Source organism: Type-D symbiont of Plautia stali (assembly GCF_001485335.1).
Taxonomy (GTDB): domain Bacteria; phylum Pseudomonadota; class Gammaproteobacteria; order Enterobacterales; family Enterobacteriaceae; genus Pantoea; species Pantoea vagans_C.
In genome coordinates, this window is sequence record NZ_BBOC01000050.1 from 1 (window position 1) to 41178 (window position 41178).

Below are 41178 nucleotides of genomic sequence, written 5' to 3' on the forward strand. Positions count from 1 at the left end.
TCCTCACCATCGCTTGATCGGTACCCTCTCCCATTTTGGGAGAGGGTTAGGGTGAGGGAAAACATCAGCACGATTACCACCCCAGCACTAACTGCCGTTCCAGCTGGGGATCCACCAGCGTCACATGCAATCCCACCAGCCGTACACCACGCCCTGCGCGCCGCTCATCCCACGCCTGGCGAGCGACGGCGATCATGTCATCCTTGTTTAACACCTGCCAGACGTGCTCTTGCGTGGTCTGCTGGAAATCATTGAACTTAAGCTTCACACCCTGTCGCGCGATCTGCTTATCGGGACGAATGTTGGTTAGCCGACGATCCAACTCCTCATAGAGGAAATCGATAATCGCCAGACACTGCTCCCAGCTGTGAATGTCTTCCATCAACGTCCGTTCGACCCCCAGTGATTTGCGCTCACGCTCCACCACCACATCGCGGTCATCAATGCCGTTGCTGCGTTCCCACAACACACGCCCGAACTTGCCAAAGCGTTTCAGCAGCAGCGCCAGATCGCTGCGCTGTACATCCGCGCAGGTGTGCAATCCCATCTCTTCCAGCTTTTTGGTGGCCACTTTGCCAACGCCGGGAATTTTGCTCAGCGGCAGCGTCAGTAAAAAGTCAGGCATGACCTGCGGCGTAATCACATATTGCCCATTGGGCTTATTCAGATCCGAGGCGATCTTGGCGAGGAATTTAATCGGTGCGATACCCGCCGAGGCGGTTAAGCCGGTTTCACGCAGGATATCAGCACGGATCGCCTGCGCCATGAGCGTAGCTGAACCCTGGCAATGCCCGCTGTCGGTGACATCCAGATAGGCTTCATCCAGTGAGAGCGGTTCAACCAGTGCGGTATAGCGCGAGAAGATATCGCGAATCTGGCGTGACGCCTCTTTATAAGCATCAAAACGCCCAGGCAAGAGCCTGAGATGCGGACACAGCTTCAGCGCCGTTGCGGTTGGCATTGCGCTGCGCACGCCGTATTTACGCGCTGGATAGTTGGCGGTGCTGATCACCCCGCGCTGCACGCGGCTGCCGCCGATGGCGATGGGAATATCACGTAATGAGGGATCGTCGCGCATTTCCACCGCTGCGAAAAAGCAGTCCATATCAACATGAATGATTTTACGCATACGCCCTCCGAATACTGGATAAGTATACAGCAGCGAAAAATATCGGCAATAAATGTTGTGCGACGAATTAAAGTTTACAAAATTCTGGTCGTAATCCCTTTAGGAATGCACCATTTTCACCGACACTGACTTGATTAAACGTCAGACAATGTTAATGTTGCGCTGCGGTAGCGGATATTTCCGATAATGCAATACCAAGACGCTCAGCGTCATCGTCTCTCTTCACTTCAAGGTATACACAGAATGGGCAGAATCGCATTGTTGCTTGCGATGATTCTTATGCCAGTCCTTAGCTGGGCAATTTCGCCAGAGCCAACCCAACCGTCGGCTCCGGTGAGCAAAGAGTTAAAGAAACAGTTACTTGGCACCCCCGTTTTTATTCAGATTTTCAAGGAAGAGCGTACGCTGGAACTGTACGGCAAAATCGGTAATGAATATCGTCTGCTGGACAGCTATCGCATTTGTAATTTCTCTGGCGGTTTAGGGCCTAAACGTCGTCAGGGCGATTTTAAGAGTCCGGAAGGGTTTTATAACGTTAAGCTCAACCAGCTAAAACCGGACAGCCGTTTTTACCGCGCAATTAACACCGGATTCCCGAATCAATACGATCGCGATAAAGGTTATGACGGTAACTATTTGATGATCCATGGTGATTGCGTATCGATTGGCTGCTACGCCATGACCAATGCATCGATGGATGAGATCTTCACTTACGTTAACGCCGCGCTGCGTAACGGTCAGCAGGACGTGCAGATTAATATCTTCCCGTTCCATATGACCGACAGCAACATGCAGCGTCATCGTTACTCGACGTACATCAACTTCTGGCGTGAACTGCAGCCGGGCTATGCGTACTTTGAAAAGTACCATGTGCCGCCGACGGTGAATGTGACCACCACCGGGCAATATGCGGTCAACAGCACGCCGGTGATTTCAACACCGGATGCTGCCTCGAAGTCATTCCTGGCGCTCACCCAGGCAAAATAATGCCCACTCGCCTGGCACTATCCGGTGCCAGGTTTCATTCCCCGTCAGCGGCTGTGTCGCAATTACTGTCACCACATCTTTTGGCGTGGTTTGCTGCAAAAAATCAATCTCTACATCCTGATCGAGCAAGGTGGCTTTGCCAAACGGCGCACGGCGCGTAATCCAATACAGGTTGGTTGAGCAGAACGCCATCAGGTAACGCCCGTCAGACAGCAGCATGTTAAACACGCCCTTCTGCCGCAGTTCGCCTGCCAGCTCAGCAATATAGCGAAACACCGCTGGCCAGTTGCCCGGCGTACGCGGATAGCGCTCAGCCAGTTTATGCAGGATCCAGCAAAATGCCTTCTCGCTGTCCGTTTCACCCACGGGTCGAAAATGGCCGGTTTCCAGTTGGCGATAGCCTTTTAGCTGCCCATTGTGCGCGTAAGTCCAGTTGCGGCCCCACAGCTCACGGGTAAAGGGATGCGTATTTTCCAGCGACACTTCACCACGGTTCGCCTGGCGGATATGTGCCACAACCGAATGCGATTTGATCGGGTATTCCTGCACTAAGCGGGCAATCGGTGAGTTAAAGCTGGGTTGTGGATCTTTGAAGGTGCGGCAGCCTTTCCCTTCATAAAAGGTAATGCCCCAGCCATCTTTGTGCGGCCCGGTTCCACCGCCACGCTGCACCAGACCGGTAAAACTGAAACAGATGTCCGTAGGGACATTGGCGCTCATCCCGAGCAATTCGCACATAGCAACCGCCTTAAGTCAGAACCTCCCACGCGGGTGGGAGGGACACGTCATTACTTAACCATCTCTTTTTCGACCAGCAGCATCAAGATATGAATCACTTTAATGTGAATCTCCTGAATGCGGTCGGCATAGCCAAAGTGCGGTACACGAATTTCGATATCCGCCGTGCCAGCCATTTTGCCGCCATCTTTACCGGTCAGGGTAATCACTTTCATGCCTTTAGCACGTGCCGCTTCCACCGCTTTGATGATGTTTGCGGAGTTACCGGAGGTCGACAGACCGAGCAGTACATCGCCTTCACGGCCCACAGCTTCGATATAGCGTGAAAAGACGTAGTCATAGCCGAAATCATTACTCACGCAGGAGAGATGGCTGACATCAGAGATGGCAATTGCCGGGTAGCCAGGACGATTTTCACGGTAGCGCCCGGTCAGCTCTTCAGCGAAGTGCATCGCATCACAGTGTGAGCCACCGTTGCCGCAGGAGAGCACTTTGCCACCGGCCTTGAAGCTATCAGCCAGCAGCACCGCGGCGCGCTGAATTGCGTGAATGTTCGCTTCATCACTCAGAAACTTGTTGAGCGTATCGGCTGCTTCATTAAGTTCCGAGCGAATAATGTCCTGATACATAGGGATGTCCTTTAGAGGAAAGATTGACCCTGCAAGTTTAACGGAATGGGGCAAAGCCGCAAAGCGCCCGCATCGAGTAAAAACACCTTGTGAGCTAACCGTTTCGCGTGTTCTTGACGGCAAGCGGTGATTTTGTGAGTTCCGTTGTAATTGCGATGTAAACAGATTGCTAAATCTCGTCCGCTGCTCTAAACCTTAATGCATAACAGGTCAGACCTCTTACAACTTACGGAGCAGTTCATTATGTTGCTTGCCTCGATTGTCGCAACGCTGATTTTGATTAGCGCCCTCTTCTACCATCAAGTGTCGCTGCGCATCAGCAGCGTGGTTCTTCTGCTGTGGACGGCAGGACTCGCCGCTGCAGGCCTCTGGACGCCTTGGCTGCTTCTGCCTTTGGCGATTATCCTGCTGCCTTTCAATTTGCCAGCCATGCGCCGCAGCATGTTCTCTAAACCGGCGCTGCACAGCTTCCAGAAAGTGATGCCGCCGATGTCTCGTACGGAAAAAGAGGCCATCGATGCCGGTACCACATGGTGGGAAGGCGACCTGTTCCGCGGCAAACCAGACTGGCAGAAACTGCATAACTATCCTCAACCGCGTTTAACGGAAGAGGAACAAGCCTTTATTGATGGGCCGGTTGAAGAAGCCTGTCGCATGGCCAACGATTACCAGATCACCCACGAGTTGGCTGATTTGCCACCCGAGCTGTGGGCCTATCTGAAACAGCATCGTTTCTTCGCCATGATCATCAAGAAAGAGTATGGCGGCCTCGAATTTTCGGCGTATGCACAAGCGCGCGTCCTGCAAAAGCTGGCGGGCGTATCGGGCATTCTGGCGATTACCGTTGGTGTACCAAATTCACTCGGCCCAGGCGAATTGCTGCAACATTACGGCACTGATGAGCAGAAAGATCACTATCTGCCGCGTTTGGCGCGTGGTGATGAAATTCCTTGCTTCGCGTTAACCAGCCCGGAAGCGGGTTCGGATGCTGGTGCCATTCCCGATACCGGTGTGGTGTGCATGGGTGACTGGCAGGGTCAGCAGGTGCTGGGTATGCGCCTGACCTGGAACAAGCGTTATATCACTCTGGCACCGATTGCGACCGTGCTGGGCTTAGCCTTTAAACTGTCCGATCCCGATCACTTACTGGGCGATGTCGAAGAGTTAGGCATTACCTGTGCATTAATTCCGACTCAAACTCCCGGCGTGGAAATTGGTCAACGCCACTTCCCGCTCAACGTGCCGTTCCAGAATGGTCCAACGCGCGGCAAAGATATTTTCGTACCGATCGATTTCATCATCGGTGGTCCAGCCATGGCCGGTCAGGGCTGGCGCATGCTGGTTGAGTGCTTATCAGTAGGCCGTGGCATCACTTTACCATCCAACTCGACCGGCAGCCTGAAGAGTATCGCGTTGGCGACCGGGGCTTATGCGCACATTCGCCGCCAGTTCAAAGTTTCCATCGGCAAGATGGAAGGGATCGAAGAGCCACTGGCGCGCATTGCGGGCAACGCCTACGTGATGGATGCCGCTGCAACCTTGATCACCAGCGGCATTATGCTCGGTGAAAAACCGGCGGTGCTGTCCGCCATCGTGAAGTATCACTGCACCCATCGTGGTCAGCGCGCGATTATTGATGCGATGGATATCGCAGGCGGTAAAGGCATCATGCTCGGTGAGAACAACTTCCTGGCTCGTGCTTACCAGGGCGCGCCGATTGCTATCACAGTGGAAGGCGCCAATATCCTGACCCGTAGCATGATCATCTTTGGTCAGGGGGCGATTCGCTGCCATCCTTGGGTGTTGGAAGAGATGAACGCGGCCGCCAAAAATGATCTGGTTGCTTTTGACCGCGCACTCTTCAGCCATATCGGCCATGTCGGCAGTAACAAAGTACGCAGCCTGTGGCTTGGCTTAACCGGCGGTCGCACCAGCGCTGCGCCAACCCGTGATGTGACGCGTCGCTACTACCAGCAACTCAACCGCCTCAGCGCCAACCTCGCGCTGCTGTCAGATGTTTCAATGGCGGTGTTAGGCGGCAGCCTGAAACGCCGTGAGCGTATCTCTGCGCGCTTAGGCGATGTGCTGAGTCAGATGTATCTGGCGTCCGCCACGCTGAAACGCTATGACGACGAAGGCCGCAACGAAGCGGATCTGCCGCTGGTGCATTGGGGCGTCCAGGATGCGCTGCATCAGGCGGAAGTGGCGATGGACGATCTGCTGCGTAACTTCCCGAATCGTTGGGTCGCGGGCGCACTGCGCATGGTGATCTTCGCCGGAGGTAAACACTGCCCAGCACCATCAGACAAACTGGACCATAAACTGGCGAAACTGCTGCAACTGCCATCCGCGACACGCACCCGTCTGGGACGCGGTATGTATTTGACGCCAAGCGAGCATAACCCAGCAGGCCAACTGGAGCAGGCGCTGCAGGATGTCATGGCAGCAGAAGTGATTCATGAACGTCTCTGCCAGCAGCAGAAAAAACATCTGTCCTTTACCCGACTGGATGCACTGGCGCAGCGTGCGTTGAAAGAGGGTTGGATTGATGAGAGCGAGGCGAAAGTGTTAACCCGAGCCGAAGCCAGTCGTCTGAAAGCGATTAACGTGGATGATTTTGCACCCGAAGCGCTGGCGGCCCCGAAGCCACAAACGCCCGCCAAAACACGCGAGAATGAAGCCGCGTAAGCCTAACCGGCGGCCCTCGGGCCGCCCTAAATTTATCCTGCCTGACGAATCCGCGCGATCAGCGCATCAACATCCGCAATATGGTCTGCTGCCAGAATCAAAGTCCGACCCAGCGTAATGCAGCTACGAATACATTCCGTACGCATCGTGTCATCAGTAATCTGTTTGAAATCGGCCACGTGCGACATCCCGACCGTGCGGCGAATCAGCTCCGTGCCGCAATAGCCAATGGTGTCACTCCACACTTTGCGCAGGAAGGCTTCAGCATAGCCCGGATAGGCCAGCGCAACGTCAGTGGTGTTCGCCTGTGCCAGTTCCAGGAAGCGGCGAGAGAATTGGCTCCACACTTCATGCACATCACTTAAGCGACGCTCACGCCCTTCCGCGGCTTCACGCGGTGCCAGTAAGCCCGGCAGGCAGCAGTAGTTAATCAGCAGATTGCCGATGGCGCTGCCAACATCAAAACCGATCGGGCCGAAATAGCCAAACTCAGCGTCAATCACCTTCAGGCTGCCGTCTGCCACAAAGATCGATCCGCTGTGCACATCGCCGTGTAATAAGGCTTCGGCATCCGCGAAGAAACGATGCTTCAGACCGGCAACGGCAATTTTCAGCGCATCGTCAGTGCGTAGGCTGACCACCAGCGACTCCAGCGCAGCGGGGTATTTATTGCGTTCGTGATCGATGAAGGGATCGTTGAAGAACAGGTCTTCGGTGATTTCGCACATTTCCGGGTTAATGAAACGCGCCACCTCGGCTTTTTTCTTGTGCGGATGCAGGAAGAAATCAGACGTATGGAACAGCGTCTGCGCCAGATACTCTCCCAGCTGATGACCGGCTTGAGGATAGTAAGCCCCTTTAACCAGTTCGCCGCGCCAGATGCGATGGCTGGAGAGGTCTTCCATCACCATAACTGCCAGTTCGGCATCGTAATGGGTGACGTTGACGGTGTGCGCTGGGCAGTGTTTATAGTGCTCAACCAGCGTCTGCGCCTCCAGACGCGCGCGATCCAGCGTTAGCGGCCAGGACTCACCAACGCAGCGTACGTAGGGCAATGCCTGCTTAACCACCACACGGCTCTGACCTTGATTATCAAAAATTTTAAAGACCAGGTTGAGATTACCATCGCCGATCTCTTCTGCGCTGACCAGCGCTGACGGATCGTCCACACCGCCAAATTTTTTAGCATATTCCACAGCATCAGCAGCGGTGAAGGTACGGTATTGCGACATTGCCTGTTCCTCGACATTCGATAGTAATAAGCCGTTTGGACGTCTATACATCCGTCACGCATGTTGGCACAATAGCCGCTATTAACGCAACAGGGATTTCACACCATGCAAACACTTCGTACCACCAGCCTTGAGGTCCGCGATAACCAACTGTGGATCCTCGATCAACAGGCGCTGCCACAACAACAGAACTGGCTGCCTGCGCACACCGTTGCCCAGTTGGTCGACCATATCCATGCGCTGCGTGTACGCGGTGCACCGTTAATCGGCCTGTCTGCCAGCCTGCTGCTGGCGCTGCTGGGTGAACAAGGCGTGGCGCGCGCTGAGTTAGCTGAAGCGCTGGAAGTGCTCAGGGCAGCACGTCCAACGGCGGTGAACCTGATGAACAATCTGGATCGCATGAAAAATGCGCTGACGGAGAGCGATCACGTTACGGCGCTGAGTACCGAGGCGCTGCGTCTGGTGGCGGAAGATAAGCAACTGTGTGACAACATTGCTCGTGCCGGATCGGCTTTGGTTAAGCCTGGCAGCCAACTGCTGACGCACTGCAACACGGGCGGCCTTGCCACGGCTGGCGTCGGTACCGCGTTGGGGGTGATCGCCCATGCGCATCAGCAAGGTTTGGTGAGCAATGTCTGGGTGGATGAAACCCGCCCTCTGTTGCAAGGAGGCCGCTTAACCGCATGGGAACTGGGCGAACTGAATATCCCTTACCAACTGATCACCGATTCAATGGCGGCCAGTCTGATGGCGCGCGGCGTGGTTGATGCGATTTGGGTCGGTGCCGATCGCATCGCGGCTAACGGCGATGTGGCCAACAAGATCGGCACCTACAGCCTGGCCGTGCTGGCGCACTATCACGGTATTCCCTTCTATGTTGCAGCACCGCACACCACGCTGGATCGCCTTTGCCCGAACGGCGAAGCGATTCCAATTGAACAGCGCGCCGCCAGTGAAGTCACCGGCGTGTCCGGCAGTTTTGGTCGTGTACAGTGGGCACCAGAGAATGCCGCCGTGTATAACCCGGCATTTGATGTCACGCCTGCGGCGTTGATCAGCGGTTGGGTGTTGGATACTGGCGTGGTGACGCCTGCGCAGGTGAAGGAAGGGATTTTTCAGCCGTAATCTTTGCCGTTGAGGACAAGGTCGCCATAAATGGCGACCTTACAATGGCCTGTAGGGTGCGCATTCATGCGCACCGATAATTACGCCAGGCGCGGATAGGAGTCAGCAATCTTGTCGCCGGTGAAGTTGGCGATCCAACCTTCCTGGTTATCAAAAATACGGATTGCCGTGAAGTGCGGCTCTGAACCCATATCAAACCAGTGCGCGGTTCCCTCTGGCACCGAGATCAGGTCATTCTTCTCACACAGAATCTGATACACCTCATTGCCAATGTGCAGGCAGAACAGGCCAGATCCTTCAACGAAGAAACGCACTTCATCTTCGCTGTGGGTGTGTTCATTGAGGAACTTCTCGCGGAGTACCTGTTTGTTGGGATTGTCCGCACGCATGCTCAGCACATCCCAGCTCTGATAGCCCTTCTCAGCCACCAGACGATCAATCGCATGTTGATACGCTTTGATCACCGTTTCCGCGTCAGGATCGTTACCCAGATCGCGATCCGCTTCCCAGCGTTCAAATCTAACGTTTTTGGCATTCAGTCGCTCGCGAATGGCTTCAGCATCGGTGCTGTGCCACACCGGCTGGCTGGCTTCGGTATCGCTAAAAATGGTCAGTGCACTCATGTTAAATCGACTCCGGTTTAATCTGGGAAAAATCATTCACCTGATGATGACGGCTGGCGTTATCCGCCTCGCCACGAATTAACTGCAATGTGTGCCAACCCGCCTCTGCTGCCGCATCGAGTTCCTGATGAATATCCGACAGGAACAACAAGGAAGAGGGGGCAAGGCCAATCTGTTCGGCAATATTGCGATACGATTGCACTTCACGTTTGGCACCGACAGCCGTATCAAAATAGCCGCTAAACAACGAGGTTAAATCACCTTCGTCGCTGTAGCCAAATAACAGTTTCTGCGCGGGGACCGATCCCGAGGAATAAACGTACAAAGCAATCCCCTGCTGCTGCCAGCGCTCAAATGCGGGCAGCACATCCGGATAGAGATGACCGGTGAACTGACCTTCAACATAGCCTGCGCGCCAGATCATGCCCTGTAGCGCTTTCAGGCCGGGGGATTTGCGGTCCTGATCGATGTAACCCAGAAGCGTAGTGATCACCTCTTCCAGCGTCGCCTGTGGCGCGTCGGACTCGGTGCGTACCGCATTCAGTGCCGCAATCACCTGTTCATCCGCCTGATTCTCGCGGACAAATGTTGCCAGATGCTGGCGCGCATAGGGGAACAGAACGTTGTGCACAAACTGAATATCGCTGGTGGTGCCTTCAATATCCGTAACAATCGCGCGAATCATTTGGCCTCCAGCAGGCGACGTTGTAGTTCACATTCAAACAGAAATTCCAGACCTTCCAGATGACGACGCGCTTCATTGACGTCTTTACCCCAGCAGGTCAAACCATGGCCACGCAGTAGAAATCCGTATTGCAGCGGCGTATCCGCGGCAAAGGCTTCAATACGCTGTGCCAACGCATCAATATCCTGGTCGTTATCAAACAGGGGAATCGAGACGGTGTTGAGGTGTGTGTCTTGACCGGCGAGGGTTTTCTGCATCTCGTAGCCACTCAGCAACAGCGCACTGCCCTTCTCAACGCGTGACAGCACGGTGGAATTAACGGTGTGCGTATGCAGCACGGCCCCCGCTTGCGGGAACAGACGATAGATTAAGGTGTGCAGCCCGGTCTCTGCTGAAGGTTTACGTCCCGAAGGCACAAGATTGCTGGCAATTTCTACCTGAATAAAGTCTTCACGCGTCAGGTTACCTTTGTCTTTGCCTGATGCGCTCAATAAGCAGTATTTCGCATCCTGGCGTACCGACATATTACCGCCGGTGGCAGGCGCCCAGCCTTTGGCACCAATCCAGTGGCAGGCGGCCACTAAATGTTCCAGTGGGAGAAAATCCGTCATAGCGATGTACAGGCTCCGCAGGTTAGATTTAGACGTCTAAGCGTCTCGATTGCCAAATATTACCATCCTGTTTATAGTGGCAGCAACACAGGGTTTCTCCGCATCGACATTCGCGCTTAAGGCCACTAAATAATGACGCAGCTCAACCTGATCCCCGAGAGCAAATTACCGGCGCTCGGCACCACGATTTTTACTCAAATGAGCGCCCTTGCCGCGCAGCACAATGCCATCAATCTGTCACAAGGTTTCCCGGATTTTGATGGCCCACACTATTTGCAGGAGCGTCTGGCCTATCATGTCAGCCAGGGCGCAAACCAATATGCACCGATGACCGGTGCGTTACCACTGCGCGAAGCGATTGCCGATAAAACCGTTGAGCTTTACGGCCATAAACCCGATGTGAACAGTGATATCACCGTGACCGCCGGTGCAACGGAAGCGCTGTATGCCGCGATCACGGCGTTGGTGCGTCCGGGCGATGAAGTGATCTGTTTTGATCCCAGCTATGACAGCTACGCGCCTGCGGTGCAATTGGCTGGCGGCGTATTAAAACGTATTGCATTGCAGCCGCCAGGGTTTCGCGTTGACTGGCCTGCCTTCCGCAGCCTGTTAAGCGCTAAAACCCGCTTGGTGATCCTGAACACGCCACACAATCCTTCTGCCACGGTGTGGCGTAAGAGTGATTATGCCGAGCTGTGGCAGGCCATCGCCGAGCAGGAAATCTATGTGCTGAGCGATGAAGTTTACGAACATATCTGCTTCGATGAAGAGGGCCATGCCAGCGTATTAGCCCATGCTGAACTGCGTCAGCGCGCCATTGCCGTCTCCTCTTTCGGCAAAACCTTCCACATGACCGGCTGGAAAGTGGGCTACTGTATCGCGCCTGCGGCTATCAGCGCGGAAATCCGTAAAGTGCATCAGTATCTGACGTTTTCGGTCAACACCCCGGCACAGTTAGCAATTGCCGACATGCTGCGTCAGGAGCCGGAACACTATCGCGATTTACCGACGTTTTATCGTGCACGCCGCGATTGTCTGGTGGATGCCTTGTCCTCCAGCCGCTTCAAAGTGCTGCCGTGCGAAGGCACCTACTTTGTATTGCTGGACTACAGCGCGATTTCCGATCTGGATGACGTCAGTTTCTGCCAGTGGCTGACCAAAGAAGTCGGCGTGGCCGCCATTCCGCTGTCGGTATTCTGCGCCGATGCTTTCCCGCACAAGCTGATCCGCCTGTGCTTTGCCAAACAAGAAGCGACGCTTATCGCCGCTGCGGAGCGTTTATGTCAGATTTAAAAATTACCGTTCTGCAGGAAACCCTGAGCTGGATGGATGGCGCGGCTAATTTGCGCCATTTTGACGGCGTGCTGAAAGGCATTGAAGGCCGCGATCTGATTCTGCTGCCGGAAATGTTTACCACCGGCTTTGCTATGGAAGCCGCGGAAAGTTCGCTGCCGCAAGAGCAAGTAGTCGAGTGGTTGCACCATCATGCCAAAGCCAGCAATGCGCTTGTCGGCGGCAGTGCAGCCATTCAAACGGAAAAAGGGGCGGTTAACCGTTTCCTGTTGGTGGAACCGAATGGCACGCTACATCAGTACGATAAGCGCCATCTGTTCCGCATGGCGAATGAGCATCAGCACTATGTACCGGGTGAGACGCGTGAAGTGTTTACCTGGCGCGGCTGGCGTATTCTGCCGCAGATTTGCTACGACCTGCGTTTCCCGGTGTTCTCCCGTAATCACAACGATTACGATCTGGCGCTTTACGTTGCCAACTGGCCTGCACCGCGTGCCCTGCACTGGCAGTCTCTGCTGTTAGCCCGTGCCATTGAAAATCAGGCTTACGTGGCTGGTTGTAACCGCGTTGGTAGCGACGGCAACAGCCATCAATACAGTGGCGATAGCCGGATTATTTCGCCATTGGGTGAGATTCTGGCCGCAGGCGAGCCTTTCGCCCGCACCCGCCTGGATGCAGAGCTGTCGCTGGACGATCTTCGAGCGTACCGCGAACGCTTCCCCGCGTGGCGCGATGCTGATGCGTATACGTTGAAGTAATAAAAAACCCCGGCAAGCCGGGGTTTTTATTTATCTGAACAGCATTACAAATCGAAGCGGTCCAGGTTCATCACCTTGGTCCAGGCGGCGACGAAGTCATTCACAAACTTCTGTTTGGCATCGCTGCTGGCGTACACTTCGGCCAGCGCACGCAGGATGGCGTTGGAACCGAATACCAGGTCTGCACGTGTAGCGCTGTACTTCACTTCACCACTGGCACGATCGCGGCCTTCAAACAGCTCGCTGCTTTCATCCGTGGCGCGCCACGCGGTGCGCATATCCAGCAAATTAACGAAGAAGTCATTGCTCAATACGCCAACACGATCGGTGAACACGCCATGCTGGCTGCCATCAAAGTTGCTGCCCAGCACGCGTAAGCCACCGATCAATACCGTTAATTCCGGTGCGCTCAGCGTCAGTTGTTGGGCTTTATCCAGCAGCAGGGTTTCGGTAGAAGAACCACCAGCAATACGACGATAGTTGCGGAAACCATCGGCCATTGGCTGCAACACATCAAACGACTCGACATCGGTTTGATCCTGACGCGCATCCACACGCCCCGCCGTGAACGGTACCTGCACCGCCACGCCAGCGGCGGCAGCCGCCATTTCAATGCCGACGCTTCCCGCCAGCACAATCACATCTGCCAGGGAGGCTTTGCCAGACGCTTGCTGAATTTTTTGCAGCGTTGGCAGCACATCGTTGATCACGCTGGCATTGACCGCCCAGCTGTTTTGTGGTGCCAGTGCCAGACGTGCACCGTTAGCACCACCGCGCTTATCACCGCCACGGAAGGTTGAGGCTGAAGCCCAGGCCACAGACACTAACTGGCTGGCGCTTAAGCCGGATGCGGCAATTTTTGCTTTCAGATCGGTGATATCGTCCGCTGTCGGCTGATGCGTGGCCGCCGGTAACGGGTCCTGCCACAGCAGATCTTCCTTCGGCACTTCTGGACCGATGTAACGCGCTTTTGGCCCCATATCACGGTGGGTCAGTTTGAACCAGGCGCGGGCAAAGGCTTCATTGAACGATTGCGGATCGTTGAGGAAGCGACGTGAGATTTTCTCAAATTCAGGATCAAAGCGCAGCGTCAGGTCAGTCACCAACATGGTCGGTTTACGCTTTTTCTCCGGGTCGAATGGATCGGGGATAATCGCTTCGGCATTCACCGCTTCAAACTGGATCGCACCCGCTGGGCTGTGGGTCTGTACCCATTCGTATTTGAACAGGTTCTCGAAGAAGTAGTTGCTCCACTGGGTTGGCGTCTGGGTCCAGACCACTTCAAGACCAGAAGTGATGGCATCCGCACCGGCACCGCTGCCGTAACTGCTGTTCCAGCCTAAGCCCTGTGCTTCCAGCGGTGATGCTTCAGGATCGGCACCGACGTGGCTGGCAGCCGCCGCACCGTGCGTTTTACCCAGAGTATGACCACCGGCAATCAGCGCGACGATCTCTTCATCGTTCATGCCCATATTGCCGAAGGTGGCGCGAATCGCCGGTGCCGCTGACTTTGGATCGCCGCTGGCTTCTGGTCCTTCCGGGTTAACGTAGATCAGGCCCATTTCAGTAGCACCGACCGGTGCGTTCGCCAGGCTCTCTGGATGGCGATGCGCCAGCCACTCTTTCTCGTTACCCCAATCCACATCCAGATCCGGTTCCCACACATCTTCACGGCCTGCGCCGAAACCAAAGGTACGGAAGCCCGCGTTTTCCAGCGAGACGTTACCCGCCAGGATGTAGAGGTCGGCCCAGGAGATTTTCTGGCCATATTTTTGCTTCACCGGCCACAGCAGGCGACGCGCTTTATCAAGGCTCACGTTATCCGGCCAAGAGTTGAGCGGTGCAAAGCGCTGCTGACCACGGCCCGAACCGCCGCGACCATCTACGGTACGGTAGGTACCGGCACTGTGCCACGCCATGCGAATGAACAGCCCAATATAGCTGCCCCAGTCGGCTGGCCACCAGGATTGGGAGTCGGTGAGGATGGCACGAATATCGGCTTTCAGCGCTGAATAGTCCAGCTTGCTGAATTCGTCACGGTAGTTGAACGTGTCACTGAGGGGGTTGGAACGGTTGGAATGCTGGCTTAGCAGATCGACACGCAGTTGATTGGGCCACCAGTCACGGTTAGTCGTGCCATCGCCGGCACCACGTGCAGGTGGATTAGGATTTTCCGCGCCCCCATGATGGAAGGGACATTTACCTGAGGCTGCTACATTATCGTTATCATTTGACATGCTCATTTTCGGCTCCGTTAGCTTCTCGTTGTGCAATTAAGATAACCGCACATAATGATAGCTTAAACTTGGAATAACCGAAGATTTTGATAGTTTTAGTCTTTCAAAAGAAGAGTGTGAAGTGCCACACATAACATCGGCTTGTTGATGGCGAGGTGCGCATAAATGCGCACCGTACAGTCCCGCACCTGTAGGGGCGCCATTTATGGCGACCGCTGGTGAAACAGAGACCGATCAACTGCCGCGATACGTTGACCACGACCACGGCGAAATCAGGAACGGCAGATGATAATGGCTACCCGCTGCACCTATCACGAAATCAATTTGCGCGCTGACATACAGGGCATCACGGCCATCCGCGGCAAAGTAGTCACCGATTTCGGCAGTGAGTCGGTAATGGCCGGGCGCAAGGGGTTCTGGCGTAAGGTCTTTCAGGCGGCCATCACTGTCGGTTTCCCCTTCCGCCAATGGCAGCCAGCCTTCCGGACTGTTCTGCTCCAGTGAAATGGCCACGCCAATCGCGGGTTTACCCAACGCGGTGTCCAGAATGTGCGTAGTAATGGTGCTCATACGATGCTCTCCTTTAAGCGTAACAGAGTGATTTCCCGCAACTGCGTCAGCGCTTCTTGCTGCTCGGTTTCATCATCATTGTTGAGCCTGCGCTGCAACTCCGCCAGCATCTCCTCGCCACTGCGTCCTTTGGCTCGGATCAAAAACACCCGACCAAAGCGCTGCTCATAGGATTGATTGCCCGCCAGCATGGCAAATTGTAATGCGCCATCAGCCTTCTGCATCGCTGACTGCTCATTGCGCGACAATGACGCCTCTTTACCCACACCTTGCGCTTTTTCACCAATGCGAGGATGAGCACTTAACGCTTGCTCCAGTTCTGCACGTTGCCAATTCTGCGCCAGGCGATCGGCTGCGCTGTGCAGCGCGGCCAGATCGTCAAAAGGACGTGCAGCAACCACCGCCCGTTGCCAGCTGGGAATCGCCACGCAGTGTGCTATCGCAACCTGCGCATCGGCGTCAGCGGCCTGATTAAAACTTGCCAGATCCATGCCATCACTCCCTCAACTACGCGCCAGATCGCACACCGCTTGCAGATACGCCTGCACACCATAGGCCACGTCAACCGTTTGTACGGACTCCGCCGGATGATGGCTGATGCCGCGATGATTACGCACAAATAACATCCCAACCGGCCAGCGTTCTGCAATCGCTATCGCATCGTGACCGGCACCGCTCGGCAACGACACACTGCGGCCCTGTACGGTTTCGACGGCGTGGCTCAAGGCCTGCTGTAAGCGCGCATCACAGGTGGTGGCAGCAATGCGATAAAACTCGTTCGAGGTAAACGTCAGGCCACGGCGCAAGGCAATCGCTTGTGCCTGGGTTAACAGCATCGACTGCAAACGCTCCAGCGGCTCATCCACTGGACCACGGACATCCAGCGACAGCTGAACCTCGCCAGGGATAACGTTCACGGCGCCCGGTAAACAGTTTAAGGTGCCGACGGTGGCGACCAGCTGTGGATCTTGCTCACGTGTGGTCTGCTCAACAAACACCATCCATTCCGCCGCAGCGGCCAGCGCATCTTTACGATGTGCCATCGGCACGGTGCCTGCATGACCTGCCTCACCGATAAAACTGCAGTTCAGGCGGCGTGCACCGTTGATGGCGGTGACGACTCCCAGCGCCAGATCTTCCTGCTCAAGACAAGGCCCTTGTTCGATATGCAGTTCAAGGTAAGCAGCAATATCGTTCACGTCACGTGCCGCCTGCATAATCTTTGTCGCATCCAGCCCAACATCCTGCATCGCTTCTGCAACCGTAATGCCGTTTCCATCTGGGTGCGTCACCCAGCTTTCTGGCCAGGTGCCGGTAATACCGCGACTGCCCAGCAGCGTGATACCAAAACGCGTGCCCTCTTCATCGCCGAAGCCGACGATCTCAATCGCCAGCGGCAGCCGCTGTTGATGGTCGTGTAACCACTGTACCGTTTCGATGGCACTCAGCACGCCCAGCATGCCGTCATAACGCCCCGCGTTGCGTACGGTGTCGAGATGGGAGCCCAGCAATAGCGCTTTCGCCCCCGGTTCTGCCGCTTCATATCGGCCGCAGATGTTGCCGACCGCATCCTGCCAGGTGGTCATGCCAGCCGCCTGCATCCACTCTGCAACACGGGCGTTGGCGCGAACCTGCTCAGGGGACAAATAGACGCGCGTCAGGCCCTCTTCACTTTCGCTGATCTCAGCCAGTGCATCGCAGCGCGTCATGACACGAGCGGCGGCGGCTTGCGCCTCGCTGGCGGTCATCAGGCTGTTGCTCATGCGTGGCTCCCATAATGATCCCACGCGGCCTGCAATGCTGCGCCCTGAGTGGAACGGAAACCAACGTGATTGAGCACGGCTTCCAGCGCGCTCAGCGTTTGCATCACGCAATCTTTACGCGCGTTGTAACCCATGGTGCCGATACGCCACACTTTGCCGTGCAGAGGACCAAATGAGGTACCGATCTCAATGCCGAAATCTTCCAGCACCAGCTTGCGCACCTGATCGCCATTCACACCCTGCGGGATCACCACGCCGAGCACATTATTCATCTTGTGTTTCAGATCGCCAAAAGTCTCAAGACCCATGCCCTGAATGCCTTTCAGCAACGCCTCACCGTGCAGTTTATGACGCGCGATACCGTTATCCAGACCTTCCTGCATCATCAGACGTGCGCATTCACGTGCACCGAACAGGGCAGTGGTGGCTTCAGTGTGGTGGTTGAGACGTTCTGGTCCCCAGTAATCCATGATCATGCCGAGATCGAAATAGTTGGAGTAGATCATCTCGTCGTCGCCATCCTGATGATCCGCCGTACGAATGCCTTCTTCGACACACTTACGTTTGCGGATCACCGCTTCCATTTGCGGGCTGAGGGTGATCGGCGAGGTGCCAGAGGGGCCACCCAGGCATTTCTGCATACCTGCGGAAACCGCATCCACTCCCCACGCATCGGTCTCCAGTGCGTTGCCGCCCAGTGACGCGGTAGCATCGGTATAGAACAGCACACCATATTTCTGGCAGATCGCCCCCAGCTGCTCCAGCGGTTGCAGCATGGTGGTGGAGGTATCGCCTTGCACTGTCAACAGCAGACGCGGCTGTACCTTTTTGATCGCATCTTCGATCTGATCCGGCGTGAAGACTTCACCCCACGGCACCTCAATGGTATGCACTTCAGCACGGCAACGGCGGGCAATCTCACACAGCAGATGACCAAAGCGGCCAAATACCGGCACCAGCACTTTGTCACCCGGTCGGATGGCGGAGAGCAAAATCGCTTCAATGCCTGCGCGTGACGTGCCATTAATCAGCATGGTCCAGCGGTTTTCGGTACGGAATACGCCACGGTAGAGCGCCATCACTTCATTCATGTAGTGCGTCATCGCCGGATCGTACTGCCCCAGCAACTGGCTCGACATGGCGCGCAGCACGCGCGGATCGGCATTAATCGGGCCAGGCCCCATCAACAGGCGCTGCGGCGGATTGATTTGCGAAAACTGACTGATATCCATGGTGTATTCCTTATTGAAAACTTAGAGGCGCACGGTCGAAATAAACTGCTTCAGCTCAGCGGTTTGCGGGTTAGCGAACAGCGTTTTGCTGTCGCCCTGTTCCCAAACGCGCCCCTGATGCATAAAGACCACGCGATCGCCCACATCACGGGCGAAGTTCATTTCGTGGGTAACGAGGATCAGCGTCATGCCTTCGGCAGCAAGCTGTTCCAGCACTTTCAGCACTTCCCCCACCAGCTCGGGATCGAGCGCCGAGGTGATTTCGTCACACAATAAAACTTTCGGCTGCATCGCCAGCGCACGGGCGATCGCCACGCGCTGCTGTTGGCCGCCAGATAAATTGGCCGGGTAATAATTCAGACGCTCGCCGAGGCCGACTTTTTCCAGCATCTGTGCCGCCAGTTCACGGCATTCGGCCTCACTCTTTTTCAACACGCGACGCGGGGCCAGCATCACGTTTTCCAGTGCGGTCATGTGCGGGAACAGGTTAAAGTTCTGGAACACCATCCCTACCGAGCGGCTAATTTCGCGCGCTTGTGATTCACGGTCAGTGATGGTCATCCCGCCGAGTTTGATGCTGCCTTCCTGATAGCCTTCCAGCCCGTTCATGCAGCGGAGCAAGGTGCTTTTGCCTGACCCGCTGCGGCCGATGATCGAGATCACTTCACCGTGATCGACGTCGAGATCGACCCCTTTCAACACATGGTTGTCGCCGTAGTACTTCTGTACCTGATTAATGGTGATGAGCGGCATTGAATTTTTTCTCCAGGTACTGGCTGTAACGCGACAGCGGATAACACATCAGGAAGTAACCCAGCGCCACCAGGCCAAACACCTTGAAGGGCTGATACGTCACATTGTTCAAAATGGTGCCGGCTTTAGTCAGCTCAACGAAGCCGATAATCGATGCCAGGGCGGTGCCTTTAATCACCTGCACCGCAAACCCCACTGTGGGCGCGATGGCGATACGAATCGCTTGCGGCGCCACAACGCGGTACAACGTCTGTCCAAAATTCAGGCCGAGGCAGCGTGAAGCTTCCCACTGGCCTTTCGGCAAGGCACGAATACTGCCGTGCCAGATATCCACCAAAAATGCGCTGGTGTAGAGGGTTAGCGCCAGTGAGGCTGCGGTCCAGGGTGCCACGTCAATGCCGAACAAGCCCACGCCAAAGAAGGCAAGAAACAGCTGCATTAACAGCGGGGTGCCCTGAAACAGCTCGGTGTAGCAGCGAATCACGCGCGTCAGCCAGGGGCGCTTCAACAGGCGTAAAAACAGCAGCGGTAAGGTCACCAGCGTGCCGCCAAAGAAGGCCACCAGCGACAGTAAAATCGTCCAGCGCGCCGCCAGCAGCAGGTTGCGCAGGATGTCCCAGTCGGTAAACGTTGTCATGCAGGCTGCGCTCCAAACCATTTACGTCCCAGCGCCAGCAGCAGCTGTCGCATGGCAATCGACAACGCCAGATAGATCAACGTGGTCACCAGATAGACTTCAAAACTCAAAAAGGTACGCGACTGAATCAGGTTGGCGGCGAAGGTCAACTCTTCATAAGACACCTGAGACACCACCGAAGAGCCGAGCATCACAATGATGCACTGGCTCACCAACGCTGGATAAATGCGCTGCAGCGAGGGCGGCAACACCACGCGAATAAAGGTCTGGGTACGACTTAAACCCAATACCCGGCCCGCTTCCCACTGCCCGCGCGGCGTCACCTGAATTCCGGCACGAATAATTTCGGTGCTGTAGGCGCCGAGGTTAATCAACATCGCCAGCAAAGCAGCTTCGCCCGCCGTCAGTTTCAGACCAAGATTGGGCAAACCAAAGACGATAAAGAACAGCTGCACCACGAATGGCGTGTTACGAATCAGCTCGACATAGACGCCCCAGATACGGCTTGCCCAACTCGGTTTGCCACTGCGCAGCGCAGCACCGAGAATACCCAGGCTAACGCCGCCTACCGTGGCTAATACTGTTATCTGAATCGTGACCCACAGCCCGGCCAGCAACTCTGGCCAGTGCGGCCAGAGATCTGCAAAATTGAGTTGCCCAATCATCGTGTTATGCGCCGAGGTTGGCTGGCAGTGGTGCTTTCAGCCACTCTTCCGACAGCTTGTTCAGGGTGCCATCTTTGATGCCCTGCTCAATCAACGCATTCACTTTGTCTTTCAGCGCCGGCTCGTCCTTCTTCAGGCCGATAAAGCACGGTGAATCTTTCAACATGAACTGTGGCACTGGCGCTTTTTCCGCGTTCTGGCGGGCAATCGCAGCAACCACCAGGTTGCCTGTGGCAACATATTGCACCTGTCCAGACAGGTAAGCCGACAGCGTGGTGTTGTTATCTTCATAACGTTTCACCTGCGCATCTTTCGGGGCAATATCGCTTAATACCATGTCTTCCACCGCACCGCGGGTGACGCCGATGGATTTGCCGCTCAATGCTGCGGCATCTTTCAGTGGTTCACCTTTCGGCCCGAACACGCCGAGGAAGAACGGTGCGTAAGCACGGCTGAAATCGATCACTTTCTCGCGCTCGGCGTTTTTACCCATGCTCGAAATCACCAGATCGACTTTATCGGTTTGCAGATAAGGCACACGGTTGGCACTGGATACGGGAACCAGCTGCAACTTCAGTTTCATCTGCTTCGCGAGGTATTTGGCCATATCGATGTCGTAGCCTTGTGGCTGCAAATCGGTACCTACTGAACCAAACGGCGGGAAGTCCTGAGGCACCGCAACGCGGATCACGCCACGCTTTTGGATATCCTGCAGCTGATCGGCCATGGCGCTGCCAACCTGAGCCATCAACAATGCTGCGCCTGCCACTGCCAGTAAAACTTTCTTCATTATGCACCCCGGTGAGTTTTCGTGAAACAAAAGATTCTTTATAAATCGATTTGCAACTAATGTGCCAACCAAACGCAAGGGAAGTGAAAGTCAGAAAAATCGAATGAATGCTGAGTTTTAGGCAAAAAAAACGGGCTTAGCGCCCGCAATTTTTTACGATCAAAAAAGGTGCAAAGCACCAAATTGGTGCCCCTTATCGGTGTTCTAACTCATCAAGGTGTTGATAAAGATCGGCTATCTGATGGATACGCTGGCGGCCCTGCGACAACATTTCATGCAGTAACGCATTGGCCAGCAGATTGATCAGACTCATTGCAGAGGCATAGCTATCAAAGGCGGAGACGCTATCCAGTGGCGCGCATAATTGCCAGGACGCCAGCGTGATGATGCCCTGCGCCTGCGGCTCACACAGCGCCAGCACAGGAATGTTGCTCTGCTGCAGTTGCTGCATCAGCGGGCGAATAATGCGTGGTCGACGACGAAACGCCATCACCACCACCATGTCCTCTGGCGTGATATCCACCAGCTCTTCGCCCAGCGTCTGACCAGGCTGCGGCAACACGTGCACCTGCGGGCGCGCCTGCATCAGCTGCTGACGCAAGTGCAAGGCCACCGGATAGGCGTTACGCATACCGATGATAAACACCCGTTTTGCCGCCCCCAGCGCCTGAATCACCTCGCCAAATTGCTGGGGATCGATGCTGTTGACCCACTGCGTCAGGTTAGCCATCTCCTGCTTATAGTGACGTGACAACAGCGTGTTACCTTGCACCGCATCACGGTTATCGGTCAGTGGCATGCCGCTTTGGCGCAACACGCGTAACTCGTCGCGCATGTCCTTGTATTTCTCATAGCCCAAACGTTTGAACAGGCGGCTGACTGTGGCCTTAGATACCCCGCTAAGCCTTGCCAGCTCTGCGCTGTTGTAGCTAATCAGGTCATCAAAATGGTCAAACACAAAATCAGCAATGCGCTGCTCTTGCGGCGACAATTGCGGATAGTGACTGCGAAGGCGTTCATCAAGCTGTTTCATCATTGGTCCTGTAACTTTCGTTTCATCACAAGCTAGCATAAATCGATCCAGATTAGGTGTTCGTCTAAAACTGGAACAGCTCTTGCTTGAATCTTTTCACCAACGGGCTAAGTCGGCTGGTACGCATAAATGCGTACCCTACAAAAAAGACTGTGCAACCGTAGGGTCGCCATTTATGGCGACCGCTAACAATGCGCGCGCAAATACGCACCCTACAAAGCAATATTCGAGAAGAGTTGATTATGATACAGAGCAACATGGCCCCGCTTGGGATGGCCGTCACCCCACATCATCTCGCCAGTGAAAGCGCTCTCGCGGTGCTGCGCGAAGGCGGGAGCGCCATTGAAGCGATGGTCGCTGCCGCTGCGACTATCGCGGTGGTTTATCCGCACATGAACGGTTTAGGCGGCGATGGCTTTTGGCTGGTCGTTCCGCCAAATGGTGATCCGATAGCCATTGATGCCAGTGGTGCAGCAGGCGCGCTGGCGCATCTCGACTTCTATCATGGTGAAAGTCATATCCCACATCGCGGCCCGAAAGCGGCGTTAACCGTCGCGGGCACGGTCAGTGGCTGGCAGGAAGCGTTAACGCTGGCGGCTGAACTGGGTACCACTCCACTGCCGCTTTCACGTTTGCTGCGCGACGCCATCCGTTATGCCGCCGACGGTATTCCCGTCACCGCCTCACAAGCTGCCGCCACCGCTGCCAAGCAACATGAGTTGCTGCACCAGCCTGGTTTTGCTGCCACCTTCTTACCCGACGGCACCGTGCCCGCGGCAGGCAGTCGCTTCACCCAGCCTGCGCTGGCCAATACGCTCAGCCTCCTCAGTGAGCAGGGTTTAGAGAGTTTCTATCGCGGCGAACTGGCACATCATCTGGCGCGTGAAATGACCGCGCTTGGTATGCCCATCACGCTGGAAGATTTGCAAAAGCAGCAGGCGCGTCGCTGTACGCCACTGCATCTGGCACACAGCGAGGGTGATGTCTGGAATATGACGCCGCCCACGCAAGGACTGGTATCGCTGGCGATCCTGGGCATCACCGATCGCCTGAATATGGCAGAGGCGGATGAAGCCCAAACTGTGCATCGCATCGTTGAAGCCACCAAAAAAGCCTTTGCGCTGCGTGACAAACACATCACCGATCCCCGCCACATCGACTTCAATGTGCAGGATCTGCTGGATGCTGAACACCTCGCCTCACTGGCGGCACAGGTTGATGATCAACAAGCAGCACCCTGGGGCACCGGAAAAGGGCCTGGCGATACCGTGTGGATGGGCGTGATGGACAGCAGCGGTCTGGCGGTCTCCTTTATCCAGAGTATCTACCATGAATTTGGCAGCGGCGTAGTGCTACCCGGCACCGGCATCACCTGGCAGAACCGCGGTGCCGCATTCAGCCTGCAGCCAGGCCACATGCTGGCGCTGGCACCCGGCAAACAACCGTTCCACACCCTCAATCCCGCAGCCGCTCGTCTCAAAGATGGCCGCACCATGGTGTACGGATCGATGGGCGGCGATGGGCAGCCACAGACGCAGGCCGCCATCTTTACCCGTCATGTGATCCAGGGCCAGCCATTGCAGCAGGCCGTAAGTGCGCCGCGCTGGTTGCTGGGACGTACCTGGGGCCAGTCCTCTGACTCACTCAAACTGGAATCGCGCATCGCACCTGAAACGGTAGAGCAACTGCGTCAGCTCGGTCACGAAGTGGAGTTATTGCCCGACTTCAGCGAGGTGGTCGGCCATGCAGGGGCGATAGTCAGACACAATAACGGCATGCTGGAAGGTGCGTTCGATCCACGCAGCAACGGCAGCGCCGCCGGTTTCTAAGGAGATAACGATGAGTACACAACCGGACTGGGCCACCTATATCGCCCAAATGGAACAGATCCTGGCACTGGAGTTAGATGACGCACGCCGTGCCGAACTGCTCATCCAGTTTAACCGTATCGCGGCCATGGCCGAGCCATTGATGGCCTTCCCGCTTGATGATCGACTGGAAGTGGCAGGAGTATTCCATCCATGAAACTGGCCTCGCTATCGATCAAAGCCTTAAACCAGGCCCTGAATCAGGGTGAGATCTCCGCCCGTGAGGTGGCTGAACAAACGCTGAATGCCATTGAGCAGCATAATCCGGCGATCAACGCCTGGACCGAAGTCACCGGGCAGCGCATGCTGCGTGAAGCCGAACAGGTTGATGGGCAACGCCAACGCGGTGAAGTGTTACCGGCTCTGGCTGGCATTCCTTATGCGGTGAAAAACCTGTTTGATGTTGCCGGGCACAGCACCCTGGCCGGTGCCAGCCTGTTCAGTGAGCGCGCAGCGGCACGCGAAGATGCCTGGGCCGTCAGCAAGTTGCGTCAGTCTGGTGCCCTGCTCTCCGGCATGCTCAACATGGATGCCTACGCATACGGTTTTACCACTGAAAATACCCACTACGGTGCCACCCATAATCCCCGCGATCTGACTCGGATCGCTGGCGGATCTTCAGGTGGTTCTGCTGCAGCGGTGGCGGCGGGCTTAGTGCACTTCTCGCTGGGCACCGATACCAACGGTTCGATCCGTGTGCCTGCCTCGCTGTGTGGTATCTATGGCCTGAAGCCGACCTTTGGTCGTTTGTCACGAAGCGGCAGCCATCCGTTTGTTGCCAGTCTCGATCATATCGGTCCCTTTGCCCGCTCAGTCGAGGATCTGACCCTGGTGTATGACGCGCTGCAAGGTCGTGACCCTGCTGATGCCTTCCAGTCTGAACAGCCTTTGGCTCCGGCCAGTGATGGTTTAAGCAAAGGCGCTGAAGGCATACGCAGTGCGGTGCTGGGCGGTTTCTTCTCTACCTGGTGCAGCGATGAAGCACGTGCTGCCGTCACGGCGGTGGCGCAAGCGCTCAATGCCAGTGAAGAGGTGACCATGCCGAATGCGGAAATCGCCCGCTCAGCGGCCTTTATCATGACCGGTGTGGAAGGCGGAAATCACTATCTGCCGGCGCTGCGGAGGATGCCAGAGCAATTTGAACCTAACTCGCGCGAGCGCCTGCTGGCAGGTGCCATGTTGCCTTCCGCCTGGTATGTGCAGGCTCAGCGTTTCCGTCGCCACTTCCAGCAGCAAGTCTTACCGCTGTTTGAGCAGTTTGATGTGCTGATCGCACCTGCCACGCCCTGCACGGCCACCACTATCGGACAAGAAACCATCCATATAAACGGTCACGATTTGCCAACGCGCGCCAGCATGGGCATGTTAACCCAGCCAATTTCATTCCTCGGTCTGCCGGTGTGTACCGTTCCGTTGCAAACCGCCAGTGGATTGCCGATTGGCCTGCAGCTGATTGCGGCTCCGTTTAAAGAACACCTGGCGCTGCGCGCAGCCTGGGCACTCCAGCAGCAGGGGCTGACCCTGCCACAAACCACCTTAATGGACGCTTAACCATGAAAGCTGAACATATTGACCGTCCGGCCGTGCTCGCCGAAGTGACCGCCGCGTTTTACCGCTACGAAGAGGCGCTGGTGAGTAACAATGTTGAGGTGCTGGATGAGTTGTTCTGGCACGATGAGCGTACCGTACGCTTAGGTGCCGGTGAGAATCTTTATGGTATTGATGAGATTCGTGCGTTTCGCGCCGCACGCCCCTCTAAAGGTTTGGATCGCACCTTGCGTAACACCGTGATCACCACCTTTGGCGATGACTACGCGGTGTGCAGTACCGAATTCACCCGCGAGGGCGTGGAGAAGATTGGCCGCCAGCAGCAGACGTGGATCCGCATGCCTTATGGCTGGCGTATTGTGGCTGCGCAGGTGAGTTTGATGAGTTGATTGCAGGGTCAGCATGAATGCTGACCTGAAAGTCCTGGTGCGCGTTAGTGCGCACCCTACAAACCTATCTGATTACACGTTCGGGGCAGGATGCGTTTTCATCCAGTGCTCCGCAATCTGCTGGCGCGTACACACCCACACATTTTCATGCTGTTGGATGTGGTCGAGGAAGCGTTGCAGGGCACGGAATTTGCCCGGACGCCCCAACAAACGACAGTGCATGCCAATCGACATCATTTTCGGCGAAGTGTCACCCTCTTCATACAGCACATCAAAAGTGTCGCGCAGATAGACAAAGAATTGCTCCGCGGTATTGAAACCCTGCGGCGAGGCAAAGCGCATGTCATTACATTCCAGCGTGTAGGGAATGATCAGGTGCGGTTTGACGGTGCCATCCTGGCAGGTCACTTGCGTCCAGAACGGTAAATCGTCACCGTAGTAGTCGCTGTCATAACTAAAGCCGCCCTGCTCCACCACCAGACGGCGAGTGTTTGGACTGTCGCGCCCGGTATACCAGCCCGTAGGCGCTTTACCGAACAGATCGCGCAACACATCCACCGCCTGCTGCATGTGCTGGCGCTCGGTTTTGGCATCCATCCCCTGATAATGAATCCAGCGCCAGCCATGACTGACCACATCGTACTCGGCGGTTTTGATCGCCTCGACGATCTCGGGATGACGCGCCAGCGCCATCGCAACGCCAAATACCGTTAACGGCAGACCACGCTTTTGAAACTCATTATGAATGCGCCAGAAACCGGCACGTGAACCGTACTCGTACAGTGAATCCATTGACATGTGGCGATCGGCATAGCTGGCTGCACCGATAATGTCCGAAAGGAACTGCTCCGAACCGGCATCGCCGTGCAGCACGTTATTTTCCGCACCCTCTTCGTAATTGAGGACAAACTGCACCGCCACCTTGGCCTTGCCTGGCCACTGCGCATGCGGAGGGTTGTTCGCATAACCAATCAGGTCACGCGGATAGTTTTTGTTGAAGCTGTACTCTTTCTTTTCAGATACATCACTCATTCTGCAAATTCCTTAGTCAGTCCTCAACCAGCCCTTAGTTTAGGTGCTGAAATGCACCGCTGAGCGGTTTTTCAATCGGGTAATCCAAATCACCGTGTTTGCTGGTGCCGAAGCCCAGTGCCACCAGCGACTCCACCATTTTTACCGCGGCACTGACGCCATCAATGACCGGCATACCTAACTCTTTAGTGAGCTCCTGCGCCAGTGACGCCATGCCCCCGCAGCCCAATACAATCGCGCCACTGCCGTCTTCGCGTTTCGCCTGAATGCAGCGCTGGCGTACCTTCTCTTGCGCCACACCGCTGCCGTCTTCCAGGGCCAGTACCGGCAAATCAATCGCGTGTAATGCCGCACAGTGATGGGTAAAACCATACTGCTGTAATAAATGACGCGCGATCACCAAAGTACGGGGCAGCGTGGTGACAATGGAAAAACGCGTTGCCACCAAGGTAGCGGTATGCATTGCGGCTTCCGCAATCCCGATCACCGGACCGCTGGCAAGTTCACGCGCCGCCAGCAATCCCGGATCGCCGAAACAAGCAATCACATGGCCGCTCACGCCCTGTGCTTTACCGAGCCTGACCTGTTCCAGTACGCCCACCGCGGCAATCGCTTCATCAAAGTGGCCTTCAATGGACGGTACGCCTTGGCTTGGGCACACCGCCAAAATTTCCGTGCCCGGTGCGGCCACCGCACGCGCCGCGGCGCCGATGGTTTCTGTCATTGCCTGGCTGGTATTGGGGTTGATCACCTGAATCACTGTCATGATGCGGCTCCTTTGTGACCGGAAAATAACCGGGTGAAATCAGGCAGCGTTTCGCCACTGCGCTCAAAGTGCAGGCTGGAAACAATGTGTTCAAAATGATGCTGTAAGGCCTCTGTAAGCGCCTGCAAATCTTTCTTTCGCAGCAATTCCACCAGTCGATCGTGATGATCGCAGCGACAACCTCGCTGCCAGGGCGCGCCATAGGCGGCAATCACCAGTGAAGAACGCTGCGTCAGGCGCGTCACCATGTCAGTGAGTACCTGATTGCCGGAAATCGCCTGCAGCTGAATATGAAAAGCGGCAGATAAACGAATGGCAGCAGCACCATCGTGCTGTTCATGCGCCTGCTGCTCTTCCTCAATCAAGCTGTTGAGCGCAGCAAGGTGCGGAGGCTGCACATGCGCCAGTACCGCCGGTAAATTTGCACACTCCAGCAGGCTGCGCGTGGCGAAGATGTCGCGCGCCTCCTCCACACCGGGCGTGGCGACCTGTGCACCACGCCTGGGCGAAAGCGTGATCATTTGCACCGCCGCGAGGCGTTGTAACACTTTACGGATACCGGTGCGGCTCACACCAAACACTTCAGAAAGTGCCTCTTCCGGCAATTTACTGCCCGGCGGCAGTTGATGTTCCACAATGGCGCTCAGCAACGCCTGATAGATGGGTTCGTCGCGATCATTCAGATCGGCAGCCGTTTTCTGGCCTGTTTCGCTCTTCATTACCTGCTCCGGCAAGTGACTGTGCATAGCACATCGTATACGTGAAATTAATTTTTTGTATACAAGAAATCAATTCTGGCCTGGATCCTGCAATACCGTTTCACGCAGTGATTATTCTTCCCATGTTGTTAGAGGAGCAGGTTTCATGCCAAATCAGTCTGAAGTGACCTCTGGGGTCAACGCCCATTACAGTCCACGTCTGTGCAATGAGGATCTGGCGCCCACCCGCGACCAGAACTGGTCGTGGTACAACATCTTTTCTTTCTGGATGTCCGATGTGCATAGCATGGGCGGTTATGTGGTGGCTGCCAGCTTCTTTACTCTGGGCCTGGCCAGTTGGCAGGTGCTGTTGTGCCTGCTGGTTGGCATTTGTATTGTGCAGTTGTGCGCGAATCTGGTGGCAAAACCCAGCCAGATGGCAGGTGTGCCTTACGCGGTGATTTCGCGTCAGGCGTTTGGTGTGTTTGGAGCCAATATCCCGGCGGTGATTCGCGGCTTGATCGCCTTCGCCTGGTACGGGATTCAGACCTATCTGGCGGCCAATGCGCTGATGCTGGTGCTGCTGAAGTTCTTCCCTTCCCTGAGCAGCATGACGCAAAGCAGCTGGCTCGGTTTGTCACAACTCGGCTGGTGCTGTTTCGCTGTGATGTGGTTCCTGCAGGCTATGGTGTTCTGGCATGGCATGAGCGCGATTAAACGCTTTATTGATGTGGCGGGTCCGGCCGTGTACGTGGTGATGGTGGCATTAGCCGGTTGGATTGTATACAAAACCGGTTTTGACGGTATCTCCTTCACGTTGGCCAGCAAGCAACTGAGTACCGGTGAGCAAACCTGGCAGATGATCACCGCCACCGCGCTGGTGGTCTCGTACTTCTCGGGTCCGTTGCTCAACTTTGGTGACTTCTCCCGCTACGGTAAAAGCATGGGCGAGATCCGCCGGGGTAACCGCTGGGGCCTGCCGTTCAACTTCCTGCTGTTCTCGATTGTGACGGTGGTGATCGTCTCGGGTACGCAGTCCCTGTTTGGCCGCATGATTACCGATCCGATTGAGACGGTAAGTATGGTCGGTAACGATGTTGCGGTGGCGATTGGTTTGCTGACGATGATTATTGCGACCATCGGCATCAATATCGTGGCGAACTTTGTGTCACCGGCATTTGACTTCTCGAACTGTTCACCACAGAAGATTAGCTTCCGCACCGGTGGCATGATTGCTGCGGTGGGCTCTGTGCTGTTGACCCCGTGGAACCTGTTCCAGTCACCTGAATTGATTCACTACACGCTGGATGTACTGGGCTCATTCATCGGCCCATTGTTTGGCATCCTGATTGCGGATTTTTACCTGATTAAACGCAGCAAGGTGTATGTAGATGATCTGTTCGATGACACGCCTAAAGGTCGTTACTGGTATCGCGGTGGCTTTAACCCGAAAGCGATTGCAGCTTTGTTGCCGTCAGTGGGTATCTGTCTGGTGATCAGCTTTATCCCTTCGCTTCATGCAGTGGCGAATTTTAGCTGGTTTATCGGCGTGGCACTGGGTGCGGGCTGTTATCGTTATCTGGCGCGTGCCGATCGTGAAGTCTCAGTGGCGGCCTATCGTCAGGAAGTGGCGGTGCAGAAAGATTGATAAGGTGGTCGCCATGAATGGCGACCCTACGTCCCCAAGAGACGTCAGGTGTTTCGAACGGGTTGAGAAAAGCAAAAAGCCGATGCATTTCTGCATCGGCTTCTTTAATGATTGGCGGAACGGACGGGGCTCGAACCCGCGACCCCCTGCGTGACAGGCAGGTATTCTAACCAACTGAACTACCGCTCCGCGCTTTGTTCCCCGTCGAGAACGAGGCGGATATTAATGGTCGCCTCATCACCCGTCAACGATTTTTCTGCCAGAAAAGTTCGTTTGTTGTTTTTTTCATCTTAACGCCGCTTTTCCACGCAAAATCATCTGCTTCAGGCACGCCACAGGCAGCTTCCGCCCTTTTTCAGTACTAAGTCGAGGCGACTCTCGTGCGCGACAATTTCTTCATCGCTCGCACTCACCACACGTAAGCCCGAACTGGGGCGCGCAATCCGTTGAATATTGTCACCTGAGCTTTGACTGCTTTGCTCCCCTTCGACGGAAAATGCCAGCGACGTTTGCCCACCGGTCATCATCAGGAACACTTCAGCCAAAATCTCGGCATCGAGTAATGCGCCGTGCAGCGTACGCTTGCTGTTGTCGATTTCGTAGCGATTACACAACGCATCAAGACTGTTACGCTTGCCCGGGTACATCTTACGTGCCATCGCCAGACTATCGGTGACCTGACAGAAGGTATCCGTTTTACCGATACCCCGGTTCAGCATGCCAAATTCGTAATCCATAAAGCCGATATCGAACGAGGCGTTGTGGATCACCAGTTCCGCCCCCTGGATATACGCCAGGAACTCATCGGCAATGTCGGCGAACATCGGTTTATCCGCGAGAAATTCATCCGCAATACCATGTACACCAAACGCTTCCGGATCCACCAGCCGATCGGGCTTGAGATACATGTGGAAGTTGTTACCGGTCAGGCGGCGGTTGATCACTTCAACGGCACCGATTTCGATGATGCGATGCCCCTCATAGTGCACACCGATCATGTTCATGCCGGTGGTTTCTGTATCGAGGACGATCTGGCGGTTATTTGCAGTGCTCATAGGACTCGTTTTATGTCAGACTTGGCGTTTTGTCAGAAGGAAGTCTACCAGAGATGCGCAAACAGGTAGAAATATTCACCGATGGATCCTGCCTCGGCAATCCGGGCCCTGGCGGCTTCGGCGCGATTTTACGTTATGGTGCCCATGAAAAAGAGTTCAGCACCGGTTATCGTCTCACCACCAACAACCGCATGGAAATGATGGCAGCGATTGTGGCTCTGGAAGCGCTGACCCAATCCTGTGAAGTGGTGCTCAGCACCGATAGTCAGTATGTGCGTCAGGGCATCACCAGTTGGATCCATAACTGGAAAAAACGTGGCTGGAAAACTGCCGATAAAAACCGGTTAAAAATGTCGATCTCTGGAAGCGGCTGGATTTGGCACTCAGTAACCATGAAATCAAATGGGAGTGGGTCAAAGGCCACGCGGGCCATCCTGAAAACGAACGCTGTGACGAATTAGCCCGCAAAGCAGCCGGTAATCCAACGCTGGATGACATCGGCTATCAGGTTGAATCCTGATCCTTCACTTCACGAAACTGGCGCGTGGCGTTGACCGTTTGTCGCAGTTGCGCTTTGTTCAGGCTTTTCTTCATTTTGGTGGGCGTTAACGGGAACGTCCTTTTACGCGCCACCACAATATTCAAACAGCCGAGCGCTGGCAGGTGCGCACTGATCACCTTACCTCCCTGATGATGCCACGGCACTACCTGAAAACGTGTGCGATACACCACTTCGTAGTTAAGTAAGCTCAGCCAGTCGAGCAGCCGCGTCTGGCTGAACATGCGTCCGCTCCAGGGCGCGCGCGAATGCAGGCCGGGTATGGCTTTGCTGACGCCCAGCAGACTGAACGGGTTGAAGCCGCTGATAATCATCCAACCGTCATCAATCAACACGCGATCCACCTCGCGCAAGACACGGTGGGGATCCTGGCTCCAGGCCAGCGTATGCGCCATTAAACAGGCATCAATCGATTTCGCTTCAAAGGGTAACTGTGTGGTGTTAGCAATAACCTGCAGGTCATCGCCCTCAATGCCCACATTCACCTGATGTGATATGGCACACTGGCTGGTATTGATTTCGGCGCTGAGGCTGCCAAGCTTAATCATATGAAAGCCATACACCTTTCCAAGATATGGCTGTAATTGCTGGCTGAGCGCATCGCGGAAGTAGTCTCCCCAAGGCATATCGCGCCAGGAGCGTGGTGCAGTCAGAACTTGGCGTGTTTTAGCTGGCTTCATGCTCTACCATCATCCTTTTTCTACGACCTGAGAGGTGTTTATGAATCTTACCAGTATTCCCGCATTGCAGGATAACTACATCTGGACACTGACGGACGATGACAAAAATTGTCTGATTGTCGATCCTGGCGAGGCCCAACCGGTACTGGACAAACTCAGGGTAAACCACTGGAATCCGGTGGCCGTTTTGCTCACCCACCACCATCACGACCATGTTGGCGGTGTCGCAGATTTATTGCAGCACTATCCCGATTTGGCGGTTTTCGGGCCAGAAGAAACCGCAGATAAAGGGGCAAAACAGATTGTCGCCGAAGGTGATGAATTTACGCTGCTGGGGCTAAATTTCCGTGTCATCGCAACACCCGGACACACTTTAGGACATATCTCATATTTCAGTTCACCTTATCTTTTTTGTGGTGACACGATGTTTTCAGGCGGCTGCGGGCGACTCTTTGAAGGCAGCGCTGAGCAAATGTTTGAGTCATTTCAGAAGCTTAATCATCTCCCCGCTGATACCCTGGTTTGCTGTGCACATGAGTACACTTTATCCAATATGAAGTTTGCTGCGGCTATTCTGCCTCATGACCCGAAAATTTTGGCAAGGTATCAGCAAATTAAGGACTTACGTGCAGAAAATCGCATTACTTTACCCACAAAACTGGCACTTGAGCGGGAAATAAATTTATTTTTGCGCACGCAAGATGCTGATTTGCAAAAGGCTTTAGGGACTAATGTGACATCCGCTCCCTTATGGCAAACATTTGCCGATCTACGCGAGAAGAAAGACCGTTTTTGATATTTCTGGTTGTGTTGTGTGGACCCCTAACGTATAGTTGCTCGTCTTTTAAGCGAACTATTGACACACACATGAAGGCTAAAGCGATATTACTCGCCTCGGTCTTGCTGGTAGGATGTCAGGCATCAAGGAATGACGCCAATATCCCCGTACAGCATGCACAGAGCCTGTCTTCAGCTGGTCAAGGTGAAAATGGAAAGTACGGAGATCGATTGTTGTCGCCGCGATGGCAGGATGATGGAACAAGCCTCGCAGAAGATACTGATCTCTGGAATCACATTAGTGACGAGTTGAAGATGGGGATTCCGGAAAACCCCCGGATCCGCGAACAAAAAACAAAGTTTTTAAGAAATAAGAGCTATCTCCACGATGTAACATTACGGGCAGAGCCGTACATGTACTGGATTGTCGAGCAGATACAGAAACGTAAAATGCCGATGGAACTGGTACTGCTACCCATAGTGGAGAGCGCTTTTGACCCACATGCAACATCTTCTGCGAATGCCGCTGGCATCTGGCAGATTGTTGCACAAACGGGCAAAAACTATGGTTTGAAACAGAACCAATGGTACGACGGACGCCGCGATGTGGTGGCCTCGACCAAAGTTGCGCTGGATATGATGCAGCGTCTGAACGGTATGTTTGACGGTGACTGGTTGTTAACAGTTGCTGCTTATAACAGCGGTGAAGGACGTGTGCTGAAAGCGATTAAACAGAATAAGGCGCGCGGCAAGCCGACTGACTTCTGGCACTTATCGCTCCCCCGCGAGACCACGGTCTATGTACCTAAAATGTTGGCCTTGAGTGAGATTCTCAAGAACAACAAGCGTTACGGTATCAAATTGCCGACCCCGAACGAGAGCCGAGCATTGGCGCGCGTGGAAGTGGGACAGCAAATTGAACTGACGCAGGCCGCCGATATGGCCGGATTGTCGCTCAGCAAGTTGAAGAGCTTCAACGCCGGATATAAAAACGGCACCACTGCGCCAAATGGACCGCACTACATTATGGTGCCGAAGTCCAACGTTGCTCAGCTTCGCAATTCACTGGCATCCGGTGATATTGCTTCCGTGCAGCCTACCGAGATGGCGAAAGTCAGCGCGGCAGGAAACAGCTACACGGTACGTAAAGGCGACACCTTGTCGGCAATTGCCAACAAGCTTGGCGTAAGCGTCAGTGCACTGAAACAGCAGAACAATCTGCGCAGCGCTTCAGTTCGTATCGGTCAGACTCTGACCGTAGGCGGCAAAGCAACGCAGTTGGCAGATAACGGCAACAGCATCACCTACCGTGTACGTAAGGGTGATTCTTTTGCCAGTATTGCAAAACGTCATGGCGTGAATACCCAAGACGTGATGCGCTGGAACAGTGACGCTAAAGACATTCAGCCGGGCGACAAGCTCACGCTGTTTGTTAAGAATAGCGCAACCCCTGATACTTAATGCGCCGAAAAGGCTGACTTTTGTCAGCCTTTTTCATTTTTATTCTCCTGCCATCCTCCCGCTTCCAGACCTGTTTTCACTGTGGCTTTAATCCCGATTAAAAACCTTTCAGCGTGACAGTGCTCAAATAACAGTCATGCAATTCTTGTATGGTAGAAAACATCCCTTATGGTTAAAAAATAGCGCAAGTAAAGTAACGTAAATGTTACATCCGCTTGCGCATTGTGCCGCTGAATGAAGTTTCCGTGCGGCTTAATTAACCACCAGTTGGAAAAGGGTTGATGATGAGTGATAGCCTGAATGAACAGTTAAGTGCCGACCAAAAAAAGTCCACCACCGCAACCAGACATTGCAACGGAAAAAACCGGTTGGTTGCCGCGAGCCCATCCTCTCTCATGGGCCATGCTAGTCATTACCACTCTGGCAATCCTGATGAACTCCATCGACCGCATCATCCTGCCGACGCTGCTACCCGCTATCATGAAGGACTTCAATCTGAGCGAGGTACAAGCTGGCTGGATAAACTCCTTGAGCTTCTTCGGTACCCTCTCAGGGGCTGTGCTCTTCGGTTTACTCTCTGACTACATCGGTAGCGGTTACCGTCGCTGCTACAGCTGGTGCCTTGCGGTGCTGGTTGAAATTGTTTCAGGTGTTGCGACTGCGTTTTGCAAGACGCTGGGCGCCTTTCAGGCACTTCGCGTGCTTATGGGCATGGGGACCGGTGGCTCAGAACCCATCAACGTCGCGTTACTGGGAGAGTGGTGGCAAAAAGAGAACCGCGGCTTTGCCATTGGCGTGCACCATACTGGCTTTCCGCTTGGGCAATTTCTCGGACCAGTCCTTATCGCCGCAATTTTGATGTTCGGCGACTGGCGCCACGCTTTTCTGTTCATTCCTCTCATTGGATTGGTGATAGTGGTACTGCAGCTGATCATCGGTACCAAAAAGAATCATCAGCGTGTGTTTAATTGGATCGATGAGAATAAGTTAACCCGCCCTATCGAGGCCAAACCGCAGAAATCCAGTTTAAAAAATTCTTTTAGCTGTCTGAAGAACCGTAACTGTCTGATGGCGATTGCCTTGGTGTTCGGTTTTATCTGGGCTGAGATGGGTATTGCTAACTTCTTAACCCTTCAGCTTACTCGTGAAGTGGGTCTGGACCTCTCCACCGCTGCCATTATCTCCGGTGCTTCTGGCATTACGGGCTGGATTGGGCAAATTGCCTGGGGCAGCTTCTCTGATAAACGAGGGCGCAAAACGTCACTGACCTTCATTATTGCTGGCTGGATTCTCGCTTGTACACTGTGCATTTTTATCCACTCAGCCACGCTGGCTTGGGCAATATTGATTTTCTGGGGACTCTTCCGCAATTCACCTTATCCGGTTGCCTATGCGCTGTTAATTGACTCATCGCCGCATGCTGCTGCTTCCAGTTTGGGCTTGATGATTGGTCTGGCAGTGGGCATCGCGGGCATATTAGTTGCGCCTGTGAGCGGCTGGATTATCCATACCTGGGGCTTCAGCGTTCACTATTTAGTGATTGTTGGCATGCTCCTGCTCTCCTGTATTCCGCTCGCTCTGATTAAAGAGACGGTAAACATTAAGAAGTGAGGATGAAATGACTGATCTCTGGACGCAATTACGCAGCAGTAAACTGATTGAGCTGAATCACTTACATCAGATAAGTATGCCGGTGTGGCCAACCCATCCTAAATTTACCGTAGCTGATAACGAGAGCTACCAAGGTGGTGACGGTAACTACAATTGTCAGTTGGTGATGGGAGACCATTGCGGTACCCATGTGGATTCTCCGTCGCATTTTATTGAAGGTGGCAAAACCATTGAGCAAATCGATGTGCGCCAGCTCATTGGCCGTGGTTTGTTGCTGGATATGCGTACTACTGCCCCCCCGCACCACATTTGGTGTTGAAGAGATACAGAGATGGGAGCAAGAGCATGGCGCGATCGAGGCTGATGATATTGTCGTATTTCGTACTGGCTGGCATGAAAAATGGGCGCTAAAACCCGATCACGATGCTTTTTTGCAGGACTGGCCCGGACTCTCAGCGGAAGGTGCAGCTTATCTGATTCGCAAAGGTGTACAGGTCTTTGGCACTGATGCACTCTCCTTAGATGCGTTCGGAAATGAGGGCAATCCCGTTCATCTCGAGGTGCTGGGCAACGATAAACTGATCATTGAGAACCTGACCAATCTGCAATTATTGCCGCCTCGTTTTACCTTTATCGCTTTACCGCTGCGCATTGAACAGGGTTCCGCATCGCCAGTTAGGGCCATTGCGCTTATAACAGATTAGCGAGCAAAGGATCCGGGAGTAAATTCGACCAGTAAAGGATTGTGGTCCGAGGCCCGTGTCACCAGTACCGAGGCTTCACTGACTTTCATATCTCGGTAGAAGACAAAATCTAACGGACGGCCAAACGCTTTACGGCGATGGTCGTCCGTGAAGTTCACTTCATGCAATGTCATCTCTTCAGCGAAGCGATAAAGCGCATTCATACGCTGGCGGCTCCACGCGTTAAAATCACCAGCCATGATGACCGGCCCACGATGATGCTGGATCTGTTCGCCGATGGGTCCGAGCTGTTTGCTGTAAACATCCACGCCAAGGCTAAAATTCACCGCATGAATGTTCACCACCATCAGCATTTCCCCGGTCGGTAATGGATATGCGGTAACTAACGCCGATTTTGCCAAACGCAGTAAAGGTTCGCGCTCACGCAGTGGACAGCAATACACAGGGTGCGCAGAAGCCAGCGTCATGACGCCAGAGGGATGTTGGGGTAAGACGAAGGCGGGGACCTGATCGGCCGCCAGATAATTACTGGTGGCGAATTTGACCAATTCAGGCGTCGTTTGCGCTTCTTGCAGTAAGACCAGGTGTGCATCTTTACCAAAACCTTGCAGCACTGACATCCAGTCTGCCCGCTGCTGCTTAAAGATGTTCCACACTAAAACTCGCAACGCCGGATCCGCAGGTAATGGCGCACCGGGCGGCAGTGCCTGCCCCAGATGCAGCATCGCCCCTGGCGGAAATATCCGCTCAGCAGGCTGACCCGCCACGTAACGCATTGCATATGTTTTCTTTCGCACTTTCCCGCCTGGCTGATTGACGACTACGACTTCACCTGACAGTTATAGGGACTTTGGCGCGGGGTTTCAATTGGTGTTGTTAATTGTCGCAATGCGTTTCACAGCATGGAAAGACCACAACCCGCCAGATAGCGGGTTGTGGTACGTATTAATGCGTGGCTAATTCCATCCGAGGTTTATCGAGTTGGCCGCTCAGTCGAACCAGCAGCAGCGCTGCAAACACGATGACCGCGCCAACCCAGGGCGTCTGTGCCAAACCATAATGCTCAACGATATGACCTCCCACTAAAGACCCCAGCGCGATACCGATGTTAAAGGCTGCGATATTCAGCCCTGAAGCCACATCCACCGCGCCAGGTGCATAGTGCTCCGCCTTTTGCACCACGTACACTTGCAGACCCGGTACGTTGGCAAAGGCAAAAATCCCCATTACCAAAACCGTTGCCAGCGCCAGATAGTGCATGCTCGCCGTGAACTGGAACACCAGCAGCAACGCCGCAAGTGCAGTAAAAATCAGCGTCAAGGCATGTACTGCCCCACGGCAGTCGGCCAGCTTGCCGCCCCAGATATTGCCGATAGCCACTGAAATCCCATATCCCAACAAAATCATACTTACCGCTGAAGGAGAGAATCCAGCCAATGACTGCATCATGGGTGCCAGGAAAGTAAAAGCGGTAAACACACCGCCATAGCCCAGTGCCGTAATCGCGTAAATCAACAGCAGGCGAGGGTTCAGCATCACGCGTGCTTGTTGCGACAATGTGGTTACCGGAGGCTGGGCAATGTTACGCGGTATGAGCACCATGCTGCTGACCAAGGCGATCACGCCCAGTAGCGAAACCGCGAGGAAGCTTTCACGCCAGCCAAAATGCTGTCCAATTAACGTGCCTAATGGCACACCTGTCACCAGCGCCACGGTAAGACCACCAAACATAATCGCGATGGCGCTGGCCGCTTTCTCTTTGCTGACCAGGCTGGTCGCAATCGTCGAGCCTACAGAGAAGAAGACACCGTGGGCTAAACCCGTTAACAACCGAGCAATGATCAACGTCTCATAGTTTGGTGCCAGCCATGCGACCAGATTGCCTATCGTAAAGAGCGCCATCAGGCCCATCAGTAGTTGTTTACGCGGCAGTTTACCCGTTAAGGCCGTTAGCACCGGTGCCCCCACTGCCACACCGAGTGCATAGATAGAGACCAGCATTCCCGCTGAGGGCAGCGTAATGCTGAGTTGTTCAGCAATCGTCGGAATCAGTCCGACGATGACAAATTCAGTGGTTCCGATAGCGAAGGCGCTGATGGTCAGCGCCCAGAGTGCAAGTGGCATGATTGACTCCCAATAATGTTTTGATGGGCGCCATTATCGACTCGTGCTTTAATGACAAAAAGGTGCAAAGTAACAATAGACTTTTGCTGTGGAGAGCATAATGAAGGCATCGTCGGATGAACTTAAGGTGTTTATTGCCGTTGTCGAAAGTGGCAGTTTCAGCCGTGCTGCAGAGCAATTACAGATGGCGAATTCGGCAGTCAGTCGTACGGTAAAAAAGCTGGAGAGTAAACTGGGGGTTGCCTTGCTGACGCGCACAACACGTCAGCTGGCACTCACGCATGAAGGAGAACATTACTTCCGACGCGTACAAAAACTGATGCAGGAGATGTCGACAGCAGAAAATGAGTTAGTGGAACGCCAGCTGGCACCGCAAGGCGTCTTACGCATTGATGCTGCTACGCCAGTCATCCTGCATTTGATCCTTCCGATGATTAAGCCGTTTCGCGAACGCTATCCAGACGTCACGCTATCACTTATCTCCTCGGAGAGTTTTATCAATCTGATTGAGCGCAAAGTGGACGTGGCGATCCGCGCCGGTAATCTGACAGATTCAACGTTACGCGCGCGCTTGCTGTTTATCAGCTATCGCAAACTGGTCGCTACCCCGGCTTACTTAGCAAAATACGGGATCCCCCACTCCACCGCCGATCTGGCTCATCATGAATGTCTCGGGTTTGTCGAACCATTACGTTTGAACCGTTGGCCACTCTCAGACAACGGCCGTGATCTTTATGATATTGAGCCGGGAATGTCATCGAACAGCGGTGAAACAATCAAACAACTGTGTCTGGATGATCAGGGTATCGCTTGCCTGTCGGATTATATGGTAGACAGTGAAATTGCTGACGGGACATTTATAGAAGTGTTAGCGGAACGGCGAGTGCCAGTCGAGATGCCTTTTAATGCGGTCTACTACAGCGACCTGGGCGTCAGTCAGCGCGTGCGTGCATTTATCGACTTTCTTAGCGAGTGGGTCAAGCAACAGCCCTGGCGAATCCAGGGCTGAATGTTGAGGGAATCAATCCCAGTCTGGAGCCAGTCCCTCTGGGCTAACCAAACGCTGCTGGCGATCCAGTGCCGAAATGCGCGCCATATCATCAGCATCCAGAGACAAGTCAGACGATTTCATATTGCTGGCCAAATTTTCTCGCTTTGTTGAAGAAGGAATGACCGCATAGCCTGATTGCATCGCCCAGGCGAGCACAATCTGTGCCGGTGTAGCCTGATGCTTATTGGCAATGTCCTGGATAGTGGCATCCTTCAACGCTTCCCCGTATGCCAGCGTCATATAAGACGTGATATGCAATCCTTGCTGCTTCGCGAACGCAACCACTTCTCTGTTCTGTAAGAATGGATGCAGTTCAATCTGGTTGGTAGCGATGTTATCAATACCTACCGCTGCAATGGCTTCTTTCATCAGCGCAATCGGGAAGTTTGAAATGCCAATCTGGCGTGTCAAACCCGCTTCTTTAGCCGCCATCAATGCCTGCATGCTCTCTTTGACCGAGACTGCAGCGCCAGGCGAAGGCCAGTGAATCAGCGTAAGATCAACATAATCGGTTTGTAGATTAGCCAGGCTCTGCTGAAGACTGGGTATGAGTTTGTCTGCTGACAGATTTTCGATCCAAATCTTCGTCGTGATAAAGAGCTCAGCACGATCAATAGCGCTTTCTGCGATAGCCTGACCAACAGCAGCCTCATTTTCATAGATTTGAGCCGTGTCGATCGCACGATATCCCAGTTCCAACGCGGTCTTAACCGAATGGATTACTACATCATCTTGCAGGCGGAAGGTGCCTAAACCAAAGGCAGGAATAGTCATAATGTCCTCATCGTAGAATGTAATGTTTCGATGGGATGCATTGTGGCAGTTTTACTATTGCTGAAAAATCCGCTTATAAGCACAAGAATATTGCATTTCCGTCAACAATAGGGCGGGAATTTTGGACATGAAAAAGCCCTGACTTATTAAGTCAGGGCTTATCAATTAAGTGGCGGAACGGACGGGGCTCGAACCCGCGACCCCCTGCGTGACAGGCAGGTATTCTAACCAACTGAACTACCGCTCCACCGATTC

Annotated in this window: 41 protein-coding genes, 2 tRNA genes and 1 pseudogene; 17 read left to right on the forward strand and 27 right to left on the reverse strand. The window is 54.4% G+C overall.

The annotated features are described in order from the left end of the window. Positions 1-73 precede the first annotated feature (73 nt). Positions 74-1129 (reverse strand): DNA polymerase IV, encoded by a 1056-nt coding sequence (dinB, locus tag PSSD_RS15985; protein ID WP_039333164.1) that lies wholly within the window; start codon positions 1127-1129, stop codon positions 74-76. A gap of 243 nt (positions 1130-1372) precedes the next feature. Here dinB and dpaA point away from each other — a divergent pair, with 243 nt between their 5' ends. Beyond that, positions 1373-2116, forward strand: coding sequence for a peptidoglycan meso-diaminopimelic acid protein amidase (dpaA, locus tag PSSD_RS15990; protein WP_039333166.1), 744 nt, complete (start codon positions 1373-1375; stop codon positions 2114-2116). Here the strand turns inward: dpaA and PSSD_RS15995 are convergent. Both PSSD_RS15995 and lpcA read right to left on the reverse strand, forming a co-directional pair. Then, positions 2087-2854: a class II glutamine amidotransferase gene (locus PSSD_RS15995; protein WP_039333168.1), complete on the reverse strand. Its 768-nt coding sequence runs from the start codon at positions 2852-2854 to the stop codon at positions 2087-2089. The two genes, dpaA and PSSD_RS15995, sit on opposite strands and share 30 nt — an antisense overlap. A 50-nt stretch (positions 2855-2904) precedes the next feature. Beyond that, positions 2905-3483: a D-sedoheptulose 7-phosphate isomerase gene (lpcA, locus tag PSSD_RS16000; protein WP_039333170.1), complete on the reverse strand. Its 579-nt coding sequence runs from the start codon at positions 3481-3483 to the stop codon at positions 2905-2907. Between the two features lie 243 nt (positions 3484-3726). Here lpcA and fadE point away from each other — a divergent pair, with 243 nt between their 5' ends. Next, on the forward strand, positions 3727-6171 hold the full coding sequence (gene fadE / locus PSSD_RS16005; protein ID WP_058972905.1) for an acyl-CoA dehydrogenase FadE: 2445 nt from the start codon (positions 3727-3729) through the stop codon (positions 6169-6171). 32 nt (positions 6172-6203) lie between these two features. Here the strand turns inward: fadE and mtnK are convergent, their stop codons facing one another. Then, positions 6204-7403, reverse strand: a complete 1200-nt coding sequence (gene mtnK / locus PSSD_RS16010) for an S-methyl-5-thioribose kinase (RefSeq protein WP_058972906.1) — start codon at positions 7401-7403, stop codon at positions 6204-6206. Positions 7404-7508: 105 nt separating this feature from the next. Between mtnK and mtnA the strand changes: the two genes are divergently transcribed. Next, the gene (gene mtnA / locus PSSD_RS16015; RefSeq protein WP_058972907.1) at positions 7509-8528 is read left to right on the forward strand and encodes an S-methyl-5-thioribose-1-phosphate isomerase; all 1020 of its coding nucleotides are present in this window, start codon (positions 7509-7511) and stop codon (positions 8526-8528) included. Positions 8529-8608: 80 nt separating this feature from the next. Here the strand turns inward: mtnA and PSSD_RS16020 are convergent, their stop codons facing one another. From PSSD_RS16020 to PSSD_RS16030, 3 genes are read right to left on the reverse strand one after another with little or no spacing between them, the layout of a single operon-like run. After that, entirely contained in the window at positions 8609-9151 is a 543-nt protein-coding gene (locus tag PSSD_RS16020; protein ID WP_058972908.1) for a 1,2-dihydroxy-3-keto-5-methylthiopentene dioxygenase, read from the reverse strand. 1 nt (position 9152) lies between these two features. Further along, the gene (gene mtnC / locus PSSD_RS16025) at positions 9153-9836 is read right to left on the reverse strand and encodes an acireductone synthase (RefSeq protein ID WP_039333180.1); all 684 of its coding nucleotides are present in this window, start codon (positions 9834-9836) and stop codon (positions 9153-9155) included. Beyond that, complete coding sequence (locus tag PSSD_RS16030; RefSeq protein ID WP_058972909.1) at positions 9833-10447, reverse strand: methylthioribulose 1-phosphate dehydratase; 615 nt, start codon at positions 10445-10447, stop codon at positions 9833-9835. The genes mtnC and PSSD_RS16030 overlap by 4 nt, the downstream gene beginning before the upstream one ends. A gap of 132 nt (positions 10448-10579) precedes the next feature. On the opposite strand from PSSD_RS16030, the gene PSSD_RS16035 reads away from it, so the two are divergent. Together PSSD_RS16035 and PSSD_RS16040 are read left to right on the forward strand one after the other, a co-directional pair. Beyond that, positions 10580-11740 carry a pyridoxal phosphate-dependent aminotransferase gene (locus PSSD_RS16035; protein ID WP_058972910.1) on the forward strand — a complete coding sequence of 387 codons (1161 nt, stop codon included), beginning with the start codon at positions 10580-10582 and terminating at the stop codon, positions 11738-11740. After that, on the forward strand, positions 11728-12498 hold the full coding sequence (locus PSSD_RS16040; RefSeq protein ID WP_058972911.1) for an amidohydrolase: 771 nt from the start codon (positions 11728-11730) through the stop codon (positions 12496-12498). Before PSSD_RS16035 ends, PSSD_RS16040 begins: the two co-directional genes overlap by 13 nt. 44 nt (positions 12499-12542) lie before the next feature. On the opposite strand, the gene katG is transcribed toward PSSD_RS16040, so the two are convergent. The 10 genes from katG to hpxU form a co-directional block, all read right to left on the reverse strand. Beyond that, on the reverse strand, positions 12543-14741 hold the full coding sequence (katG, locus tag PSSD_RS16045; RefSeq protein ID WP_058972912.1) for a catalase/peroxidase HPI: 2199 nt from the start codon (positions 14739-14741) through the stop codon (positions 12543-12545). A gap of 228 nt (positions 14742-14969) precedes the next feature. Continuing rightward, positions 14970-15305: a hydroxyisourate hydrolase gene (uraH, locus tag PSSD_RS16050; RefSeq protein ID WP_058972913.1), complete on the reverse strand. Its 336-nt coding sequence runs from the start codon at positions 15303-15305 to the stop codon at positions 14970-14972. Continuing rightward, on the reverse strand, positions 15302-15796 hold the full coding sequence (uraD, locus tag PSSD_RS16055; RefSeq protein ID WP_058972914.1) for a 2-oxo-4-hydroxy-4-carboxy-5-ureidoimidazoline decarboxylase: 495 nt from the start codon (positions 15794-15796) through the stop codon (positions 15302-15304). Before uraD ends, uraH begins: the two co-directional genes overlap by 4 nt. A 12-nt stretch (positions 15797-15808) precedes the next feature. Beyond that, on the reverse strand, positions 15809-17068 hold the full coding sequence (gene hpxK / locus PSSD_RS16060; RefSeq protein ID WP_058972915.1) for an allantoate amidohydrolase: 1260 nt from the start codon (positions 17066-17068) through the stop codon (positions 15809-15811). After that, positions 17065-18300 (reverse strand): pyridoxal-phosphate-dependent aminotransferase family protein, encoded by a 1236-nt coding sequence (locus PSSD_RS16065; protein WP_058972916.1) that lies wholly within the window; start codon positions 18298-18300, stop codon positions 17065-17067. The genes hpxK and PSSD_RS16065 overlap by 4 nt, the downstream gene beginning before the upstream one ends. Positions 18301-18321: 21 nt before the next feature. Then, positions 18322-19053, reverse strand: coding sequence for an amino acid ABC transporter ATP-binding protein (locus tag PSSD_RS16070; RefSeq protein ID WP_039333202.1), 732 nt, complete (start codon positions 19051-19053; stop codon positions 18322-18324). Next, positions 19034-19690 carry an amino acid ABC transporter permease gene (locus tag PSSD_RS16075; protein WP_058972917.1) on the reverse strand — a complete coding sequence of 219 codons (657 nt, stop codon included), beginning with the start codon at positions 19688-19690 and terminating at the stop codon, positions 19034-19036. Before PSSD_RS16075 ends, PSSD_RS16070 begins: the two co-directional genes overlap by 20 nt. Then, positions 19687-20355: an amino acid ABC transporter permease gene (locus tag PSSD_RS16080; RefSeq protein ID WP_058972918.1), complete on the reverse strand. Its 669-nt coding sequence runs from the start codon at positions 20353-20355 to the stop codon at positions 19687-19689. The genes PSSD_RS16075 and PSSD_RS16080 overlap by 4 nt, the downstream gene beginning before the upstream one ends. Before the next feature lie 4 nt (positions 20356-20359). After that, positions 20360-21145, reverse strand: coding sequence for a transporter substrate-binding domain-containing protein (locus PSSD_RS16085; protein ID WP_039333205.1), 786 nt, complete (start codon positions 21143-21145; stop codon positions 20360-20362). 193 nt (positions 21146-21338) lie between these two features. Then, positions 21339-22178 (reverse strand): MurR/RpiR family transcriptional regulator HpxU, encoded by an 840-nt coding sequence (gene hpxU, locus PSSD_RS16090; protein ID WP_039333206.1) that lies wholly within the window; start codon positions 22176-22178, stop codon positions 21339-21341. A 242-nt stretch (positions 22179-22420) separates the two neighbouring features. Between hpxU and PSSD_RS16095 the strand changes: the two genes are divergently transcribed. The 4 genes from PSSD_RS16095 to hpxZ are packed head-to-tail and all read left to right on the forward strand — an operon-like array spanning position 22421 to position 25983. Beyond that, positions 22421-24007 (forward strand): gamma-glutamyltransferase family protein, encoded by a 1587-nt coding sequence (locus PSSD_RS16095; protein WP_058972929.1) that lies wholly within the window; start codon positions 22421-22423, stop codon positions 24005-24007. Positions 24008-24017: 10 nt separating this feature from the next. Continuing rightward, complete coding sequence (gene hpxX, locus PSSD_RS16100) at positions 24018-24203, forward strand: oxalurate catabolism protein HpxX (protein ID WP_039333209.1); 186 nt, start codon at positions 24018-24020, stop codon at positions 24201-24203. Next, the gene (locus tag PSSD_RS16105) at positions 24200-25597 is read left to right on the forward strand and encodes an AtzE family amidohydrolase (RefSeq protein ID WP_058972919.1); all 1398 of its coding nucleotides are present in this window, start codon (positions 24200-24202) and stop codon (positions 25595-25597) included. The genes hpxX and PSSD_RS16105 overlap by 4 nt, the downstream gene beginning before the upstream one ends. Positions 25598-25599: 2 nt before the next feature. Beyond that, positions 25600-25983 (forward strand): oxalurate catabolism protein HpxZ, encoded by a 384-nt coding sequence (gene hpxZ / locus PSSD_RS16110; protein ID WP_039337061.1) that lies wholly within the window; start codon positions 25600-25602, stop codon positions 25981-25983. Positions 25984-26055: 72 nt separating this feature from the next. Here the strand turns inward: hpxZ and puuE are convergent, their stop codons facing one another. The 3 genes from puuE to PSSD_RS16125 are packed head-to-tail and all read right to left on the reverse strand — an operon-like array spanning position 26056 to position 28500. Continuing rightward, positions 26056-27015, reverse strand: coding sequence for an allantoinase PuuE (gene puuE / locus PSSD_RS16115; RefSeq protein ID WP_058972920.1), 960 nt, complete (start codon positions 27013-27015; stop codon positions 26056-26058). 34 nt (positions 27016-27049) lie between these two features. Then, entirely contained in the window at positions 27050-27781 is a 732-nt protein-coding gene (hpxA, locus tag PSSD_RS16120; RefSeq protein ID WP_039337057.1) for an allantoin racemase, read from the reverse strand. Beyond that, on the reverse strand, positions 27778-28500 hold the full coding sequence (locus tag PSSD_RS16125; RefSeq protein WP_058972921.1) for a GntR family transcriptional regulator: 723 nt from the start codon (positions 28498-28500) through the stop codon (positions 27778-27780). The genes hpxA and PSSD_RS16125 overlap by 4 nt, the downstream gene beginning before the upstream one ends. A gap of 145 nt (positions 28501-28645) precedes the next feature. Between PSSD_RS16125 and PSSD_RS16130 the strand changes: the two genes are divergently transcribed. Continuing rightward, on the forward strand, positions 28646-30127 hold the full coding sequence (locus PSSD_RS16130) for an NCS1 family nucleobase:cation symporter-1 (RefSeq protein ID WP_058972922.1): 1482 nt from the start codon (positions 28646-28648) through the stop codon (positions 30125-30127). Between the two features lie 112 nt (positions 30128-30239). On the opposite strand, the gene PSSD_RS16135 is transcribed toward PSSD_RS16130, so the two are convergent. Next, positions 30240-30316 (reverse strand) — tRNA-Asp (locus tag PSSD_RS16135). Positions 30317-30450: 134 nt separating this feature from the next. Continuing rightward, the gene (dnaQ, locus tag PSSD_RS16140; protein WP_039337052.1) at positions 30451-31182 is read right to left on the reverse strand and encodes a DNA polymerase III subunit epsilon; all 732 of its coding nucleotides are present in this window, start codon (positions 31180-31182) and stop codon (positions 30451-30453) included. 53 nt (positions 31183-31235) lie between these two features. Between dnaQ and rnhA the strand changes: the two are divergent. Then, a pseudogene (rnhA, locus tag PSSD_RS16145) lies at positions 31236-31702 on the forward strand (ribonuclease HI). Here rnhA and PSSD_RS16150 read toward each other — a convergent pair. Beyond that, positions 31687-32421 (reverse strand): class I SAM-dependent methyltransferase, encoded by a 735-nt coding sequence (locus PSSD_RS16150; RefSeq protein ID WP_058972923.1) that lies wholly within the window; start codon positions 32419-32421, stop codon positions 31687-31689. The pseudogene rnhA and the gene PSSD_RS16150 overlap by 16 nt on opposite strands. Positions 32422-32461: 40 nt before the next feature. Here PSSD_RS16150 and gloB point away from each other — a divergent pair, with 40 nt between their 5' ends. The 5 genes from gloB (at position 32462) to PSSD_RS16170 (ending at position 36974) form a co-directional block, all read left to right on the forward strand. Further along, positions 32462-33217, forward strand: a complete 756-nt coding sequence (gene gloB, locus PSSD_RS16155) for a hydroxyacylglutathione hydrolase (protein WP_058972924.1) — start codon at positions 32462-32464, stop codon at positions 33215-33217. A 71-nt stretch (positions 33218-33288) separates the two neighbouring features. Then, positions 33289-34659 carry a murein transglycosylase D gene (gene mltD, locus PSSD_RS16160; RefSeq protein ID WP_058972925.1) on the forward strand — a complete coding sequence of 457 codons (1371 nt, stop codon included), beginning with the start codon at positions 33289-33291 and terminating at the stop codon, positions 34657-34659. Positions 34660-34971: 312 nt separating this feature from the next. Beyond that, positions 34972-36270, forward strand: coding sequence for an MFS transporter (locus PSSD_RS16165; protein ID WP_235589240.1), 1299 nt, complete (start codon positions 34972-34974; stop codon positions 36268-36270). Between the two features lie 7 nt (positions 36271-36277). Next, a complete protein-coding gene (locus PSSD_RS28375) occupies positions 36278-36589 on the forward strand; it encodes a cyclase family protein (protein ID WP_268810640.1) in 312 nt (103 codons plus the stop codon). Then, a complete protein-coding gene (locus PSSD_RS16170) occupies positions 36501-36974 on the forward strand; it encodes a cyclase family protein (protein WP_268810641.1) in 474 nt (157 codons plus the stop codon). Before PSSD_RS28375 ends, PSSD_RS16170 begins: the two co-directional genes overlap by 89 nt. On the opposite strand, the gene PSSD_RS16175 is transcribed toward PSSD_RS16170, so the two are convergent. Further along, positions 36971-37771, reverse strand: coding sequence for an endonuclease/exonuclease/phosphatase family protein (locus PSSD_RS16175; RefSeq protein WP_058972926.1), 801 nt, complete (start codon positions 37769-37771; stop codon positions 36971-36973). The two genes, PSSD_RS16170 and PSSD_RS16175, sit on opposite strands and share 4 nt — an antisense overlap. A 148-nt stretch (positions 37772-37919) precedes the next feature. Next, positions 37920-39098, reverse strand: a complete 1179-nt coding sequence (locus PSSD_RS16180) for an MFS transporter (protein WP_058972927.1) — start codon at positions 39096-39098, stop codon at positions 37920-37922. A 100-nt stretch (positions 39099-39198) separates the two neighbouring features. Between PSSD_RS16180 and yafC the strand changes: the two genes are divergently transcribed. Further along, a complete protein-coding gene (gene yafC / locus PSSD_RS16185) occupies positions 39199-40107 on the forward strand; it encodes a DNA-binding transcriptional regulator YafC (RefSeq protein ID WP_039337039.1) in 909 nt (302 codons plus the stop codon). 12 nt (positions 40108-40119) lie between these two features. Here yafC and dkgB read toward each other — a convergent pair whose 3' ends face one another. Then, positions 40120-40923 carry a 2,5-didehydrogluconate reductase DkgB gene (gene dkgB / locus PSSD_RS16190; RefSeq protein WP_058972928.1) on the reverse strand — a complete coding sequence of 268 codons (804 nt, stop codon included), beginning with the start codon at positions 40921-40923 and terminating at the stop codon, positions 40120-40122. A 170-nt stretch (positions 40924-41093) separates the two neighbouring features. Beyond that, positions 41094-41170, reverse strand: a tRNA-Asp gene (locus tag PSSD_RS16195). Between the last annotated feature and the right edge of the window lie 8 nt (positions 41171-41178).

Bases quoted from the DNA above. Each gene is read 5' to 3' on its own strand.
- PSSD_RS16150 (WP_058972923.1), bottom strand. From the start codon at position 32,421: ATGAAGCCAGCTAAAACACGCCAAGTTCTGACTGCACCACGCTCCTGG.
- mtnA (WP_058972907.1), top strand. From the start codon at position 7,509: ATGCAAACACTTCGTACCACCAGCCTTGAGGTCCGCGATAACCAACTG.
- gloB (WP_058972924.1), top strand. From the start codon at position 32,462: ATGAATCTTACCAGTATTCCCGCATTGCAGGATAACTACATCTGGACA.
- PSSD_RS16070 (WP_039333202.1), bottom strand. From the start codon at position 19,053: ATGCCGCTCATCACCATTAATCAGGTACAGAAGTACTACGGCGACAAC.
- PSSD_RS16080 (WP_058972918.1), bottom strand. From the start codon at position 20,355: ATGATTGGGCAACTCAATTTTGCAGATCTCTGGCCGCACTGGCCAGAG.
- lpcA (WP_039333170.1), bottom strand. From the start codon at position 3,483: ATGTATCAGGACATTATTCGCTCGGAACTTAATGAAGCAGCCGATACG.
- dnaQ (WP_039337052.1), bottom strand. From the start codon at position 31,182: ATGAGCACTGCAAATAACCGCCAGATCGTCCTCGATACAGAAACCACC.
- PSSD_RS16075 (WP_058972917.1), bottom strand. From the start codon at position 19,690: ATGACAACGTTTACCGACTGGGACATCCTGCGCAACCTGCTGCTGGCG.
- PSSD_RS16125 (WP_058972921.1), bottom strand. From the start codon at position 28,500: ATGAAGAGCGAAACAGGCCAGAAAACGGCTGCCGATCTGAATGATCGC.
- dpaA (WP_039333166.1), top strand. From the start codon at position 1,373: ATGGGCAGAATCGCATTGTTGCTTGCGATGATTCTTATGCCAGTCCTT.
- dkgB (WP_058972928.1), bottom strand. From the start codon at position 40,923: ATGACTATTCCTGCCTTTGGTTTAGGCACCTTCCGCCTGCAAGATGAT.
- dinB (WP_039333164.1), bottom strand. From the start codon at position 1,129: ATGCGTAAAATCATTCATGTTGATATGGACTGCTTTTTCGCAGCGGTG.
- PSSD_RS16040 (WP_058972911.1), top strand. From the start codon at position 11,728: ATGTCAGATTTAAAAATTACCGTTCTGCAGGAAACCCTGAGCTGGATG.
- PSSD_RS16180 (WP_058972927.1), bottom strand. From the start codon at position 39,098: ATGCCACTTGCACTCTGGGCGCTGACCATCAGCGCCTTCGCTATCGGA.
- hpxA (WP_039337057.1), bottom strand. From the start codon at position 27,781: ATGACAGTGATTCAGGTGATCAACCCCAATACCAGCCAGGCAATGACA.
- hpxZ (WP_039337061.1), top strand. From the start codon at position 25,600: ATGAAAGCTGAACATATTGACCGTCCGGCCGTGCTCGCCGAAGTGACC.
- PSSD_RS16030 (WP_058972909.1), bottom strand. From the start codon at position 10,447: ATGACGGATTTTCTCCCACTGGAACATTTAGTGGCCGCCTGCCACTGG.
- PSSD_RS16085 (WP_039333205.1), bottom strand. From the start codon at position 21,145: ATGAAGAAAGTTTTACTGGCAGTGGCAGGCGCAGCATTGTTGATGGCT.
- PSSD_RS16035 (WP_058972910.1), top strand. From the start codon at position 10,580: ATGACGCAGCTCAACCTGATCCCCGAGAGCAAATTACCGGCGCTCGGC.
- PSSD_RS16130 (WP_058972922.1), top strand. From the start codon at position 28,646: ATGCCAAATCAGTCTGAAGTGACCTCTGGGGTCAACGCCCATTACAGT.
- PSSD_RS15995 (WP_039333168.1), bottom strand. From the start codon at position 2,854: ATGTGCGAATTGCTCGGGATGAGCGCCAATGTCCCTACGGACATCTGT.
- PSSD_RS16095 (WP_058972929.1), top strand. From the start codon at position 22,421: ATGATACAGAGCAACATGGCCCCGCTTGGGATGGCCGTCACCCCACAT.
- PSSD_RS16065 (WP_058972916.1), bottom strand. From the start codon at position 18,300: ATGGATATCAGTCAGTTTTCGCAAATCAATCCGCCGCAGCGCCTGTTG.
- mtnC (WP_039333180.1), bottom strand. From the start codon at position 9,836: ATGATTCGCGCGATTGTTACGGATATTGAAGGCACCACCAGCGATATT.
- hpxX (WP_039333209.1), top strand. From the start codon at position 24,018: ATGAGTACACAACCGGACTGGGCCACCTATATCGCCCAAATGGAACAG.
- hpxK (WP_058972915.1), bottom strand. From the start codon at position 17,068: ATGAGCAACAGCCTGATGACCGCCAGCGAGGCGCAAGCCGCCGCCGCT.
- hpxU (WP_039333206.1), bottom strand. From the start codon at position 22,178: ATGAAACAGCTTGATGAACGCCTTCGCAGTCACTATCCGCAATTGTCG.
- mltD (WP_058972925.1), top strand. From the start codon at position 33,289: ATGAAGGCTAAAGCGATATTACTCGCCTCGGTCTTGCTGGTAGGATGT.
- uraH (WP_058972913.1), bottom strand. From the start codon at position 15,305: ATGAGCACCATTACTACGCACATTCTGGACACCGCGTTGGGTAAACCC.
- fadE (WP_058972905.1), top strand. From the start codon at position 3,727: ATGTTGCTTGCCTCGATTGTCGCAACGCTGATTTTGATTAGCGCCCTC.
- mtnK (WP_058972906.1), bottom strand. From the start codon at position 7,403: ATGTCGCAATACCGTACCTTCACCGCTGCTGATGCTGTGGAATATGCT.
- puuE (WP_058972920.1), bottom strand. From the start codon at position 27,015: ATGAGTGATGTATCTGAAAAGAAAGAGTACAGCTTCAACAAAAACTAT.
- uraD (WP_058972914.1), bottom strand. From the start codon at position 15,796: ATGGATCTGGCAAGTTTTAATCAGGCCGCTGACGCCGATGCGCAGGTT.
- PSSD_RS28375 (WP_268810640.1), top strand. From the start codon at position 36,278: ATGACTGATCTCTGGACGCAATTACGCAGCAGTAAACTGATTGAGCTG.
- katG (WP_058972912.1), bottom strand. From the start codon at position 14,741: ATGAGCATGTCAAATGATAACGATAATGTAGCAGCCTCAGGTAAATGT.
- PSSD_RS16105 (WP_058972919.1), top strand. From the start codon at position 24,200: ATGAAACTGGCCTCGCTATCGATCAAAGCCTTAAACCAGGCCCTGAAT.
- yafC (WP_039337039.1), top strand. From the start codon at position 39,199: ATGAAGGCATCGTCGGATGAACTTAAGGTGTTTATTGCCGTTGTCGAA.
- PSSD_RS16020 (WP_058972908.1), bottom strand. From the start codon at position 9,151: ATGAGTGCACTGACCATTTTTAGCGATACCGAAGCCAGCCAGCCGGTG.